Annotated in this window: 51 protein-coding genes (1 of these 51 cut by a window edge); 34 read left to right on the forward strand and 17 right to left on the reverse strand. The window is 59.4% G+C overall.

The features are described 5' to 3' along the window. Nucleotides 1–151 precede the first annotated feature (151 nt). Together B3527_RS03280 and B3527_RS03285 are read left to right on the forward strand one after the other, a co-directional pair. Entirely contained in the window at nt 152–445 is a 294-nt protein-coding gene (locus tag B3527_RS03280) for a hypothetical protein (protein WP_034816140.1), read from the forward strand. 10 nt (nt 446–455) lie between these two features. Further along, entirely contained in the window at nt 456–1103 is a 648-nt protein-coding gene (locus B3527_RS03285; protein WP_206992402.1) for a MarC family protein, read from the forward strand. Nucleotides 1104–1106: 3 nt separating this feature from the next. On the opposite strand, the gene B3527_RS03290 is transcribed toward B3527_RS03285, so the two are convergent. After that, a complete protein-coding gene (locus B3527_RS03290; protein WP_290478568.1) occupies nt 1107–2384 on the reverse strand; it encodes a hypothetical protein in 1278 nt (425 codons plus the stop codon). A 281-nt stretch (nt 2385–2665) separates the two neighbouring features. On the opposite strand from B3527_RS03290, the gene dksA reads away from it, so the two are divergent. Further along, entirely contained in the window at nt 2666–3082 is a 417-nt protein-coding gene (dksA, locus tag B3527_RS03295; RefSeq protein ID WP_034816146.1) for an RNA polymerase-binding protein DksA, read from the forward strand. 242 nt (nt 3083–3324) lie between these two features. Then, the gene (locus B3527_RS03300) at nt 3325–4488 is read left to right on the forward strand and encodes a FliM/FliN family flagellar motor switch protein (protein WP_290481857.1); all 1164 of its coding nucleotides are present in this window, start codon (nt 3325–3327) and stop codon (nt 4486–4488) included. A gap of 21 nt (nt 4489–4509) precedes the next feature. On the opposite strand, the gene B3527_RS03305 is transcribed toward B3527_RS03300, so the two are convergent. The 3 genes from B3527_RS03305 to B3527_RS03315 form a co-directional block, all read right to left on the reverse strand. Beyond that, complete coding sequence (locus tag B3527_RS03305) at nt 4510–5493, reverse strand: TerC family protein (RefSeq protein WP_242517485.1); 984 nt, start codon at nt 5491–5493, stop codon at nt 4510–4512. 62 nt (nt 5494–5555) lie between these two features. Further along, a complete protein-coding gene (locus B3527_RS03310) occupies nt 5556–6203 on the reverse strand; it encodes a YceI family protein (protein WP_290478566.1) in 648 nt (215 codons plus the stop codon). Between the two features lie 2 nt (nt 6204–6205). After that, the gene (locus B3527_RS03315) at nt 6206–8095 is read right to left on the reverse strand and encodes a DUF885 domain-containing protein (RefSeq protein ID WP_290478565.1); all 1890 of its coding nucleotides are present in this window, start codon (nt 8093–8095) and stop codon (nt 6206–6208) included. 197 nt (nt 8096–8292) lie between these two features. On the opposite strand from B3527_RS03315, the gene B3527_RS03320 reads away from it, so the two are divergent. Then, entirely contained in the window at nt 8293–10881 is a 2589-nt protein-coding gene (locus B3527_RS03320) for a response regulator (RefSeq protein WP_290478564.1), read from the forward strand. 3 nt (nt 10882–10884) lie between these two features. Here B3527_RS03320 and B3527_RS03325 read toward each other — a convergent pair whose 3' ends face one another. After that, on the reverse strand, nt 10885–11613 hold the full coding sequence (locus tag B3527_RS03325) for an alpha/beta fold hydrolase (protein ID WP_290478563.1): 729 nt from the start codon (nt 11611–11613) through the stop codon (nt 10885–10887). A gap of 79 nt (nt 11614–11692) precedes the next feature. On the opposite strand from B3527_RS03325, the gene B3527_RS03330 reads away from it, so the two are divergent. Then, entirely contained in the window at nt 11693–12310 is a 618-nt protein-coding gene (locus tag B3527_RS03330; RefSeq protein WP_290478562.1) for a S24 family peptidase, read from the forward strand. Nucleotides 12311–12313: 3 nt separating this feature from the next. On the opposite strand, the gene B3527_RS03335 is transcribed toward B3527_RS03330, so the two are convergent. Then, nucleotides 12314–14113, reverse strand: a complete 1800-nt coding sequence (locus B3527_RS03335; protein WP_290478561.1) for a L,D-transpeptidase family protein — start codon at nt 14111–14113, stop codon at nt 12314–12316. A 270-nt stretch (nt 14114–14383) separates the two neighbouring features. Here B3527_RS03335 and B3527_RS03340 point away from each other — a divergent pair, with 270 nt between their 5' ends. Beyond that, nucleotides 14384–15313, forward strand: a complete 930-nt coding sequence (locus B3527_RS03340) for a D-Ala-D-Ala carboxypeptidase family metallohydrolase (RefSeq protein WP_290478560.1) — start codon at nt 14384–14386, stop codon at nt 15311–15313. Here the strand turns inward: B3527_RS03340 and B3527_RS03345 are convergent, their stop codons facing one another. The 3 genes from B3527_RS03345 to B3527_RS03355 form a co-directional block, all read right to left on the reverse strand. After that, nucleotides 15314–15850, reverse strand: coding sequence for a VOC family protein (locus B3527_RS03345; RefSeq protein WP_290478559.1), 537 nt, complete (start codon nt 15848–15850; stop codon nt 15314–15316). Nucleotides 15851–15852: 2 nt separating this feature from the next. Then, nucleotides 15853–16494 (reverse strand): carboxymuconolactone decarboxylase family protein, encoded by a 642-nt coding sequence (locus tag B3527_RS03350; RefSeq protein ID WP_290478558.1) that lies wholly within the window; start codon nt 16492–16494, stop codon nt 15853–15855. A 110-nt stretch (nt 16495–16604) separates the two neighbouring features. Continuing rightward, nucleotides 16605–17225 carry a hypothetical protein gene (locus B3527_RS03355; protein ID WP_290478557.1) on the reverse strand — a complete coding sequence of 207 codons (621 nt, stop codon included), beginning with the start codon at nt 17223–17225 and terminating at the stop codon, nt 16605–16607. A gap of 248 nt (nt 17226–17473) precedes the next feature. Between B3527_RS03355 and B3527_RS03360 the strand changes: the two genes are divergently transcribed. Both B3527_RS03360 and B3527_RS03365 read left to right on the forward strand, forming a co-directional pair. Further along, complete coding sequence (locus B3527_RS03360) at nt 17474–18265, forward strand: hypothetical protein (RefSeq protein ID WP_290478556.1); 792 nt, start codon at nt 17474–17476, stop codon at nt 18263–18265. A gap of 184 nt (nt 18266–18449) precedes the next feature. Next, a complete protein-coding gene (locus tag B3527_RS03365) occupies nt 18450–19343 on the forward strand; it encodes a LysR family transcriptional regulator (RefSeq protein WP_290480612.1) in 894 nt (297 codons plus the stop codon). Between the two features lie 349 nt (nt 19344–19692). Here the strand turns inward: B3527_RS03365 and B3527_RS03370 are convergent, their stop codons facing one another. Both B3527_RS03370 and B3527_RS03375 read right to left on the reverse strand, forming a co-directional pair. After that, nucleotides 19693–20157: a Dps family protein gene (locus B3527_RS03370; RefSeq protein ID WP_034812667.1), complete on the reverse strand. Its 465-nt coding sequence runs from the start codon at nt 20155–20157 to the stop codon at nt 19693–19695. A gap of 104 nt (nt 20158–20261) precedes the next feature. Then, nucleotides 20262–21473: a pyridoxal phosphate-dependent aminotransferase gene (locus B3527_RS03375; protein WP_290478555.1), complete on the reverse strand. Its 1212-nt coding sequence runs from the start codon at nt 21471–21473 to the stop codon at nt 20262–20264. 260 nt (nt 21474–21733) lie between these two features. Between B3527_RS03375 and B3527_RS03380 the strand changes: the two genes are divergently transcribed. Continuing rightward, nucleotides 21734–22045: a hypothetical protein gene (locus tag B3527_RS03380; RefSeq protein WP_290478554.1), complete on the forward strand. Its 312-nt coding sequence runs from the start codon at nt 21734–21736 to the stop codon at nt 22043–22045. A gap of 39 nt (nt 22046–22084) precedes the next feature. Continuing rightward, the gene (uvrC, locus tag B3527_RS03385; protein ID WP_206992419.1) at nt 22085–23959 is read left to right on the forward strand and encodes an excinuclease ABC subunit UvrC; all 1875 of its coding nucleotides are present in this window, start codon (nt 22085–22087) and stop codon (nt 23957–23959) included. Here the strand turns inward: uvrC and B3527_RS03390 are convergent. Then, on the reverse strand, nt 23956–24516 hold the full coding sequence (locus tag B3527_RS03390; RefSeq protein ID WP_290478553.1) for a TetR/AcrR family transcriptional regulator: 561 nt from the start codon (nt 24514–24516) through the stop codon (nt 23956–23958). The two genes, uvrC and B3527_RS03390, sit on opposite strands and share 4 nt — an antisense overlap. Nucleotides 24517–24679: 163 nt before the next feature. Between B3527_RS03390 and B3527_RS03395 the strand changes: the two genes are divergently transcribed. Further along, nucleotides 24680–26002: an oxygenase MpaB family protein gene (locus B3527_RS03395; protein WP_290478552.1), complete on the forward strand. Its 1323-nt coding sequence runs from the start codon at nt 24680–24682 to the stop codon at nt 26000–26002. Nucleotides 26003–26065: 63 nt separating this feature from the next. Here the strand turns inward: B3527_RS03395 and B3527_RS03400 are convergent, their stop codons facing one another. Next, a complete protein-coding gene (locus tag B3527_RS03400) occupies nt 26066–27559 on the reverse strand; it encodes a M20 family peptidase (RefSeq protein WP_290478551.1) in 1494 nt (497 codons plus the stop codon). Nucleotides 27560–27679: 120 nt separating this feature from the next. Between B3527_RS03400 and B3527_RS03405 the strand changes: the two genes are divergently transcribed. Next, the gene (locus tag B3527_RS03405) at nt 27680–29050 is read left to right on the forward strand and encodes an MFS transporter (RefSeq protein ID WP_290478550.1); all 1371 of its coding nucleotides are present in this window, start codon (nt 27680–27682) and stop codon (nt 29048–29050) included. Here the strand turns inward: B3527_RS03405 and B3527_RS03410 are convergent. Both B3527_RS03410 and ubiG read right to left on the reverse strand, forming a co-directional pair. Continuing rightward, nucleotides 29047–29658: a DUF924 family protein gene (locus B3527_RS03410; RefSeq protein WP_290478549.1), complete on the reverse strand. Its 612-nt coding sequence runs from the start codon at nt 29656–29658 to the stop codon at nt 29047–29049. The genes B3527_RS03405 and B3527_RS03410 overlap by 4 nt on opposite strands. Then, on the reverse strand, nt 29655–30431 hold the full coding sequence (gene ubiG / locus B3527_RS03415; RefSeq protein WP_290478548.1) for a bifunctional 2-polyprenyl-6-hydroxyphenol methylase/3-demethylubiquinol 3-O-methyltransferase UbiG: 777 nt from the start codon (nt 30429–30431) through the stop codon (nt 29655–29657). Before ubiG ends, B3527_RS03410 begins: the two co-directional genes overlap by 4 nt. A gap of 93 nt (nt 30432–30524) precedes the next feature. On the opposite strand from ubiG, the gene B3527_RS03420 reads away from it, so the two are divergent. From B3527_RS03420 to B3527_RS03440, 5 genes are all read left to right on the forward strand, one after another. After that, complete coding sequence (locus B3527_RS03420; protein WP_206992426.1) at nt 30525–31772, forward strand: aspartate kinase; 1248 nt, start codon at nt 30525–30527, stop codon at nt 31770–31772. A 26-nt stretch (nt 31773–31798) separates the two neighbouring features. After that, on the forward strand, nt 31799–34063 hold the full coding sequence (gene ptsP, locus B3527_RS03425) for a phosphoenolpyruvate--protein phosphotransferase (protein ID WP_206992427.1): 2265 nt from the start codon (nt 31799–31801) through the stop codon (nt 34061–34063). A gap of 92 nt (nt 34064–34155) precedes the next feature. Further along, nucleotides 34156–35109: a helix-turn-helix domain-containing protein gene (locus B3527_RS03430; protein WP_290478547.1), complete on the forward strand. Its 954-nt coding sequence runs from the start codon at nt 34156–34158 to the stop codon at nt 35107–35109. Between the two features lie 65 nt (nt 35110–35174). Further along, nucleotides 35175–36308 (forward strand): flavodoxin-dependent (E)-4-hydroxy-3-methylbut-2-enyl-diphosphate synthase, encoded by a 1134-nt coding sequence (gene ispG, locus B3527_RS03435; RefSeq protein ID WP_206992429.1) that lies wholly within the window; start codon nt 35175–35177, stop codon nt 36306–36308. Between the two features lie 18 nt (nt 36309–36326). Next, nucleotides 36327–36935 carry a trimeric intracellular cation channel family protein gene (locus B3527_RS03440; RefSeq protein WP_206992431.1) on the forward strand — a complete coding sequence of 203 codons (609 nt, stop codon included), beginning with the start codon at nt 36327–36329 and terminating at the stop codon, nt 36933–36935. Here B3527_RS03440 and B3527_RS03445 read toward each other — a convergent pair. Continuing rightward, the gene (locus B3527_RS03445; protein WP_290478546.1) at nt 36904–38112 is read right to left on the reverse strand and encodes an acyltransferase family protein; all 1209 of its coding nucleotides are present in this window, start codon (nt 38110–38112) and stop codon (nt 36904–36906) included. The genes B3527_RS03440 and B3527_RS03445 overlap by 32 nt on opposite strands. Nucleotides 38113–38293: 181 nt before the next feature. Here B3527_RS03445 and B3527_RS03450 point away from each other — a divergent pair, with 181 nt between their 5' ends. From B3527_RS03450 to B3527_RS03485, 8 genes are all read left to right on the forward strand, one after another. Further along, entirely contained in the window at nt 38294–39148 is an 855-nt protein-coding gene (locus B3527_RS03450) for a LytR/AlgR family response regulator transcription factor (protein WP_206992433.1), read from the forward strand. 74 nt (nt 39149–39222) lie between these two features. Then, nucleotides 39223–40527 carry a hypothetical protein gene (locus B3527_RS03455; protein WP_290478545.1) on the forward strand — a complete coding sequence of 435 codons (1305 nt, stop codon included), beginning with the start codon at nt 39223–39225 and terminating at the stop codon, nt 40525–40527. A 41-nt stretch (nt 40528–40568) separates the two neighbouring features. Then, on the forward strand, nt 40569–40997 hold the full coding sequence (locus B3527_RS03460; protein WP_290478544.1) for an MAPEG family protein: 429 nt from the start codon (nt 40569–40571) through the stop codon (nt 40995–40997). A 60-nt stretch (nt 40998–41057) separates the two neighbouring features. Then, nucleotides 41058–42131 carry a peptide chain release factor 1 gene (gene prfA, locus B3527_RS03465; RefSeq protein WP_290478543.1) on the forward strand — a complete coding sequence of 358 codons (1074 nt, stop codon included), beginning with the start codon at nt 41058–41060 and terminating at the stop codon, nt 42129–42131. A 28-nt stretch (nt 42132–42159) separates the two neighbouring features. Continuing rightward, complete coding sequence (gene prmC / locus B3527_RS03470; RefSeq protein WP_256434987.1) at nt 42160–42993, forward strand: peptide chain release factor N(5)-glutamine methyltransferase; 834 nt, start codon at nt 42160–42162, stop codon at nt 42991–42993. Between the two features lie 196 nt (nt 42994–43189). Next, nucleotides 43190–43873 (forward strand): DUF4167 domain-containing protein, encoded by a 684-nt coding sequence (locus B3527_RS03475; protein ID WP_290478542.1) that lies wholly within the window; start codon nt 43190–43192, stop codon nt 43871–43873. A gap of 196 nt (nt 43874–44069) precedes the next feature. Further along, entirely contained in the window at nt 44070–46691 is a 2622-nt protein-coding gene (clpB, locus tag B3527_RS03480) for an ATP-dependent chaperone ClpB (protein ID WP_290478541.1), read from the forward strand. 55 nt (nt 46692–46746) lie between these two features. Then, the gene (locus tag B3527_RS03485; RefSeq protein WP_290478540.1) at nt 46747–48711 is read left to right on the forward strand and encodes an alpha/beta hydrolase family protein; all 1965 of its coding nucleotides are present in this window, start codon (nt 46747–46749) and stop codon (nt 48709–48711) included. Between the two features lie 42 nt (nt 48712–48753). On the opposite strand, the gene B3527_RS03490 is transcribed toward B3527_RS03485, so the two are convergent. Continuing rightward, nucleotides 48754–50136: a M23 family metallopeptidase gene (locus B3527_RS03490; protein WP_206992442.1), complete on the reverse strand. Its 1383-nt coding sequence runs from the start codon at nt 50134–50136 to the stop codon at nt 48754–48756. Nucleotides 50137–50315: 179 nt separating this feature from the next. On the opposite strand from B3527_RS03490, the gene B3527_RS03495 reads away from it, so the two are divergent. From B3527_RS03495 to mnmA, 8 genes are all read left to right on the forward strand, one after another. Continuing rightward, complete coding sequence (locus B3527_RS03495) at nt 50316–53651, forward strand: intermembrane phospholipid transport protein YdbH family protein (RefSeq protein ID WP_290478539.1); 3336 nt, start codon at nt 50316–50318, stop codon at nt 53649–53651. Between the two features lie 76 nt (nt 53652–53727). After that, nucleotides 53728–53919 carry a YnbE family lipoprotein gene (locus tag B3527_RS03500; protein ID WP_051607597.1) on the forward strand — a complete coding sequence of 64 codons (192 nt, stop codon included), beginning with the start codon at nt 53728–53730 and terminating at the stop codon, nt 53917–53919. A 22-nt stretch (nt 53920–53941) separates the two neighbouring features. After that, complete coding sequence (locus B3527_RS03505) at nt 53942–54292, forward strand: YdbL family protein (protein ID WP_290478538.1); 351 nt, start codon at nt 53942–53944, stop codon at nt 54290–54292. Nucleotides 54293–54328: 36 nt separating this feature from the next. After that, nucleotides 54329–54589, forward strand: a complete 261-nt coding sequence (locus B3527_RS03510) for a hypothetical protein (RefSeq protein WP_051607596.1) — start codon at nt 54329–54331, stop codon at nt 54587–54589. An 82-nt stretch (nt 54590–54671) separates the two neighbouring features. Further along, nucleotides 54672–55313 (forward strand): histidine phosphotransferase family protein, encoded by a 642-nt coding sequence (locus tag B3527_RS03515; RefSeq protein WP_206992444.1) that lies wholly within the window; start codon nt 54672–54674, stop codon nt 55311–55313. 87 nt (nt 55314–55400) lie between these two features. Beyond that, the gene (locus tag B3527_RS03520) at nt 55401–55766 is read left to right on the forward strand and encodes a response regulator (protein WP_034812625.1); all 366 of its coding nucleotides are present in this window, start codon (nt 55401–55403) and stop codon (nt 55764–55766) included. A 68-nt stretch (nt 55767–55834) separates the two neighbouring features. Beyond that, the gene (locus tag B3527_RS03525) at nt 55835–56677 is read left to right on the forward strand and encodes a CheR family methyltransferase (RefSeq protein WP_206992445.1); all 843 of its coding nucleotides are present in this window, start codon (nt 55835–55837) and stop codon (nt 56675–56677) included. Nucleotides 56678–56760: 83 nt separating this feature from the next. Then, on the forward strand, nt 56761–57439 hold the 5' portion of the coding sequence (gene mnmA / locus B3527_RS03530) for a tRNA 2-thiouridine(34) synthase MnmA (protein WP_290478537.1). 506 nt of this gene lie beyond the right edge of the window; only the first 679 of its 1185 coding nucleotides appear in the window; the start codon lies at nt 56761–56763; the stop codon falls past the right edge of the window.

A 57439-nucleotide genomic window follows, 5' to 3' on the forward strand; every position in this document is an offset into this window, starting at 1 on the left:
GGCTGCTTGCGGCGTGTGATTGCGATGAGGATCGCGACGCAGTCTTGGAAATTTCGGCCGATGTTGCCAGTTCAAGCCTTTACCGCGCGCTGAGCCGTTGCCGCAAACTCATGATGGCTGACGCGCGAGGCGCGGAGTGATGGGGAGTGTGATGCGTATCGATCCCATCCCCGACACCAAGCCGGTCTCCCTCGAAGAGGGGATATCGCTATTGGAAGCCGGGCAGGGCGAAGGCCTTGTTGTCGATCTCGGCAATGGGCGTACCGCCAGTGCTGACGGGCATCGCGGCACCGACGGCCTACTTCAGAGGTTGCGCGGTCACCGCATGATGCTCTCGCTCGCGACTGGCGGCGCAGACCTTTCCCGCTTTGAAGGCCTGAATGACTCAGTGATCGTTGCGCCGCTCGTGCAGGAAATCCTCGACGCAACGGGTCAAAAGGACTAGGTCGGCGCCCATGAGCGCAGACCTTCTCTCCCTATTTACCGCGACATTTGTCACTTTCTTCGTGCTGATCGATGCATTGGGGGTCGCACCTGTGTTTGCGACGCTTACGGCGGGCGGCGACGCCGCCTATCGGCGAAGGATGGCGGTGAAGTCCATCATCGTGGCCACGATCATCATTTACGGTTTTGCGTTTGGTGGATCCTGGTTGCTCGGCGCAATGCATATTTCCATTGATGCGTTTCGGGCGGCTGGCGGCATTCTGCTGTTCATGATCGCACTGGACATGGTGTTCGAGAAGCGCACCGAGCGGCGCGAACACCGGGCCGAAGAGCATCTCGGGACGCACTCCGCCGATCCCGAGCCGGACGACATTTCGGTATTCCCGCTGGGGATTCCCATGGTGGCAGGCCCCGGTTCCATTGCAACCGCCATGTTCTACATGTCGGACAAGTCGGACTGGATCGAGAAGGGGGTCGTGTTGTCGGCGATTGGACTCAACCTCCTGCTGACGCTGGTGATATTTCTGATTGCCGGGCCGCTGGTGCGTCTCATGGGCGCGAGTGTTGCCGGGGCACTTACACGAATCCTGGGCGTCATCCTTGCGGCGCTTTCGGTACAGCTTCTGATCGACGGCATTCGCGGGGCGTTCAATCTGTAGGGATCAGATGCCGGAGGGCTCTACGCTCTTCTTCGGCAGCCGGACGTTCCGTCGGAAGGTCGCAATCATCACATAGAGCAGGGCGAGACCGGATGCGGTCAGCCCCATCACCTGCAACATCAGTTGTTGCGTCCATTTGATTCCGGTGTCGGCGATCCGCAGCGCGCCAGGACCATCCTGCTTGACCAGGGCAACGGACCGGTCTCCGCCAGCTTCCGCCAGCAAGCGCGCGCGCCGCAAGTCTGAACTGTCTTTCACATGTTCAATCAAAGTGATGGCCGCCGGTGTGCTGGTCAGCATACCGATACGATCGATCTGGGCCAGGTCCTTTTCGAGCTGCTGCAGGCCACCGGCATCGATGGAGTTGAGATAAGCACTCCGTACCCGGTCTACGCGGACACTTGTCGTGGCCAGCTCACCGAGCGATTCTTCCAGGGCTGGTCGCAACACGGTGTCGGGCAGGGCATCATTCAGCCGGCTCTTCATGTAAGCGGTGAATTCGGGTGTCATGCGCCGTGCCCTGCGCGCGGACTTCAGGATCGAGGCGGCCCGTACATTGCCGTCCGACACACCATCAGACCCCTCCTCGCCGATCAGGGCGAGCGCCGTGATCTTCAGCGTAATGGGATCAACCCGGTCGCCCTTCAGCCAGCGTTCGGAATTGTTGGCGAGATCAGAAAAGCTGCCCAGCAGCACAAACCGGCGGTCTGAGGGTCGCGTATTGCCCGATACGGTCACTTCAGGTTCTTCGTTTGGCACATCGGCATCTTGCGTATCGGCGGGATCGTCGGAGGCCTCTTCTTCCTCCACGATACTTGTGGAAGAGGGCGTGTTTCTTGGGCCGGCGGATGCCTGTGCCTTTTCGAACTTCAGGCCGATATCAAGAGGTAATTTACGGAGCGCGGCCGCGGCCATCCGGTCATCCGGACGGTCCAGCTTCACACCGCTGGAGTCAGCTTCGAGTTCGCGCACCGATTCCCGATCAAGCATTTGCGGCGCCGCCAGGAGGAAGCCGCGTGCTGCCGCAACATCCATATCCATCAGTTCACGTTCAACGATGTCGTGCCAGAATTTGTACTTGTCGCCGCCATTGCGGGGGGCGATTGACGCAAACGTTTCGTCAATGTTGCGACGGGTCTGATCAATCGATTCAATAGTGGGGGACTCTGAAAAACTCTCGCCAGAGAATGCCATGGCAAGACTTTGCGCAGCAATCACCGGCATGAGGATCAGCAGTGAGTTGAACACTACTGCCTGCATCCAGCCGGACGACTTATCCATAGTTTTCCGGCGTCGGGCCATCTACGCTGAAACCAGTGCATCAGTTGTGTTTTAGACAGGCGTTTATAGAGCGCGTCGTCGTCAGAAAGATCAAGTCCCGGCCTGTAAATTGCACGGGAATAGTCGGTTTCAGGTGCCGAGGATCAGGGACAAACTCATGAAGATTACATGATTTCGCCTCAATTGTCTGAAAACATTGACAAAAATTACACAGCATCAGGAATTGCAGAGAATCGCTAGGCGGTCTATATCCGCCCCCAAACAGAGTAAGGTGATAAGCGATGAGTGTTGACCTTTCGGACGACTATCGCCCCTCGGATGACGAGGAGTTCATGAACGAGCGTCAGCTCGCCTTCTTCCGGCGGCTTCTGGAGAACTGGAAAGCCGATATCCTCGACGGTGCGAAGCAGACGATCAATAATTTGCAAGATGAGTCAGGTTCGTTGCCGGATATTGTCGATCGCGCTTCAGCAGAGAGCGACAAGGCTCTTGAGCTGCGCACCCGTGACCGTCAGCGCAAACTGATCTCCAAGATCGATTCCGCGCTGCGCCGCATTGATGACGGTTCCTACGGATATTGCGAAGTGACCGGCGAGCCAATTGGCCTGCGCCGTCTGGAAGCGCGTCCGACAGCAACGCTCAGCCTCGAAGCGCAGGAGCGCCACGAGCGCAAGGAACGCACGCTGCGCGACGACTGAGCCTGCGCAAACCATTTCCGAATTAAAAAGCGGCGGTGATCCTGATCGGATCACCGCCGTTTTCATTTGCCCATCAACCCAACGCTTCGGCGGTTATGCTTGGAGCCTCATGCGTTGAGGACATAATGGCATCAAGGTCCAAAGGATGTCTTACAGCATGGTAATCAAGGCCTTAACGACGGCATGTGATATTTAACGCGAAGCGGACCTGCATTAACACTGGCGGAGTTTCGAGTGGAATCATGGCTGACAATGACCGCACCAAAGCGGAAATTCCTAACCAGTCGTTAACCGTATCTGACGCAAAACAGACTGGAACACGGAAGTCGGCTCACCGAACCATGACCAATGATCTGCCTCTTGCTGCCGATGACGGCTGGGACATGTCTCCCAGACGGGAAGCCGACATCATGCTCGACATGCCGACGACGTTCGAGCCAATCACACCGGATCGTCCAATCCCGACATCTCGCGGCGTGCTGAGCGCCGCCGAGATCGAGGCATTGTTGCGTCCCAATCTGGACGACATGCCAGAACCGGAACCCGAGCCTGTCAAAGTTACGGACGTTGATGTTCCGAATTTGCGCAAGCTGGCGCCGGCTGAACCGACCGAAATTACAGAGGATGCGCGCCGTATTGCGTCCCGGCTGACTTTGGCGCTGAGAGATGGCTGCGGTCTGAAGGCGGCGGCGCTTGCCCGCGCCAGCGCGCGTGGCAGTTTTGACCAGGGACTGGCAACAGAATGCGCTGGTCGTGGCTCCGCCATTGCCTGCTATTCTGCGCCCGGTGGTGAAATTGCGGCGATGCTGGTGATCAGCGCGTCGCTCGCAAATGCACTCATTGAGACTGCCTGTGGCGGAAAGCCGACACAGGGGCATCACCGCGCCCTGACGCCGATGGATGCTGCGCTCCTCGAAGGCCTGGTACGCCCCCTGGGAGCGGCGCTGGCATCCTCACTGAAATTCTCTCGCATCGAAACCGATGCGGAGTTCGCCTGCGCCCTTGCCGGACCGGGTATGACATCCATTCTCGATCTCGATGTGCGCGTCGATGACATCAAGATGCCGGCGCGCCTGATCCTGGCTGAGGATGACCTTTTTGACCTGTCCAGCGATATGCCGACGGCGCGTCGGCAGCCGCGCATCTCCCGCGAGGTCGCTCCGGTTGTTGGGGCAGGGGCGATGACGGCTGTGCTGACGGCGCGCGTGGCAACCCTCAGCGTACCCATGTCACGCCTCGCCAATCTCAAGCCGGGTTCAACCCTGCTGCTGGGCCTGCCAGCCGATCAGCCCGTTGAGCTGCTGACCGGTGGCCGCGATGGCGCTGTTGTTGCCGAAGGCGAGATTGGCCGGAAGGGCAATCGGATGGCGGTGCGCATCAATCGGCGGACAGCCCTTCTGCGCTAGGCAGGGGCTGCCCGAAAATTCCTACATATTGGCTTCAGCGCCCGCTTTCGACGCTTCTTCTGTGCCTCCACCCAGAATTTCAGCCTCGCGCTGCGCCCAGAGGCGGCGCTGGTAGCGTACTGAGATGATGTCAGTGACCACCAGTACGAAGATGACGAGGTAGAAGGAAGACTTCGACATGGCTTCGATCGTGTAGTCGAACAGTTTCAAGTGGGCGAGATGTGCGCCCTCGGTGACCAGAAGAACGCCGACGAGAAACAGGATGAACAGGCCCATGACCTCATACATCCGGTTTTTCTTCAGGAAGTCCGCCACCGCGTTTGCCATCAACGCCATGACGATGCCTGACGCGATGATCGCAATTGCCATCAACCAGACCTGGTAGTCCTTGCCCGGCCGGCATGCGACCGCATCTGCTATTGGCTGAGCGATCAGGGCTTCCTTACAATCGGTTACCGTGCCCTTGAACGTGCCAATCGTTTCACCAGCGGAATTCACGATGCGCGCGATTTCCTCATTCGCGATGGCCATGGCCGACAGGATGGAGTCGAACGAGAAGACGAGGTTCATTGCCACGATAAGGCCAATTGCCTGCAACACAGATTTCGACTTGCCGCCCTCGCTGTGTTCGATGTGCTCCACCGTCAACATGTGGGAAATTTCCTTGATCGCCGTGTAGATGATGAAGGCCCCACCGACGAAGGTGATCATGCTCTGGAAGGTGAACTCTCCCTCGATTATTCCTGATAGATGGAAGCCGAACAAAGGCTCGGCCAGAGCATCGAACAGCGCGACGATGACGAAGAGCAGGACGATCCGGAACAGCACTGCGAGGCCGATGCCCCATTGGCGCACCATCGGCGCTTTTGCTTCGCCGACCCGCTTTGATTCGATGGAAATGTAGAGCAAATTGTCGAAGCCGAGCACGGCCTGAAGCAACAATAGCATGAATAACGTAAACAGGCCCGATACGGAGAAGACCTCCGCCAACATTTCACCCAGCATCCCCGAATCTCCTGATATTAGTTCTGATCCTGTTCCCTGATAGGGAGGGTAGACCCGTCAGATCAAGTTACGCCGGGAGTCTTTAACAGTTCCGCCTCGATTTCAACGCGCACCATATCTGTGATCAGTCCGCCGAACCGGCTGATGCCGAAAACGGTCCGGTCGATCTCCGTTGTAGCCGAGAATCCGGCCACTTGCGCGTTGCGTAGCCGGTCGAAGCCCGCGCCATTGAATGCCACGGCCAGAGTGACCGGGGCATTCTTTCCATGCAGGGTCAGGATGCCTTCGACGTCCGCTGTGGTTTCGCTGGTCATCACGATGCGAGTCGATTGGAACCGGGCTTCGGGGAAGTTGGCGGCGTTGAACCAGTCTGCTCCCATAAGCGTTTCGGCAAACTCGTCATTTGCGATGTCGAGCGAACTCATGTCCACCCTGCCTTCGACCTTCGCGTCGGCTGGATTGTCAGCGGCGCCGCTCAGCTGAACATCAAATCGTTCGAACCGACCAATATAAGTCGAGTAGCCAAGATGATCGATCTTGAAGGTGAGGGCGGCGTGAGCCGGATCCAGCTGCCAGTTGCCGCCCTCCAATTTCACGACGTCCGTGGTGACGTTCGGTTTGAGCACCGGCGCCAGCACAGATGTACACGCAGCCAGCCCCACCAGTGCGACAGAAGCGAAACAGGCGGGACCGAAGCTGCGTGAAGTCATGATCAGTCTTCCTTTTTCTCGGCGACCCAAGCCATGACATTCTCTTCCAGAATGCTCAGGGGCACGGGGCCATCCTTCAGGACAACATCGTGGAATTCGGCGATGTCGAATGACTCACCAAGTTCCCCCTTGGCTTGTTCGCGCAACTCGAGAATTTTGAGCATACCGATTTTGTAGGCCGTTGCCTGTCCCGGCATCACGATGTAGCGCTCAATGGCCTTCTTCGCGTCACCTTCCGGGTTGGGCGTATTGTCCAGCAAATACTGGATCGCCTCTTCGCGGGTCCATTGTTTGTCATGGATGCCCGTATCGACGACCAGGCGCGCTGCGCGCCAGATCTCCATCGCAAGTCGTCCGAAATCGTCATACGGGTCGGAATAGTAGCCCATCTCTTTTGGCAGGAATTCCGAATAGAGGCCCCAACCTTCGGAGAAGGCAGTATAGCCGCCATACTTGCGGAAGCTCGGAATGCCTTCCAGCTCCTGCGCAATGGCGATCTGCATGTGGTGGCCTGGAATGCCTTCATGGAAGGCGAGCGCCTGCAACTGGTAGGTTGGCATGTCCTGCATGCGATAGAGGTTGGCATAGTAAGTGCCGGGCCGACTGCCATCCGGGGCAGGACGGGAATAGAAGGCCTTGCCAGCGGATTTCTCGCGGAATGGTTCGACCGCTTTGACGATCATGTCAGCCTTGGGGAATGTGTTGAATACGCTGGGCAGGTCGACCTTCATAAGCTCGATTTGGGCGCGAGCTTCGGCCAGATAGGCCTCGCGGCCTTCTTCAGTGTTGGGAAGATAGAATTGCTCATCTGTTCGCATGAACTCGAAGAATTCCTTCAGCGTGCCCTCGAATCCGACCTTCGCCATGATCCCGCGCATTTCCTCATGGATGCGAGCCACCTCGTCGAGGCCGAGCTGGTGGACTTCTGCCGCGCTCTTGTCGGTCGTCGTCATCCGCTTCAGACGCATCGCATAATAGGCGTCGCCCTCGGGCAGCTTCCATGCGCCGTCCTCTGTAGTGGCGCTTTCAGCCTGCGCAGTCATGACGGCGATGAGGTTTTCATAGGCAGGGCCGACTGATGATGTCAGGGCAGTGACGGCATCAGCGAGCAGCTTAGCCGCCTGAACATCGTCAATCGTTCCGGCCTCAACAAGTCCGGAGACCTTGCTGCGGAAATCCTTCATCAGCGGGCTGTCTTCGCTGCCATCATTCACATCGGTCGTGAAGGGATAGCCGGTGATTACGCCCTTGGAATCGTTCAGTACGTAGGGGTAAGCGAAGGCGGGTGGCATGATACCGAGGCTGGCGGAATATTCCGCATTTTCAATGTTTTGCGCCAGGTAAGTTTCGACGCCTTCGAGGCGGGCCACATAGGCCTCCGCATCGGACAGGCTGGTCACGCCATGCTGGTTGACCAAGAAGGCCGGAATGCCGGACTGGACGCCGCGCATCTGGTCGAAAACATAATCATAGTGGCGATACGGAAATCCGGCTTCTGCTTCGGCCAGCTCATATTCGGCGAGCCGCCAGGACAGTTTGGCCTGATCGTTCAGCAGGTCAAAATCAAAGAGTGTTTTCATCTCAGCGATATTGGCGCGCTGGATTTCCATATCTTCGATAGCCTTGGCGTCGGAGACGTCATTCCATTTGTCATAGTCGGTCTTCACACCGAGATAGGTCTGGTACATCGGGTTGCGGTCCAGAGTTTCGTGGAACTTGTCCTCGAACCATTCATTCAGCCGGGCGCTTTCGGCCGCGACCAGTTCGCTCCGGTCGGCTTGGGTTGGCGCAGGCGGCATTTCAGCGACAGGAGGCGGCAGCGTTGTGTCATCCGCGCTTTGGCAGGCGCCGAGCAGCAGGAGCGCTGCGATTGCTGTTGAAGTTCGTCTCATGAAAAGCTCCGATTCCACTGTGATTTCTGTAATTTTCAACGTTTGTCTTAACGCCTTTTTCGCTTTCATTAACCTTTGTCGTGCCACATTTGATACACTAGGATTCCGTATGACTGAGTCGGCAGTGATGCCGAACGGAAAAGGCGTAGAGTGCTGGCCTGACCTTGGCGGCTGGCAACAGGAGTGTAAAGCGACCAATGGATTTTCAAATGCAGGCGAAGGCCGCTCCCGCTGACGATCAGGATACCACCGCTGAAACAAGCGAAGTGACTGAGCGCGGACGCGTGGATTTCATGCAGCTTTCGTTCTGGGTCTGCCTGCTCGTTTCGATTGCTGCGGCCAGTGTTGCGCTTGCCTGGCCAAATGCTTCGGGCGCGCCTGGCCCGATCCTGCTGATTGCGATGGCCTCTGGTGGACTTGTATTCTTGCTGTGGAGTGTACGCGGCGCCGGCCGGATGCTCGGCCTGTTCCCGGAGCGAGGCTCGATCGCGCGCGCAGCTCAAGCTGCGACGCCGCGCTTTGGCTGGATCGAGGCGCTGGATGAATCTGTCCTGATTGCCGATCAGGGGGGGGCACCTGTTGCGGCCAATACATCTTATCGCGAGCTGACAAGCCTCGCACTGATCGGCTCTCAAGCCGAAGGCGCTCCGGTGACCGTGGATCGCCTGTTCGGCGCCAATCCAGGTCTGGCCGCACCGGTTTACCGCCTGTCCAAGGGGGCGAAGGCCGGTCATGCGCGCCGCGAAATCCTGCCGCCGATCACGATTGGCCCGGAGCGTGTGCCCGCCCAGTTCGAAATCACTGTGTCGCCGCTACCGCGTGACAAAGTGCTCTGGCGTATTCGTCCGATCGCCGGCGAGCGCGAAGCGACCGGCGCGGCCGACTTGAAATCGCTTTATGTCGAAGACGCGCCGATGGGCTTCTTCGCTGCGCGCCCGGATGGCACGATCACTTATGCCAATGGCTGGCTGCGCGATATGCTGGGTCTGCCGGAAACGGCCAAGAATATTCGTATCGACGACATCATGCGCCCTGAGTTCGTGAAGATGCTCTCGCGCGACCGCAAATCCGGCGTGCCGGGCCGGGTCGACATCCAGCTGCGCGGTCGTGATGGTGTTGAGCGCCCGGTTCAGGCGATTACGACCTGGTCGGGCAAGGGCGCGGACGCGACAGGACGCACGATCATTCTGGCTAGCCAGCAAGTCATGAACACCGGCGAGGAAGGCTTCCGCATTTCGACTGCGTCGCGCCCACCGCGTCCGGATGGCGATCCGATGTTTGACGATGCACCCTTCGGGGCAGTGCGCCTCGAAGGTGGGAGCGTGGACAGCGCAATCATCATGGATGCCAACCGGTCGCTGATGGACCTGACCGAGGGCAAAGCCGCACCGGGCGGCAAGTTCTCTGAGCTGTTTGCGCCGGAAGAGGGCGAGGATGCACTCAAGAGCCTGCTCATCGATGCGATCGACAAGCCGGTAAATTTGAAACTGATTGGGGAAGAGCCCAAGCATGTAAACGTCTTCGTGGCGCTGGACGGCGCGGGCCACCCATCTGTGGCCTATGTCATGGACATCACCGAACAGCGCCAGCTGGAAATGCGTCTCGCGCATGGCGAGAAGATGCAGGCCATCGGACAATTGGCTGGCGGCGTCGCGCATGATTTCAACAACGTGCTGCAAGGCATCATCCTGAACAATGAACAGCTGATGGTTCACCACCCTCTGGGAGATCCATCCTATTCCAATCTGAAATCGATCCACGAATTCTCGATCCGTGCGAAAGACCTTGTGAAGATGCTGCTCGCCTATGCGCGCCAGCAGACCTTCAAGCGCGAAGTGTTTGCGGTGACGGACTTCATGTCTGAATTCTCGATCCTCTTGCGCCAGTTGCTGGATGAGCGGATCGAGCTGGACGTCAAGCATGGCCGCGATGTGCCTTACATCAAGGCCGACAAAAACCAGCTTGAGAACGCACTGTTCAACCTTGCCACCAATGCGCGCGACGCGATGCTCAGCCACAAGAATGGTGGCAAGCTGACAATCCGCACGGCGCGGGCCACCGGCAAGGAAGCCCAGGACAAGGGCTTCGCCTTTGTGAGCGATGGCGACTATATGCTGATCGAAGTGGAAGATAGCGGTCACGGCATGCCGAAAGACGTCATGGACAAGATCTTCCAGCCCTTCTTCACGACGAAGGAAGCTGGCGTCGGTACAGGTCTCGGGCTTGCGACGGTCTACGGCATCATCAAGCAGTCGGGCGGCTATATCTGCACCACTTCCAGCGTAGGCAAGGGCACAACGTTCCACATCTATCTTCCCGCGCTCAAGGCAGAGGAAATACCTGAGCCGGTGGACATGGCGCAGGCCGAGAAAATTGCCAGCCAGCCGGTGGATATTTCCGGTCGCGGCCGCATCCTGTTGATCGAGGACGAAGATGGCGTGCGCGGCATTGCCGCATCGCTTCTGCGATCGAGCGGCTATGAAGTCGAAGAGGCCTGCGATGGCGAAGAAGCGATGGAAATTCTCGAGGACAATCCGGAAAGTTTTGATCTTGTCATTTCCGATGTGGTGATGCCGGGCAAAGATGGTCCGACGTTGATCCGCGAAGCCAAGGATCTGCTGGGTCATGCCCGCGTGATCTTCATCTCCGGCTATGCCGAGCGCGACATTGCCAAACAGCTGGACGACGACCGCGCGGTCTCGTTCCTGCCGAAGCCGTTCACCGTCCGCCAGCTGGCCGAGCGCGTGAAACAGGAACTTGGCAGCCCGAAGAAGGAAGCTGCCTGAAACTCAGGCCCAGTGTGATTGGAGCAGGGCAGCGAACTCGGTTGCCCGCTCCGCACAGGCCCAATGTCCGGCGCCACGCTCGACATGCAGCGGCACGTTCCAGCGTTTGGAAAATCGTTCGCCCACAGAGAGGTCGACATAAGGGTCCGTCTCGCCCCAGAATAACTGGCCGCGCTCCGGCAGATTTTCGAGACCCTTCACCCATTCATCCGAGAAGCGCAGGCCGGCCGCTGACCGGTAGAGGCGAAGAATGCTCTGCCGCATCGTCTTGTCGATGAGCGGAACTTCCTGCTCGGCCAGGCTGCGCGGCATGCCGCCGGAAACCAGTGCAGGAAGGAGCCGTTTCTTGTTGCGCATGCCCAGCATGACAAGCTCACCCAGCACAGGCGTTGCCCAGCGCCTTGCCAGCGAGTGGCCGCGATAGTCGGGGTCGATCACCGCATTGGTGACACACCAACTGCTTACAAGATCCGGCCTGAGGGACACGGCGCGCAGGGTCAGCAGTGCGCCCCAGTCATGGCCGACAATATCGACATTGCCACCGGCCGCTTCCATCTGCTCGACCAGCCAGTTCGCGTAGGCGTCCTTGGTTGCGCTGAACCCGTCCGGACGCGGGCAGCCAAAGCCGGGTAGGGCGGGGGCGCGATAGTCATCGGCGCCTAGACCGAGCGCCGCAATCAGTGGCTCCCACAGATGCGGCGTATCCGGAACGCCATGTATGAACAGTTTCATTGCAGTTTTCCCACCCTCACTTGACAATAGGTGAATATTCCTATTTAGCGGCGAGTGCAACCTTTGGGAAAATTATCCCATGAAACATCGAGATATCTGGCGGGGGCTTGATGCCCTTGCTGCGCATCATGGGCTGACGCCGTCTGGACTGGCACGCCGGGCCGGGCTGGATCCGACGGCCTTCAATCCTTCCAAGCGGGAAGGGGCTGATGGACGTCCGCGCTGGCCGTCCACGGAAAGCCTTGCGCGCGTCCTGGAATCTGTTGGCAGTCGGTTTGAGGATTTTGCCGCCTTGGTCGATGGTCGGCGCGGAGCGATTGCCCCCCTGATAGGCTTTGCGCAGGCTGGGCAGGACGGCTTCTTCGATGATGCCGGTTTTCCTGTCGGCGGCGGCTGGGAGGAGGTTCGGTTTCCGGGGCTGGAAACGGAGTCGGTTTACGCATTGGAGATCAGCGGAGATTCCATGGAGCCGGCCTATCGGGCCGGGGACCGGATTATCGTGTCGCCGGGTTCCGAGGTGAAACCGGGCGATCGGGTGGTGGCAAAAACTGTTGGTGGCGAAGTGATGGCCAAGGTCCTGGCGCGCAAGAATACGCGCACAGTTGAACTGGCCTCGTTGAACCCGGCCTATCCCGTACGCAGTTTCAAACCGTCAGAGATTGCCTGGCTCGCCCGTATTCTCTGGGCGAGCCAGTAAGGCTTATCCCTTGCGTTGGTCGGATGTCGCTTGAGCCAGTTCCTCATCCTGGGCGGGCTGGTAGAGTGGGGCATATTTGTCGACCATCTCGATGCCGTCTTCTTCGTGATAGACGTCACGCCAAAAATTCGGCTCCCCGTCTTCGTCCACTGTGACGGTCATGTAGGTGATGTGAATCTGGGTTTCGGACTTGAACTCGATTCGTTCCGGATTTGACCCTTCGAGCGCCTCCGATACATCCCTGGATGTGATTTCCGGGTCATGCGCCGCAATCCATTTCGCCATGTCTTCAGGCCTTTCCAGACGGACGCAGCCTGAGCTGAACGTGCGCTGGGCCCTGTCAAACAGGCTCACGCCGGGCGTGCCATGGAGATAGACAGAATACTGATTGGGAAAGATGATTTTCAGATCGCCCAGCGCATTGTTCGCGCCAGGGCCTTGGACCAGTTGGTAGTTGTCGGCGGCGACTGGATCGGTCCAGTCTACCGAGGCGGCGGAGACAGACTGACCCGTGGCTCGTTCAATCACCCTAAAATTCTTGCGGGCGGCATAGGACGGGTCCTTGGCCAGCTTTGGCAGCTTGTCGCGGCGCACGATGCTGACCGGGGCATACCAGCGCGGATTTGCGACTGCGTATTCCACTTGGTCGGAGAAAACCGGGGTTTCACGGCTGGGCATGCCAACAATGGTCTTCATCGCGATTTCGCGACGGTTGTGACGCCAACCTTCGGCGGTGAAGGATGGAATATTGGCCCAGATATACTGGTCACCCAGATCATCATAATGACGCCAGCGATTCATCGTGTCGGCGATCCGGTCGATTTTGGAGTCGACACTTTCATTCAGCGCCGCAAGCGTGTTCCGGCCCACAACACCGTCATCCTCAAGGCCGTGATGGCGCTGGAAGTCCTTCAGGGCGCTCTGAAGACGCGCATCAAACACGATCTCCGTAGCGGATGTGCCGTCATCATTTTTCGAAGCCATGCTGATGGCGGACAGCAAATCGCCTGCCCATGTCTCGGGCGTGTAATAGCCTTCCGCTTCCAGGCGGTCGCGCAGGGCCGGAATACGTGGGTCTTCGTCGTCCAGTTCAATCGCTTCCCCATCCGGGATGGCGAGCCAGCCGCCCTCCGACCGGATTTCGCGATACTGTTTCAGCTGTTTCTTGAGACGATTATACTGGGGGTGCTCAGGTTCGAGCTCGGAAAGGATGTCGTCGGCATCACCCCGCGCCGCCTTGATCAGGCTTTTCTGCACAGTGGATTTGGAGGGCGCATCGGTCTTCGATTTTGCCGCTTCGCCATTATCGGACAATCCTCCGCTTACGGCAGAGGCCATGCGGATCCAGGCTGCGGTCAGTTGCAGATCGGCTGTGGCGCGAATCTCGTCGCTGTCGCCTTTCAGGCGCTTGGCTGCGATCTTGTTGAGGTTGGCTTTCGAGACGTCGGATGGGACGAGGCCGTATGAGAAGAGATCACTGCGCGCGCGCTTCAGCGAGCGGATCCCTTTCTCGGTCCAGATCGGCTTGAAGACATTCTGAGCATAGGCGGCGCGCACTGTGGTCAGGACACCGGCTTCGGTTTCACTGCCCAGTTCGCGCTCCAGCCAGTCATTCAGGATCAGGGTCTGGATGGCAGAGGCTTTTTCCGCTTCAAGTTCGCCGCCCATGGCCTCTTTCTCGCTCAGATCGGCCAGCTGCACAGTATCGGCGGGCGCGGCATGCTGGGCGCTGGCGGGAATGGCGGTCAGCAGGCCAGCGGTCGCGAGGAGGGTTGATGCAAGAAGTCGGCGATGCGTACGCATAAATAATCTCCAAAATACTCTTGTTAGAGAAGAGCGCGGCCGCCGCATCAGGCTGGCCTGGCCGGTCGGGAAGACTGGCGGAACTCTTCGCGGTGTTGCTGGATAAACCGATCGCGCCCGTTCCGGTTCCGAATTACGGCTCTGAAAAACATCAGAAAAAGTATGGCACTATTTGCGCTCTGATGCGTTTGAGGGGGCATGCGTAATGGTTAAAGTGATGCGTGCCTGCTCAGACCAGACAAGAGGACCAGACCCATATTTTCCGCGTTCATGAAATTCATCTTCCTGCCCTGGATCATCGCATCGGCGGAGCTGCACCCGGTCCAGCCGGTCGACAAGACTGAGACCGTCAAGACAGGTGCTGGCGTCGAGATTACCGTAAACGGAACACGCTCTGCGCTGCCGCTGATCTCTGTTTCCGCCATGCCGGGGGAGGAGGTCAGGCTGGCCATTCCCGAAGATGCCCGTATTGAGATTTCTGATGGAAAATTGAGCCGTGACGCGGCGGAGATTGCCTGGACCGCTCCGGAGGCGCCGGGGCTGGCCGACATGAAGATCTCCCATCGCGGCGCTGAAACCCGCCTGAACCTGCTGGTGCTGACGCCGTTCGAGAATGGCGTGGATGACAGCCTGAATGGCTATCGGATTGGAATGTATGCCCGGCCGTTGCGGGATCTTCCGTCCTATGCCGTGCCCAAGGGCTTAATCGATTTGACGGCGATGTCGGCGGATCTGCGCGTTTCGCCCCATTTCCAGCTCGGCCAGTTCCGCTGCAAGCAGCAGCCGGGACATGAGCCGACCTATCTGCTGATGCAGCCGGACATGCTGGTCAAGCTCGAAACCATTCTTGCGGCCGCCAATGAAAAAGGTTGGGAAGCGGATACTTTCTTCGTGATGAGTGGCTATCGCACGCCGTTCTATAATGCGGCCATTGGCAATACGACGACTTCATCGCGCCATTTGTATGGTGATGCCGCCGATATCTATATTGATCAGGACCGGGACGGGCAGATGGATGATCTCGACGGCAATGGCCGGATCGACAAGGAAGATGCCCGCGCGCTGGTCAAGCTGATTGACGAACTTGCCGCCGAGCAGCCCGAAGGTTGGGTCGTGGGCGGCGCATCGGCCTATGGGTCGAATGCGGCGCATGGGCCGTTCGTGCATGTCGATACGAGAGGCTATTCGGCGCGCTGGTAGTTAGCGGCCGGATTTCTCGGCATTCCACATTTGCATGAAGGCCGGCGGCGGAGAGGGCTTGAACTCGGTTTCCGACAAGGCGTCCAGCGCGCGTTGGCGGTCGGCCTCGGTGAAGGTGCCGGAGGTCAGGCAGAATTCCACTGCATTGTCGTTCGGGTCCTTCGTATAGATCGAGTGACACCAATTATGGTCGATCTCGAACACGTCGAGCCCGGCGGCGAGCCATTTCTGTTTCCAGCTTTCCAGTTCTTCCTTCGTATCCACCGAAAAGGAATAATGATTTGTACCCGGCGGGAGTTTGGCGGCGGCGTTGATGTCGTAGACATAATCGTCGCTACCATCGGTCTCGTGCAATTCCCAGAAGGCGATGAAGCGGCTGTCATCGCCATCCATCCGATAGAAGAAATGCTTGCCCCAGCCGCCGCCCATGATTGGGGCGACTTCGACCTTGACCAGTTCAAAGCCCATGATGCCTTCATAGAATGCATGCGTGGCTTTCATGTCTTTCGCGGCGAGCGCGAGATGATGATAGGCCATGTTCAGTTTCCTTCCTTGTCGACCATCGACATGACGTCTGTATCCGATCCATCCGGTGCAGCGATTTCGACGACGCGTTCATCCACATCATCATATTCCAGTTTCAGTGCACGGCTCATGATGGCGTGCATCATATAGGTGCAGGTGATGTAGGTGAATTCGAGGATTTCCTCGTCCGACAATTCCGCTTTCAGGGCCTCGAACACGCCATCGGGCACGCGGCCGCGTTGCAGGACCAGACCGTCCGTATAGGCGAGCACGGCGCGTTCCAGCGGGCTGAAACAGTCTGCGACCTGCCAGTGGGGAATGGCGGCGATCTGGTCTTCGGTCAGGCCGACATCGCGGCTGGCCTTGCAATGCTGAGAGAAGACAAATTGTGAGCCGACGGCAAAGCCGGCGCGGATCTGGCCGAGTTCGCGCAGTTTCGGATCGAGTTTGCGGTTCTTGGAGCGGTAGAACTGGAAGCCTTCGGTCGTGTGCTTGAAGGCATCCGGCACAATGTTGAAAACTGTCCACCAGTTTCCGGGCGTTCCGGTTGCGGTGCCGGGCTCGGCAATCGGGTCCCGGTCTTCAAACAGCAAATCGAAAATCTGGTTCGCGAACGGATTTCCGGCTTCGCGGCCCGCCTGTTTCAGTCGTGGCATACGCGTATCCTCCCGGTCGGGAGTGTACCACCACGCGGAAAGAATGACAGGCATGACAAGGGGCCGTCACGCGAGGGAAACGGGCGAACAGGGCAGGTTTTCAGGGGGAGTCAGCCAGAGCTTTCCCATGTTTCCAGCCCGGCGCTGATCTGCGCGGGCAACATGGCGGCCAGCGCGCCAAGCTCAGGCGAGAGGCGAAAGGCGGGCGTTGCTGCGCCGACCATTGGCTTGGGCTCGCCGTTTTTCTGCAGGCGGTTGAGGGTGCGGGCGAGGCGGGATGCGTGGGCTTCGGGCGCGGCAATCACGCGCCGGAGCGCAGCGATGCGGGCCATCAGCTTGTGGGGGGAAACGGGTCCATAACTGGTACCGGAAATGTCCGGAAAGCCGCCGGGGCCTTCAAAGGCCTGGCGCGCGGGCAGCAGTTTCAGCCGTCTGGGGGAGAGGCGCGGGAAGATGGCCAGTTCGACGCCTTCGGGCAGGTCGGGCTCTGGCGCGGGATTGGCGGGAGCCGGGCGCGGCGGCGTCGGGGCCAGCTGCAGGCCGAGCGCCATCAGGAGGATCAGCCGACGGACGATTGTCTCAAGAATGCGGAGCCGGCCGGAGACGCGCTGCGCCAGGCCGCGTCCGATCCGCTTCGGCCCCAGATGCAGGTTCGCCAGTGCCGACGCATCCATCACGGCAAGGGCGGCGTGTTCCAGCCCGCGTTTGAGAATGTCGGTCTGCGCATCCATGCGGGAAGTATGGGGGAAGGGGCTATCAGACGGATAGGGATTTAAGTTCGGGTGTCTCTCCTGCTTGGCCAGCTCAGGCGCAATTGTCAGGCTTGAAGTTCACATCCTCCAGCAGTACGAATGATTACTGCATAGAGGTTGCCGAGGGAGAAGTTTCTCTGAAGCAGGCAGAGAGCGGTGATGCACAAAAGAAGAAAGGTCTGTGATATATGAGAGATCCCATTCCCGATCCCAGCGATCCGCACCCCATGAGTGATTCCGACATGTCGCGCATGGTGCATTTCGATAAATTACCGGGCGTGGTCCAGGATCTCGTGCGAGATATGCCGGTCTGGCGGACCCACCCTGCCGCGCTTAACAGGGTAGCTGTCACAATTTTCGTGCCGGACAATCTGGCAACGGAAGATGAAGCTGATTTCTGTTGGCTTCACCCCATGACGGAAGAGTGCTTTCTGAACGCGGTGACGCCCACAGGTGTTGATCCATTACACCCGCAATGGCCAAGTCCGGGAAAGGGTTTTGAGAGTTTAAAGGAGGCGTCGCTTGTCCTTAGCTTGGACGCCGAATTTTTCGATACGCAGGAAGAGGCCGACGAGTATTTCCGGAACGATCCAATTACCATTGCGAGGTTAAGGAGTTGCCTGCTTGCCCGCCCGGAGGGCACCCGGAAGCTTCTGAGCCTTTTCGAAGATCAGTTAAGTGTTCGTGAGGCCACATATGATGAGGCCTTGCTGAATGATATAGCGCCGCAACTGACGGCGATGGACGTTACAGTTGTTCTGGATGCGATTGATCTGGAGCGTTCGTCTTACAGTATTGAGAAGCTCGGCAATGGCTATTTTTTTCTCAGTAAGTTCAAGAGTATGCATCTTCGGCCAGAGGTGACGAAAGGTCAGCTTCTGTTCCGGCCTGATCGGGAGCGCTACCAGATTTGCGTTGCCAAGTCCGTGTTTCCTGAACTTGAGGCGGTGTCCCCAAACATCAGATTCAAGTCCCTGGTCGCAGGATATGTCCCTGAGTCCTCTATTTTGCAGTGGTGATTTTTGTATGCAGAATTGCCCAATGCAATTGCCTCTCCATCAGAAACCTCAAAGGCGTTCACCATCTGGCGGGTATCGCTTTGCTCAATCCATCCTATAGGCAGCGCCGCTGCGGCCGCCCGCATTCTCTGCTTGCCGTGGGGTCATTTAGGCGTCACAAACGCTCCCCATGGATTGGGGCAAATTGAAATCTTTCCACGCGGCAGCCGAAGCAGGCAGCCTGACGTCTGCGGGTGAACGGCTGGGCATTTCGCAGTCGGCTGTCTCACGTCAGATTGCGGCGCTGGAAGAGGCGCTGGGCGTCTCATTGTTTCAGCGGCATGCGCGCGGCCTGGTGCTGACCGATAGCGGCCACACCCTGTTCCGCTCAACCATGGAAATGGCGACAGCAGCGCAATCGGCCAATGCCTTGCTGAAGGACCAGCAGGAGACCCCACAGGGCGAATTGATCGTGGCGGCGCCGGTGGCGTTCGGCTCGACCTGGCTGGTGCCGCGCCTGGGCGGGTTTGCCCGCAAGCATCCGGACATGAATCTCGACCTGCGCCTTGATGACAGCCGCGAATATGACCTGCTGAAGCTGGAGGCCGAATGCGCCATCCGCCTGTGGGCGGCGGACAAGGCGGACCTGATCCAGCGCAAGCTGGGCACGGTGGCGACCAATCTCTATGCCTCGCCGGAATATCTCAAAGCCTATGGCATGCCACGCACGCCGCAGGACCTCGATAATCACCGGATCATTGCCTATGGCGATGAAAGCTCGATGCTGGATGTGATGAGCTTTGCCTGCCGTGTGGGCCGGGATGACAGCCCGCCGCGCCAGGCCGCACTGAAGGTGAACAATGTGTTCGCCATGTTGCGGGCCGTGGATGCCGGGCTGGGGATTGCCGACGTGCCGGACTATATGGCCGGGACCATGCCGCGGCTTGTGAAAGTGTTGCCGGAGACGGTCGGCCCGATCTTCGATCTCTACTTTATCTATCCGAGCGATCTGCGCCGCTCGAAGCGCGTGTCGGCCTTCCGGGACTTCATCACCGCAGAGACCGAGATCCTGCGCCGTCCGGCTATGCGTCAGAATTAGTCAGAAATGCGACATCCATGCATAAGTGCATGAAAGCTTTGCTGTCATGTTGGTTGTAATCATCGGGGGAGAGGTTATCTACCACGCATGCCAAGGGCCTCGGGCATTAACCCAATCATTCCTCCGATTGGGCGTTTCCTCCCCCCTACGGGGCCCGATACTTACAGCCCGGCGCGTTCATTCGCTGCCGGGCCTTTTTTTTGCCTTGAATTCAGGGCTCTAACGGCCGCTTTTTCATTAACTGAATGCAAGATTGCCGCGCCTCATGGGCGCGGTCAAGCCCATGAGGCACGGCAAGTGTTGTGCAGTGCAATATGCAGGATGCGCCAATCCAGTATTGGCGGGCGGATCAGAGGTTCGCGCGCAGCATCCAGGCTGTTTTTTCTGCGATCGCCGCGCGCTGTGTCATCAGGTCTGCGGTCACCGCGTCGCCATTGTCTTCGGCAATTTTCAGGCCTGCCTTGCCAGCGCGGCTGACGGCTTCATGCCCTTTGACCAGATTCTCGACCATCGTGTCGGCGTCCGGAATGCCATTGTCGGGCTTGATCGTGGCTGGCTCTACCATTTCTGCGGGTGATGTCGGGGCGAAATGGCCCAGCGCGCGGATGCGTTCGGCAATCTCATCCAGCGCCATCCAGAGTTCGTTATACTGTGTCTCGAACATGGTGTGCAGGCTGTTGAAGCGCGGACCGGTGACATTCCAGTGATATCCGTGGGTCTTGGAATAGAGTGCATAAGTCTCCGCCAGCAGAACGCGCAGGGCGTCAGCGGACGTATTACGGGCTTCGTCGTTCAAACCGATATCTACAGGCATGGGTTAACTCCTTTGTCTCTCTTATCAAAGACGTAAGAGCCCCGATCGTTCCATGCCAATCAATAGGGGGAAGGCCGGATATAGGATTGTTCTATAGCAGTTTCCTATGTCAGATTTGCGCAGAAACGCTGGATGCGCGTGAGGGCTTCCTGCAGCGCCTCGGTTGAGGTGGCATAAGACACGCGGAAGGCCGGGGACAGGCCGAACGCCTCGCCGAAGACGATGGCCACCTTTTCCTGCTCCAGCAATTCGGCGGCGAAATCCTTGTCGCTTTCAATCACCTTGCCGGACGGGCTGGTCTTGCCGATGACGCCCGCGCAGGACGGATAGACATAGAAGGCGCCTTCCGGCGTGGGGCAGGTGATTCCTTCGGCGGCGTTGAGGCCGGCGACCACCATATCGCGGCGTTGCTGGTAGACGGCGCGGCGTGTGGGCAGGAAATCCTGTGGGCCGTTCAGCGCTTCGACGGCGGCCCACTGGCTGATCGAGCAGGGATTGGATGTGGTCTGGCTGATCACCTTGCGCATGGCGGTGATCAATTTTTCCGGGCCGCCCGCATAGCCGATGCGCCAGCCGGTCATGGCATAGGCCTTGGAGACGCCATTTACGGTGAGCGTGCGCTCGTACAGGGCGGGCTCGACCTGGGCGATCGTGAAGTATTTGAAGTCGTCATAGACGAGGTGTTCGTACATGTCGTCGGTCAGAACCCAGACATGCGGATGGCGCAGCAGGACGTCGGCGAGCCCGCGCAGCTCAGCCTCGGTATAGGCGGCGCCGGTCGGGTTGGATGGCGAGTTCAGGAGCAGCCACTTGGTGTTCGGGGTGATGGCGGCCTCGAGGGCTTCGGGTGTCAGTTTGTACTGGGCATTCGGGCCGCATTCGATGGCGACGGGCGTGCCGCTGGCGAGCAGGACCATGTCTGGATACGACACCCAATAGGGGGCCGGGATGATGACTTCGTCGCCGGGGTTCAGGGTGGCGAGGAAGGCATTGTAGATGACCGGCTTGCCACCCGGCGCAATGTGGATCTGGCTGGGCGTGTAGGTGAGGTCGTTCTCGCGCTGGAACTTGGCGCAGATCGCCTCCTTCAGCTCCGGGATGCCATCGGCGGGCGTGTATTTGGTCTTGCCATCGCGAATCGCCTGGATGGCGGCGTCCTTGATATTGTCCGGCGTGTCAAAGTCCGGCTCGCCCGCGCCAAGACCAATCACGTCATGTCCGGCCCGTTTCAGCTCATTGGCCTTGGTGGTGACGGCGATGGTGGCAGATGGCTTTACGCGGTCGAGGGCATCGGAGAAGCGGAAGGTGTCGGACATGAGGTTTTCCCGTGAAGTGTCACGCGCGGCGGCGTTTGCCTTCGCTTAATCCTGAGGACCCCGGCCCGCAAGGGGAGGGCGAGGGTAATTCTGACGCACGGGCCTCAAGGGCCAGCCTCAAAGCCTTTCTGAGGCCTTAACAACATTCCCAAAAATCACCTGCGCGCTTGGGCCAGACTATTAGCCTTGTTTTGGCATGATGCAGGATTATGCAACCCAGTCGAAAGGCGGTCCCGAAAAGGGATCAGTGATACGGAGCCATGAGCATTTCATCGAGTAGGGACCTGTTGAATCGGGTTCTGGACAAGGTCGCCGAAGTGGCCAATGAGGCCTATCTCGAATTCTCACGTTGGGTAGATCGTCTCGACGACATGGAGAAGCTGTTCTTCATGGTCGTGTTCATTCTGATATTGTTCATGCTGATCCTGGTGCGGGCAGGGCGTCGCAAGGCCGACCCGGCACGGGGGCGATCCTTCGTCTCGTCGATCGTCCTGGTGATGCTGTTCAGCTTCGGTGCGGGATGGATGATTGATTCCCGGTTTGACGTTCAGGATGTAATGAACTTCTTCTGAGGCTCGCATCCCCGGCCAAGCCGGACTATCTGTTGAGGCATGAACCCGACTGATTCCGGCGCAGCGTCCCTACGGGGCATTGACGTCATCAAGGACAATCTCAAACGACTGCCTGCAAAGCCGGGCGTCTATCGCATGTTCGGTGAGCATGACGATGTCCTGTATGTGGGCAAGGCGCGCGACCTGAAGGCACGGGTCTCGAACTATGCGCGGCTCGGCGGGCATACCCAGCGGATCGCCCGCATGATCTCCATGACCAAGCGGATGGAGTTCGTGGTCACCGAGACGGAGACCGAAGCGCTGCTGCTGGAAGCAAGTCTCATCAAGAGCCTGAAGCCGCGTTTCAACGTATTGCTGCGTGACGACAAATCGTTTCCCTACATCCTGATCCGCCGGGACCATGAAGCGCCCCAGATCAAGAAGTATCGCGGGTCCAAGATGGATCAGGGCGACTATTTCGGTCCGTTCGCCAGTGCCGGGTCTGTCATGCGGACGCTGGACACATTGCAGAAAGCCTTCCTGCTGCGCACCTGTGAGGACAGTGTCTACAGTGTGCGCACGCGGCCCTGCATGTTGCACCAGATCAAGCGCTGTGCGGCGCCCTGCGTCGGACTGATCGAGACCGAGGACTATCAGGCCCTTGCCGATCAGGCGGCAGACTTCCTGCGCGGAAAGGGGGCCGACCTGCAAAAGCGCCTCGCCGCCGATATGGAAGCGGCGGCAGATGACATGGAATTTGAACGTGCGGCGCGCCTGCGCGACCGGATCCGGGCGCTGGCCCATGTGCGTGCCAGTCAGGATGTGAACCCGGAAGACATCGAAGAGGCAGATGTGTTCGCCATCGAGATGGATGGCGGGGTCTCCTGTGTGCAGGTCTTCTTCATCCGGGCGGGACAGAACTGGGGGGCGACCGCGCACTATCCACGCCATGAGCGCGAGCAGACACCGGAAGAAGTGCTGTCGGCCTTCCTCGTGCAATTCTATGACAAGCGCCCGCCGCCAAAGCTGATCCTTGTGAACAAATTACCGGACCAGGCCGAACTGATCGCTGACGCGCTTGAGCTGAAAGCCGGGCGCAAGGTGGAAGTGCGTCGTCCCGAACGGGGCAGCAAGAAGGACCTTGTCACCCAGGCCGCGCGCAATGCGGGGGAAGCCCTGTCGCGCAAGCTGGCCGAGACGGCCAGCCAGACGCGCCTGCTGGCCGAAGTGGCGAAAGTGTTCGAGCTGGAGACTCCTCCGGAGCGTATCGAGATCTACGACAATTCTCACATTCAGGGTACAAACGCCGTGGGCGGAATGGTGGTTGCCGGTCCGGAAGGCTTCATCAAGAACGCGTATCGCAAGTTCAATATCAAGGATACGAGCATCGAGCCGGGCGATGATTACGGCATGATGCGCGAGGTGATGCGACGGCGGTTTTCCCGCGCCCTGAAAGAGCGCGAAGAGGGCAATGGCACAAACTGGCCAGACCTTGTTCTGATTGATGGTGGGTTGGGGCAATTGAACGCCGTGATCGAGGCGTTGGCCGGAATTGGCGTGACCCCGGAAGATGTAAACCTCGTCTCCATCGCCAAGGGCGTGGACCGGAATGCCGGACGGGAACAATTCTTCCGGCCGGGCCGCGCGCCCTTCAAGTTGCCGGAAACCGCCCCAGTGCTCTATTACCTTCAGCGCCTGCGCGACGAGGCCCATCGCTGGGCGATTGGCGCACATCGGGCAAAACGCTCTGCTGCAATCAAGACCTCACCCTTGGACGAGATCGAAGGGGTCGGTCCGACGCGGAAGAAGGCTCTGCTTCACCATTTCGGATCGGCCAAGGGCGTCTCGCGCGCGAAGGTCGCCGACTTGATGGAAGTGGACGGCGTCAACGAAGCTTTGGCCGAACGCATTTGGGGCCATTTCAATAGCGGCTAAGCTGACCGCGCAGTGGTGCGTGTCATCAGGCTTTCGATATAGCTTTCCACCAGATGGACGAGTTCATCTTCCAGAATGTCCGCATCGAGTTCCAATTCCGGTTCTGCGGCAGCCGCTCTCAGCAATTGCACGACAGTGTGTGTCAGGATGAAAGCCGCTTCCCGGCCGTGGGGGAAATCGAAACTTTGCTGCCCACTGATGGATTCAAGGAAGGCAAAATGCTGACGGCTCATGACATCGCTGCCGCCAGAGCGAAACAGGACGTCTGAGAGGATGAGCCGTGTTTGAGGCGAACCTGTGGGGCCATGCATCAGTGCCCGGATGACAGCACGTACGGGTGATGTCTCAGGGGAATCCAGAACAATCTTCGTGATCATTTTGCGGACATTGTCGCTTTGGCGCTGACTGAGCGCAAAGAGGATGGCTTCCCGGTCGGCAAAATACTGGTAGAGCGTGCCAATACTGACGCCAGCGCGCTCAGCGATGTGGTTTGTGGTTAAATTTGTGAGACCATCCGATTCCAAAAGCTGAAACGTTGCTTCCAGAATGGCTTCCACCGTTGCCTGAGCTCGGGCTTGCCTTGGTTTTCTTCTATTTTTTTCAGTCACTTGTGCATTCCGATTTGCTTGACCCTGCGTACATCCTGATGCGAGTGGAATATCTGAGCTTTGCTTACATTATAGGGCGGCGACTGCCAAGAACACTACAGGAGGCGTCTGAATGCATCCCTCGCTCGCGCAGGTTCACGACCGGATTGAGCTGCAGAAATCAGCCTTGCCTCAAATGTATGGCGATGTCGATTTCACGCAGACACCAGAACGCTACACTCAGGATGTAGCGGAAAGTTCACTACCGCCATCGCTGCACAATATGGCGCCGCCTCCAGCGGATATGGTTGCGCGGGTCAAGGCCTATACGATGTTGGGGGATGTGACGGCTGATGCCTATGCGGCCCTGATGGGTGAGTATGGTTTCAGGCGGCTCGTGGATATGTTGACGACGGCCTGCGATGAGGGGCTGGAAGCTGTGCCCGATGCGCCGCCGGAACTGGTGGCCCTGATCACGGAAATGGAAACCAGGCCGGACTGGCTGGACATGGACATGGTGCGGAAGGGCGCGGCGCTGAACCGTCTCCCCATGGCGGTGACGTCCCCGTGGATGATCCGGGGGGCGTTCCTTGCAACCTTCATGAACAAGTATACCGCGCTGCCCATGGCGATTACGGGCACGCTCGGATATTCGACATCTGCGCGCCGCGTCAACGAGACGGCGACTTTCTTTACGGTGACCACGCTGCCCGGTGCGCTGGAGCCGCGTGGGGAGGGCTTCAAAGCCGCTGCCATGGTGCGGCTGATGCATTCCATGGTCCGGTTCAACATCCTGCGCAAGATGAAAAGCTGGGACGTGTCCGTGTACGGCATTCCGGTGCCACAAGTCGACCAGATGCCAGCTGGCCTGATCGATGTGTTCCTGCTCGCCTACCAGATGTTGGATGAGGGGCGTACCGAGTTCACTGCGGATGAGCGCGCCCGTGTTGAGTTCAGCCGCTATCGCTGTTACCTGCTCGGCCTGCCGGAAGATTTGCTGATGGACACGCCGCAGGGCATTGTTGACATCATGAATGCCCGGGGCGCGTCCATCCGCCAGGGCTTTGACGACGAGACTTGTGGCACACTGGTGCGCGCCACGCTGGAGGCGTATTTGCCACCAGACCGCAAGCTCGGTCACCGCATATTCAACGCACTGGAAAAGCGGCTCGCGCGGCTGGTCCTGGTGAAACACTTTCTTGGCGGTGACAGCCAGAAAGCGCGTGAGATTGGCGTGCCAGTCGGGCCGCTGGACTATGCGGTGGCGATGGGCCTGTTCCCTTACATCTCGGCCAAGATGGCACTGTACCGGTTTGCCCTTTCCGTGCCCGGATTACGCGGCATTGCGGATCGGCGACTGACGGCGCGTATCCGCAAGTTGCTGAAACGCTACGGCCATGCCGAGTTCACATCAGATGCTGAAGCTTACCGTCCTGCAGTCCCCGTGGCTGCATGACGGTGGGAGGGGAGTTTGGTGCCCCCCGAGGGACCCGGGTGGGCGGGGGGCATCAAACGTTTTTTAGTCCCCACTATCCATTGCCACAATGATCTGGGCATAGCCTTCCGACAGGCGTTTCATGTTCTCGACCGCGAGACGTTCATTGGTGCCGTGAAAGCCTGAAAGGTCGGTCGGGTTCAGCACGGACGGCGCGAAGCGGTAGACGCTGTCGGTGATGGCGCTGGCATAGCGGGCATCCGTGGCACCCAGCACCAGGCCGGGTGCAACTGCGGCGCCGCCGCCTTGCGCTTCGGCTACGCTGGCGAGCACGGCATAGGCCTTGTTGTCGGTAGGCGAGACTGGCGATGCTTCGCTGCCGCTGATGCCGCCGTCGGAGACCGTCACCTCAATCCCCTTGATGTCAGACGTGACGTCTTTCACGTGTTTGATCACGTCCTCGACCGTATTGTTCGGGTGCACACGGAAATTCACGGTCGCCATGGCGCGCTGGGCCAGAACATTTTCCTTGGCGGAGCCGGCCAGCATGGTGGGCGCCGTGGTCGTGCGGATCATGGCATTGCCGGCCGGGATATCGGCCATGGCGGAATCCACGCTGCCTGCGAACAGCCAGAGATTGGCAAAGGCCATCTTCTGCATGAAGGGCAGGTCCGGGGCGGAGACGCGGAAAAGATCAGACACCGGAGGTTTGGAAAAGTCGGCTGGCATCTGATTCTCATCCAGCGCAACAATGGCGCGAGCGAGACGGACCGCAGCAGAGTCGCGTGGCGGTGTGGATGAATGCCCGCCCTCGGCCAGCGCGGTCAGGGTGAGCGTCAGATAGCCTTTCTCGGAGACGCCGATATAGGCCATTGGCTTTCCGGTCAGCGGGGAAGGGTCAATAATCGCAAAGCCTTCGTCCAGTGCCATGACCGGCGAGATGCCGCGTGATTTCAGCAGGGCGATACCAGCCTCGGCACCATTGCCGAGCACTTCCTCGTCATGGCCAAACATGATGAGGACGGTGCGCTTGGGCTGGAACTCGTTTGCGGCGAGCGCGTCAGCCGCTTCCATCAGGGCGACGAGGCTGCCCTTGTCGTCAAGCGCGCCGCGACCATAGACATAGCCGTCGACGATCTCGCCTGCGAAGGGCGCGCCGGTCCAGTCGTCCTCAGTGCCGATGTTCACCGGTACGACGTCCTGGTGGGCCATCAGCAGCAACGGGTCGAGCGAGGGATCTGATCCTTCCCATGTGTAGAGCAAGGACAGGGTACCGGGCACGAGTTCACGGCTCATGGCGGCGTGCGCGGCGGGATAGGTCGTCTCCAACCAGTCATGCAATTCCAGCCACGGGCCTTCCTGACCGACGCGCGGGTCGCCGGAAGCGACCGTGATCGTGCGGAACTGGATGGCTTCGCTCAGATGGCTTGCGGCGCGATCTGCGGAGACTTCGGGCACAGGGGGAAGCTCTACGCGTTCGCCCGTCGCCGCGCCGCCATATGTGAATGTGCGGAACAGGATCACCGCCACCAGAAGCACAATGAGCGCGACGACCCCGAACAAGATTTTCTTCAGCATTGGCCCATTTCCTCCCGGCACATCTTTTATCCGGTGTCAGGCCCGACCGGCGCGACGTCAACCGTTCCGGCAATAAAAAAATGACTTGGCCGTCACGTTTTTACCGGGCAGGCTGCGCACATGACTGACGCAAGTGGCCCGCGCCTGTCCCTACCGAGAGTACTCGCCTTTTCCTCACTCAGCGTCCCGCTGGCGGGGGTGGGGTTGCCGTTGGCCGTGTATCTTGCACCGCTTTATGCGAACGAGGTGGGGCTGGGGCTGGAGCTGACAGGATTCCTGTTCATGGTGCTCCGCTTCTGGGACATCCTGACCGACCCGGTGATGGGCTTCGTGGTTGACCGATACCGTAGCCCGTGGGGCCGTGTGCGCCACTGGATCGTGCTGAGCGTGCCGATACTGGGGCTGGCGACCTATTTCATCTACATGCCGGAGCGCGGCGCGGGGCCGGGCTATTTCGTGGTCTGGATGCTGCTCTTCTATGTCGGTTTCACCCTGTTGCAGACCGCGCGGTCAGCGTGGGTGCCCGCCATTGCGACCGACTATGATGATCGCTCCCGCTTCTTCACATGGGCAGAAGTGCTCAGCATCATTTCGATGCTGGCCTTGCTGGCTGTGCCAGCGATCCTCGCTGCAGCTGGTGTCGAAGTGGACCGGTTCGGGCAAGTCGAGGTCATGGGCTGGGCGCTGCTTATCTCCCTGCCGATCGTGGCCTTCCTCGCCTGCACCTTCGTGCCGGACAGGCCTATGCGCGGCGACAAGGGCGAAGCAGCCAAGTTTGATCTGAAAGCCATGATCGCGGCGCTCGGGAACAGGTTTCTCGGCGTCGTCCTGTCCATGGAGCTGCTGGTCGGGACGGCCGTGGCCATTACGGCGTCAAACTATCTGTTCGTGGCAGAATACGTCTTTGGCTTGTCGGATTCCATGTCCAGCGTCGTGCTGATGATCTTCTTTTCTACGGCTGTTGCAGCGTTGCCCTTCTGGCTCAAATTCTCGGCGCGGACAGAGAAGAACACCGCTTTTCTGTGTGCGGTGATCATGGGGATGTCGAGCTATGTGATCTACTATCTTGCCGGACGTCTCGGCGGAGGTTTCTGGGCGCTTCTGATCGGCGCGCTGGTCAATGGTGCCGCCTTCAGCGCCCCGGTTGTTATCGCGCGCTCCATGGCGGCCGATGTGGTGGAGTATCAGGCAGCGAAAACCGGGGAAAACCGCGCCGGGATCTACTATTCCCTCCTGACAAGTGCCTACAAGATCGGCAGCAGCCTGGCGTTCGGTGTTGGCTATTTCGTGCTGGGACGGGTGGCCGGGTTCCGGCCGGGTGCGGAGAACTCCCCCGAAGCCCTGCATGGCCTCCTTCTGGTATTCTGTGTGTTGCCGGTGATCCTGTACGGCCTCGCGGCGCTTGTCGCATCGCGCTACACGCTGACCCGCGCCATGCAGCGGGATATCAGCAAGAGCCTGGACCCGCGCGGGCCGGAAATGCTGGACTAGAAGCCGCCGCCTTCTGCCAGCCACTCGGCTTCTTCCGCGGTTGTCTCACGCCCAAGCGCCTTGTTCCGGTGCGGGAACCGACCAAAATCCTGAATCACCTTCAAGTGCTGGTGGGCAAAATCCAGCGTGCTTTTCGCGAAATCCTTGAACTCCGGACGCGCATCCGCGACCAGTTCTTCGAACATTTCGACGCAATGTTTCTGGTCTTCCAGGGATTCCGAATGTTCCAGTGGCAGGCAGAGAAAAACGCGCTCTGTTTCGCTGAGGGATTTGTGCTCATTCAGCGCGAGGCCGTCCTTGCACATACGAAGGGCAAGTGAGTCCTGATGGAATGCGCGAGCGTCTCCCCGGAACAGGTTGCGGCTGAACTGGTCAAGCACAATGATTGCGGCCAACCGTCCGCGCGGGCCCTCGGCCGCCCAATCATCGGCGAAGGGCATGTGCGAAGCATCGTCCAGCAGGCCCAGGAACCGATCCCGAATTTCGGCATCGGTCTCGCCCGATTTGCCGAACCAGAGCTTGTGCTTTTCCTTCAGGTTTTCGGCAGAATGGCGCGTATCGCCGATCCAGTAGGCCAGCACATCTTCGGGGGTGGGTATTTTCGTCATTCGGCAGGTCTCCGGGCCACGATCATGTAGTTCACCTTGGTATCGCCGGAGAGCTTCCAGCTGTCGGCCAGCGGATTGTAGGAGACGCCAACGGCCGGTTCGGTGACGAGGCCTGCGGCTGTGAGTCCGGCATCGGCCTCGTCCGGCGTCACGAATTTTGACCAGTCATGTGTGCCGCGCGGCAACCAGCCCAGCACGTACTCGGCACCGATCACGGCGGTCGCTAGCGCCTTGGCGGTGCGATTCAGTGTGGCGACAATCATCAGGCCGCCCGGCTTCACGAGACCGCCCGTATCTTTCAGGAACTGGTGCGGGTCAGCGACATGTTCGACAACTTCCAGATTGAGCACGATGTCGAACAGGGGCTCTCCGCTTTCAATCAGGCCTTCGGCTGTGCCTGCGCGATAGTCGATGTCGAGGCCTTGTTCGCTGGCATGCGTCATCGCTGTCTTGATGTTGGCCTCCGAGGCATCCACGCCGGTGACCGACGCGCCCAGCCGTTTCATCGGCTCGCAGACGAGCCCGCCGCCGCACCCGATATCGAGCAGTCTCAGGCCGTCCAGCGGGCGTTTGGCCTCCGGTGCAATCCCGAAATGCTTCTCGGCCTGGTCACGGATGAAGCGCAAGCGCACAGGGTTGAATTTGTGAAGCGGCCGAAACTTGCCGCGGGGATTCCACCAATCTGCAGCCATCGCTGAGAACTTGGCAACTTCGTCCGGATCGATGCTGGGTGTGGCAGGCGCGTGGTCTGCCGTGTCTTTTGCTACTGTCATAGTTCAAGAAACCTGTTTGATCCGGGCGTGAACACCCCCTATGAGGGCGAATATAGTGGGATATCCCAAGAAAACGACAGGATATGGGGCGAAATGGCGCGCACGGTTCTGAAATTTGGCGGCACATCCGTAGCTGACCTTGATCGCATTGCGAATGTGGCGGACATCGTCGCCGCACGTGCGGAAAAAGGCGAGCGCATGGCGGTGGTTGTGTCCGCAATGTCGGGCGAGACCAACAAGCTGGTGGGCTATGCGGAAGGCGCTGCGGGCGATGCCCTTCCGCGCGAACAGTTTGACGATGAGTATGATGTGGTCGTGGCCTCGGGTGAGCAGGTGACGGCAGGTCTTCTCGCATTGGCGTTGCGCCGGCGGGGCCTGAAGGCGCGGAGCTGGCTCGGATGGCAATTGCGGCTGAAGACAAACAAGAGCCATGGCCGCGCGCGGATCATGGGCTTTGATGATTCCACGCTGCCGGACGCGATTGATGCCGGCGAGATTGCCGTCATCGCTGGATTCCAGGGTGTGACCGACGATGACCGTGTGGCCACGCTTGGCCGGGGCGGTTCGGATACCAGCGCCGTGGCGGTTGCCGCCGCGCTTGAGGCAAGTGTGTGCGACATCTACACAGATGTGGACGGCGTCTACACCACCGATCCCCGGATTGTGCCCAAGGCGCAGCGGATCGAGAAAATCTCGTTTGAGGAGATGCTGGAACTGGCATCCCTCGGCGCCAAGGTTCTGCAGACCCGGTCTGTCGAGATGGCGATGAATCACAATGTGCCCGTAAGGGTTCTGTCCAGTTTCCTGAAGCCGGGCGAGCCGAACCCCGGAACCATTGTCTGCTCAGAGGAAGAAATCGTGGAAAAACAGGTTGTCAGCGGCGTTGCCTATTCCCGGGATGAAGCCAAGGTCACGCTCTATGGAGTACCGGACAAGCCGGGTATCTCCGCCAAGATCTTCTCGGCCCTCGCCCGCGCCGGGGTGAATGTGGACATGATCGTCCAGGCGCAGGCGCGCGGGCCGGAACAGGCCAACATGGTATTCACCTGCACCGACCGGGACAGCCCCATTGCACGCGACACACTTGAGAGCATGCATGAGGAAATTGGCTATGAGCGCCTCGAAGTTGTGCGCGACGTGTCGAAAATTTCCATCGTTGGTGTTGGCATGCGTAGCCATACCGGCGTCGCAGAGACAATGTTCAAGGCTTTGTACGAGAAGGGCATCAATATTGACGTGATCTCTACTTCGGAGATCAAGATTTCAGTACTGATTGGAGATGCCTATACTGAGTTGGCCGTTCGGGCCCTCCATACGGCATTCGGCCTTGACGCTGCCTGATAGAGGCTGCGACATACGGGCTGACCATGCCTTATAATCTGCCCGCGACGCGCTTGCTGATGAACCGGCTCCGCCAGGTTATGGCGGAGGAAGGCGAAACACGGTCTCGGCTCGACAAGGTCGTGCGCCTGATCGCCTCCACCATGGTGGCTGATGTCTGTTCCATCTATCTCAGACTGCAGGGCGGCGCGCTGCTCCTCATCGCGACGGAAGGTCTCAAGGCCGATGCTGTCGCCGCCACACGCCTTAGCGTGAATGAGGGACTTGTCGGTCTGGTTGCACGCCGCGCCGAGCCGATGGCCATTCAGGACGCGCCGCGCCACCCCTCATTCTCCTACCGGCCGGAGACCGGCGAAGACCCGTTCCACGCCTTTCTCGGTGTCCCGATCCTGCGCGGCGGACGTGTCATTGGTGTCCTTACGGTTCAGAACCGGACCGAGCGGGCCTATGATGATGAGGAAATCGACAACCTCCAGACAATCGCCATGGTGCTGGCCGAGATTGTCGATCGAATTGATCCCGATGCGCTGAACAATGGCGGTAATGAGAAGCGAGAGCGCAACACGGCATCCTTGACAGGACGCGTGTTTTGCGAAGGCCTCGGTTATGGGCGCGCTGTGTTGCACGATCCGGTCGTGCCGGCCGCGAAATTCTTTGCGGCGGATCAGGTGACAGAAAGCAAGCGCCTGTCCGAAGGCATGGCGGAGCTGAAGGCCTCTATCGACCGCATGATGGCATTGGATGGCGCCGCGCTGGGCGAAGACCCGCGCGATGTGATGGAAACCTATCGTCTGCTGGCACATGATCCGTCCTGGGCCGAAAAGCTGCAGGAAGGCGTGAAGTCCGGGCTTTCCGCTGAGGCGTCGGTTGACCGGGCGCGGCGCGAACACCGCGCACGTCTGCAAAGTGCGCGCGACCCTTATTTGCGCGAGCGGCTGCACGACCTCGAAGATCTCGACAACCGGCTGCTACGCATTCTCGGCGGGGAAGAGGGCAAGCCCCAGATCAGCGAGGAGCGCAGCGTGCTTGTCGCGCGGCGGCTTGGACCGGCAGAACTGCTGGAATACTCCAACACCGGCCTCAGGGCGATCCTGATGGAGGAGGCAGCCGCCTCGTCTCATGCGGCCATCGTTGCACGCGCCCTTGGTATCCCGACACTGGGTGGCATTGCCGGCCTGACCACACGCATCGACCAGGGCGATTGGGTCATCGTCGATGCCGAGGATGGCACGCTTCATATTCGCCCGGATGACTCCCTGTACGATGCGTACAAAGGGCGGGTTTCGCTGCGTTCAGAACGTCAGGCAGGCTATGAAGCGCTGAAGGATCTGCCAGCCCGCACGACCGATGGCACGGAAGTCTCGTTGATGCTGAATGCGGGGCTCGACCTCGACATGGACATGATGAAACAGGCAGGCGCTGACGGCGTAGGCCTGTTCCGCACTGAATTTCAGTTCCTCGTCTCGGAATCTCTGCCCAAGCTGAATGACCAGATCGACCTCTACAAGCGCGTTCTGGACAAGGCCGATGGCAAGCCGGTCATCTTCCGCACAGTGGATCTGGGCGGCGATAAAGTGCTGCCCGCGCTGAACTTGCAACGGGAAGAAAACCCCGCGTTGGGCTGGCGGTCGATCCGGTTCGCGCTGGACCATAAGGGCCTGTTCCGACGCCAATTGCGCGCGCTCGTCCGCGCCGCTGGAGAGCGACCGCTGACCGTCATGTTTCCGATGGTGACGGTGGCGTCCGAATTCGAGGAAGCGCGAGATCTGTTGCTGACAGAAGTTGAATGGTCGGCAAAGCGCACAGGCCGCCGACCGTCACGCGTGGAAGTTGGCGTGATGCTGGAGACGCCAGCCTTGGCGTATGGTTTGCCGGAACTTGCCGGCAAGGCGGAATTCCTGTCGGTCGGGACGAATGACCTGATGCAATTTTTCTTCGCGGCTGACCGGATGACGCCGCATGTATCGGATCGCTACGATCTGGTGTCACCCAGCGCATTGCGATTCCTGAAAGAGGTCTCGGACGCCTGTAAAACTCATGGCATACGCATGTCCGCGTGCGGGGAAGCGACGGGATCAACCCTGTCTGCGCTCTGCTTCGTGGCACTGGGATTTACCACATTGTCGATGTCGGCGGGCTCTATTGGACCGGTCAAGCAAATGATAAGGTCATTCGACTTGCAGGCATTCAGGCCCGACTTTTTGGCGGCTCTGGACGCCCCGAAGCAGGATTTCCGTAACCAAGTATTAGCCTTGGCAGCCGATCATGGGATTGAGCTTTCTGATGGTTAATATGGACTGGCCCATATAATAACCACATTCATGGACCAGAAATTGCGCTGCAGGGAGGGGACACCCTCGCTGTATCGAAGAGCTGGAAGAATATGGCACACGACGACCTGACCCCTGAGCACGACCGTGATGATGCGAGCCCTGCGGCATCGCAGGACACGTCTGCGAGCGTGTCGGAATCTGAGTCGAATGAGACGGAAATGACCCCGCGCGAACGCGCCATGGAGATTTTCCAGGCGCGCGAGTTTGATGGCGAGACGTTGCGTATGGGCCAGGTCCTGCGCCGTGTGCGGGAGGCTTTGGGCCTCGAAATCGCAGACGTTTCCCGCGCAACATTGATGCGCAAAGACTATCTGATGTGGATTGAGCGCATGGAAGTCGGCGAACTTCCACGTGGCGGCTATTTGACCGCGATCCTCAATACTTACGCCAAGTATCTCCAGCTGCCGGAAAAGGACGTAATCCGGATTTACAGTCAGGAATGCGGCGCTGTCGAAGAAGTGCACAGCGACGCCCCGGTCCCCAAGATTGGCCAGATCGCACCGGAAAAGGCCAAATGGCCACTCGCGGTTGCTGCGGCCGCGGTCTTGGTTGCGCTGGGCGCAGGCGCGCTCGGCGTGTCGCAATTGGTGCGCCCGAATGTCGAACTTTCCGCCGAACCTGGTGTCGTCTCCGTAAATGGTGCGCGTGACAGCCTGTTCGCGGAATCCACGAAATCCGATCGCCCTGTCCCCAAGAATTTGCCGCTGGAACTGGTGGCGGTGAAGCAGGGCTGGATGGAAGTTCGCGGCGCTGATGGCACGATTTTCCGCAGCCGCGTAATGGCTGCCGGGGAAAGCTATTTTCCGCGCCTTCAGGCCGGCTGGACCGTGTCTGCCCGCAATGGCGGCGCCTTTGAATGGCGTGTCGGTGATGTCACGATCGGCCCTCTGGGCCCTGAAGGCGCCCAGGTATTTTCGGCGAGCATTGATGACCAGATTGGTCGTGCCACCGACGCGGCGGCCCCAGCCATGGCTGCCAATGGTGGCAACAAGGCGACCCGCTAGGCTTGCCATGAGCCGCCGGACCCGCCATGTGATCCGGGACACTCACCGGACAGGACCCCGCGCCCATGTCGCATAATCCAATCCGTCCCTGGCGCAATATCGAGCGCCGGAAATCCCGCCAGATCCGCGTTGGCAACGTGCTTGTGGGCGGCGATGCCCCGATTGCCGTGCAGACCATGACGAACACGCCGACCGAGGATGTCGCCGCCACGCTCGCGCAGATCGAGCGCGCCGCAGAAGCGGGCGTAGACATTGTGCGCGTCTCCTGCCCAACGGAAGACTCCACAGCGGCGATGCCGGAAATTTGCCGGGCGAGTCCCGTGCCAATCGTCGCGGACATCCATTTTCACTACAAGCGCGGTATCGAAGCCGCCGACGCTGGCGCGGCTTGCCTGCGGATCAATCCCGGCAACATCGGGTCTGAAGCCCGGGTGAGGGAAGTCGTGGCAGCGGCGCGCGCCAATGGGTGCTCCATCCGGATCGGCGTCAATGGCGGCTCGCTGGAGCGCCACCTGCTGGAAAAATATGGTGAGCCGTGTCCGGATGCGATGGTCGAGTCGGCGCTGGACCATGCCCGTATCCTCGATGATCTCGGCTTCCACGACTATAAGATTTCGGTAAAGGCCTCGGACATGTTCCTGACCGTGGCGGCCTACCAGCAACTGGCCGAGGCAACTGACGCGCCGCTACATTTGGGCATCACTGAAGCTGGCGGTCTGCGCACAGGTACCGTGAAATCCTCCATCGGCATGGGCGCTTTGCTCTGGGCTGGCATTGGCGACACAATCCGTGTCTCGCTTTCCGCCGATCCGGTGGAAGAGGTGAAGGTCGGCTTCGAGATGCTGAAGTCGCTCGGTCTGCGGACACGCGGCGTGAACATCGTGGCGTGTCCCAGCTGTGCGCGGCAGGGTTTTGACGTCATCAAGACTGTCGAACTGCTCGAACAGCGCCTTGCGCATATTTCCGAGCCGATCAGCCTGTCGATTATCGGCTGTGTCGTGAACGGACCGGGCGAGGCGGCCCTGACCGATCTAGGCTTTACCGGTGGCGGCAAGGAAAGCGGCAAGATGTTCGTCTCCGGCCGCGCCGACCATAATGTCTCGAATGCCGAAATGGTCGATCACATTGTCGGTCTCGTGGAGCAGAAAGCCGAATCCCTGCGCCGTGAACGCGAGGCGGCCGAGGTGGCAGCCGAATAGGCTGAACCTGCTCAGCATATGACCCCTGACCTTCTTCTCCTGTTTGCCGATCGGATCGGCGTGTTCGTCTTTGCGATCTCTGGCGGCATTGTCGCCGTGCGCAAGCAAATGGACATGTTCGGCGTCATTGTGCTGGCCTTCCTGCCAGCGATTGGCGGCGGCACACTGCGCGACCTGATCCTGTCCCAACCAGTCTTCTGGCTGGAGGACACGCAGACCCTCGGGCTTGCGGTCGCAGGAGGCTTCACCGCCTTCTTCTTTCATCGCTGGCTGGAGAATTTCCGGCCCCTGCGTTGGGCCGATGCATTCGGCATGGCGCTGTTTGCGGTGACCGGCGCGGCGAAGGCCATGTCGCTTGGCTTTGGCTGGCCGGTCGTGCTGATCATGGGCACGATGACGGCAAGTGCAGGCGGCTTGCTCCGTGATGTCGTCGCCAATGAAGAGCCGCTGCTGCTCAAGAAGGATATTTACGCAACAGCCGCCCTGATGGGGTCGCTCGTCTATTTCCTGCTCAAGTTGAGCGCCGTCGAGGAGACCTTTGCCTTTGGAGGCGGCCTCCTCGCAGCCTTCATGATCCGCGCGCTGGCGATCATTTTCAAACTGTCGCTGCCGCGCTCGCCTTTCTAGAGACGGGCGACGCGCTGGCGGGCTTCAGCCCGAATAGCGGCCGCAGAAAGCCGACGCGGCGGATGACCAATTCGTGCAACAGGGCACATCCGGCAAATGTGCCTCCGATGACAAGCGGCGCTTCGATCCCGACAGGCAGTTCCTGCCGGGTCAGCCAGTAGCCGAGCATGACGGTCAGCGTCTGGTGCAGGATGTACCAGGGGAAGATCGCCTCGGTCATGTAGGTCAGCGCACGGCTGGGCCGGTTGAGGTAGCGTTCGGCGAGGCCGAGCAGGGCTGCGATGGTGATCCAGGCATAGGCGAGGCGCGCAATGCGGGCTGGCCAGATGATCCAGTCCCAGTCTCCGCCCTCGCTGAGCATTTCCCAGTTTTCCCAGAGGACAGACAGGCCTGCGCCGAGACCGACCATCAGACCGACCGCAAAGGGCAAGACGCGGCGGATTGCGCTCCAGAAATGGACGTCCTTGGCCAGCAGGAAACCAATCATCAGCATGGTCAGGCTGTGGGCGTGATTGGCCCAGTCCCAGGTGAGGTCGTGGGTAGTTTTGAAATAGGGATCGAGGGTAATGCGGTAGAGTATGTGGGGCAGTACGGGCAGGACAAGCGCCGCGGCTGGCCCCCATTTTCCGCCGAACAGGCGCTTTGTGATCCGCGCGCCGGTGCCGCCCATGAAGCGCGCGATCCGACCCGCAAATGGCGCCAGCATCAGCGTGTAGACCAGCAGGTACACAATGTACCAGAGATGGTTCCAGGTGGGGGTTGTGATCGAAAAATCCGACCCGAAATCAAGGTATTGAGGCCAGAAGGCTAAGAAACTGCCTGAAAACTCCCCGGATTCGACCAGCTGCAACCAGCTTTGCGGCGCGACCACGACCGCCATGCCGAACAGGATGGGCAGGCCCAGACGTACGACGCGTTCCCGGGCCAGTTTCGAGCCGCCCAGCTTGTCGGCTGCAAAGCGTAGCGCCACGCCGGAGATGAAGAAAAGCAGCGCGAGGCGCCACGGGTTCAGCAACATCATCGCCCATTCGGCCTCAGGGCCTGCATGCACGCTTTTCACGTGCCAGCCCCAAGTCACGTAGAACATGCCGGAATGGTAGAGAATGAGCAGGCCAAACGCGATAATGCGCAGCCAGTCTAGATCGTATCGGCGCGGGAAGGCGGGAGCGTTGGGCATGGGTTTCTCCTGTGGATTTGACGCCAGCCTGTTGGGGACACGGGTCCAAGTCAGCTCGGATGGGGCGATCGGTGTGTCGGGGGGATGAAAGGCCTCTGCCAGGGGTGTGCGGCGGTACCTGGGGACGAAATCCTGAGATTTCTGTTCCAGCTCCAGCCCGGCTTGTGGCAGGAAGCGGGTCATGGAACCTCGCAAGCTGCATCCCGAGATCGAAGCTGACCGTCGCGCAGACCGGAAGACGTGGATCTATTTCGGATGCTTCTTGTTCGCGTCATTTCTCGTGGAGTCCTTGTCAGATCAGCATTTGCTGAATCGGGTTGGGGATCCGTACCCAAACCTGCCATGGCTGAGCCAGGCGACGTCGCATGGCGTGATCCTGGCATTGACGCCCTTTATCACTTTCATGCTCAGCCGGTTCCCACTCTCGGCGGGGCAGTGGCGCACCAATCTGCTGGTGCATGCAGCGGCGACAATACTGTTCTCGGTCGTACATATCCTGGCCATGGTGGCCCTGAGGAAACTGCTCACGCCGATTGTGTTCGGCATTCCGTATGATTTCGGGCTCTCGAATGTTTCGGTCTGGCTCTACGAATACCGCAAGGATGTGCTGAGCTATTCGCTGATCGCTGCGATCTTCTGGATGAACCGACTGGTCGAGCAACGCGCACTTGATTCCCGGGTGGCGCAAAGCGACGCAACTGATTTGCATCGGCTGACGCTGAAATCCGGTGGGCGTTCCTATTTCGTGAATGCCCCGGATGTGATCTGGGCCAAGGCGGCGGGCAATTACGTCGAAGTTGTCACCAAGGGCAAATCCTATCTGGCGCGCCTGACGCTGACAGAGCTGTCACGTCTGTTGGATGCCGCTGGCGGACGGCATGTGCGGGTGCACCGCTCACACATCGTCAACCTGGACCATGTGCAGGCAATTGAGCCTACCGGCGAAGGGGATGTGACCCTGCGGCTGGACACGGGCGACGAGGTACCGGGCTCGCGGCGGTATCGCGCCCAGTTCGAGCCGGAACGGGCGGCCTGACCACTTTTCCGTGAGGGGGTAGGCGACCGGATAAATGCCGCTAGGGTGCCGGAACAATTTTCTCGGAGAGGTCCATGCTCAACGTGTTTCGTGCCCTTGTCTGGTTTCTTGTCCGCGTGCCGCTCTTGTTGCTCATTTTTGTGACCGCGCTGATCATGAGCAGCTGCACCATGCTGGGCCTGAATTATGCGAGCCTGGAGACGGCCAACAAGCCTGCACCCCAGCCTGAACTTAATGTGGCGGCGATTGTAAATGAGCCAGCTTACCGATCAGACGTTATGCAGGGCTTTGAGGACGTTCTTTACGGGCCATGGCCGGAAGGACTACCGATCGAATGGGGTGAGCCACGTCTGGTCGATGCCAATTTGCTTAGCGGAAAAGGACGGCTTGAAGAGATACCTGTCACGATCGGTGAAGGTGAGGGTGCGAGCCAATTCTGGTTGGCTGTAGCCACTCCCGCCGGGGATGGGCCATTCCCGCTTGTGATCAGCCAGACCTTTTCTTCCAACTGCGCGGCCTTTCCCGGTTACCCGGTCACCGCGACCGACGGAACGATCTGCGAGGGCAGCGAGATGGAGGGTACATTCGGCTTCATCGCGACCCAGATCTTCGGCACATATATCGCCAAAGTGCCGCTCGACCGCTTCATGGATTCGGGCATTGCCTATGCGAGTTTCTATGGGTCGGATTTTGTGCCGGATCGCCGCACTGAAGCGCCGGGCGTGATGGCCAATCTGGGCGGGCCGATCAATCCAACCAGCACGTTGATGGCTTGGGCCTACGGGTATTCGGCCGCTATGGACGCGTTGGAGGGACGCGAAGCGATCGATTCCGACGCGATAGTGCTGTTCGGGCATTCGCGGTTCGGCAAGGCTGCGCTGATCGCGGGCGCCTGGGACCGGCGGACTGACGGGGTCATTGCGCACCAGGCCGGGTTCGCTGGCGCATCGCTCTCGCGTTCGGAAACAGGTGAAGGATTGAAGCGTATGGCAGAATCCTACCCGCACTGGCTGGCGCCTGAGATACGGGATTGGCTGGATCGGCTGGACGAATTGCCGGTGGATCAGCACCAATTGCTGGGCCTGTTGGCGCCAACCCCCGTCTTGCTAGGCAATGGACGCCGCGATGTCTGGTCCGATCCGAATTCCTCCTTTCGCGCAGCCCTTTCGGCCTCAGACGTTTATGAAGCGGCTGGTGAGCCGGGATTGCCAGCGGGCGGCATGAAGCAGGATTTCGTTCCAGAGGCGGGGATTGCGTGGTGGCTGAGGCCGGGCGGGCACAGCATTGTATCGGAAGACATCGACACGTTCATTGCTTTCGTTCACGCACAGTTTCCTGAAGCCTCTCGGACGCAAAGTGCTGTTCATGCTGCAGAATAGTGCCTAAGCTCCCCTCAATAAAAAAGCTGTGGGAGGCCAAAATGCCAATCAATGTCGAATTTCTCCATCCTGTTCTTGCGCTTATCGTATGGACGCTGATCCTCTGGTTGTGGATGTACGCGACGCGTATCCCCGCCATGCAGAAGGCTCATATAAACCCGGACGACGCCCGTCATCCAGGCACCTATGGCGATAAACTGCCGGCGAATGTCCGGTCTGTGGCGGACAATTACAATCACCTCCATGAACAGCCGACCATTTTCTATGCCCTGATGTTCTTTGCGGCCTTGACCGGTGGTGGGGACCATCTCGCGACGCTGATTGCCTGGATTTATGTCGGCCTGCGCGTTCTGCATTCCTTCGTCCAGATCCTGTCGCCGAAAGTGGTTTTGCGGTTTACGTGTTTCGCGCTCGCCTCGATCACGCTGATCGTGCTGGCCGGTAAGGAAGTGATCCGCATCCTCCTCTGACTTAGGCAATCACAGCCGAAGGGACTTATCAGGTGGCCAAAAGCGCTCTAAAGGGCGCGGATGGCTACTCTTTCCCTTTCCCGGCTCCAGCAGGTTGTTGATCGTTTCGAACAGGTCGAAGCGCGCATGGGCGCGACGACCGAAACCGACGAGATCATCGCCCTGTCCAAGGAGCATTCCGAACTGAAACCCGTGGTCGACAAGGCGCGGGAAGTGATGACAGCGCGCAAGGGCCTGGAGGAGGCGCAGGCACTGGCATCCTCTGGCGATGCCGAAATGGCTGAACTGGCTCAGATGGAAATCGAGGACATCAAGGAACGCCTGCCGGACCTGGAGCAGGAGATGCAGGTCCTGCTATTGCCGAAGGATGTCGATGACGCGGCCAATATCGTGCTGGAGGTTCGTGCCGGAACGGGCGGAGACGAGGCCGCCCTGTTCGCAGGCGACCTCTACCGCATGTACACACGCTACGCGCAGACGATGGGATGGAAAGTTGAAGTGGTCGACGCGTCCGAAGGCGATGCCGGCGGCTATAAGGAAATCGTCGCCAATATTGCTGGCGACGGCGTGTTCGGTCACATGAAGTGGGAAAGCGGTGTGCACCGCGTCCAGCGTGTGCCAGCGACCGAAACGCAGGGACGCATTCATACGTCGGCCGCGACTGTGGCTGTTTTGCCAGCGCCCGAGAATGTCGAGATCGAAGTCAAACCCGAAGACATCCGTATCGACACAATGCGGTCTTCCGGTGCGGGCGGCCAGCACGTCAATACAACGGACTCCGCGGTGCGTATCACCCATCTTGCGACCGGTATCATGGTGACGAGTTCGGAAAAGTCCCAACACGTGAACCGCGAGAAGGCGATGGAACAGCTGAAGATTCGCCTCTACGAGAAAGAGCGCTCCGAGCGCGATGCTGAACGCGCCGAGGCGCGCGCCAGCCAGATCGGCACGGGCGACCGCAGCCAGAAGGTGCGGACCTATAATTACCCGGAAAACCGGGTCACGGATCACCGTATTGGCCTGACACTGTATTCGCTCGACAAGATCATCACGGGCGACAAGCTGAACGATGTTGTCGAAGCGCTGATTACGGAAGACCGGGCGCGCAAGCTGGCCGCGATGGAGGCGAACTAAGCTGCCTGCGAAGACATATGACACTTTACTGGCAGAAGGCGCGGCGCAGTTGCGCAAAGCCGGCATTGATACATCGCGGCTTGAAGCGCGGTGGTTGCTGGCCCATGCGGCTGGCTGTCAGTCCTCAGACCTTATAGCGCGAGGGGGAGGCAATGTTTCAGATGAAATCAATTCTGCATATTCCAACAGTATTTTGCGCCGCGCCGCCCGCGAGCCTCTGCAACACATCATTGGCTCGACGGAGTTTTTCGGTCTTGAATTCCTGAGCGATGGGCGCGCATTGATTCCACGCCCGGACAGCGAAATTTTGGTTGAGGCGGCCCTTGCGCGCATCCCTGACAATGCACCTGTCTTCATTGCTGATCTTGGAACGGGGAGTGGGTGCCTGTTGTCCGCAATCCTCGCAAATCGACCGCTGGCGACCGGGGAGGGCGTGGAGGCAAGCCAGGATGCAGCGGAACTGGCGGAGGAAAACCTGTCCCGGCTTGGCCTTTCGGATCGCGCATCGATCCATAACGGCCCATGGTCCGATTGGCAGAAATGGGGTGCAGCGGACCTGATCATTTCCAATCCGCCCTATATTGTCAGCGCGGAAATGGCAGGCCTCATGCCTGAAGTTCGTGACCATGATCCGGCGGCAGCGCTTGATGGCGGCCCGGATGGCCTGAATGCCTATCGGGAAATCGTTGGCCTTGCAGCGGGTCGGATGAAGCCCGGCGGCTGGCTCGTATTCGAGATCGGGTATGACCAGAGACTATCCGTCGGCGCCTTGCTGGAAACGGCCGGATTTGAAGCCATCACCTGTCTGAAGGATCTAGGCGGAAATGACCGGGCCATTGCCGCGCAACACCCTGTTGTGTAATACTTACATTTCTTCTTGGCGTATTGGGAAAGTCACGCTAGAAGATTCTCGTGAGACGGCGACCACACACGGTGTAATTGCATGTCCCCCTCACAAGACTCGCGCAAATCAAGGGCTGGGGCCACTTTATCCAGAAGGCCAATTGCGCTGGGAATTGCCTGAAAACTGATCAGGCGCATGAAACGGGAAGATCTGCATGAAACGTTCACGCGGGCGCAATCGTCGCTCAGGCGGTAACAACCAGAACAGCCACAACAATCCGAATCGTCACTATGAAAGCGTCGGTCCGGATGTGAAGATTCGTGGCTCTGCACAGCAGGTTCTGGACAAATACCAACAATATGCCCGTGACGCCCAGACCAGCGGCGACCGGATCCTGTCCGAGGCGTATTACCAGTTTGCCGAACACTATCAGCGCATCGTGGCCAAGCAGGCGGAAGCGAAAGAACGCTCCCAGCAGAATCGCAATCAGAATCGCGACAATCGCCGCGATGATCGCGATAGCAATGACAACAATGACAACAGCAATGCCGATGACGACAATTCGTCCAGGCAGGAAGCCGAAGTCGAATCGCGCAACAAGAACCGCAACGAGGATGACCGTTCCGATCAGGACTCTGACTCATCCAGCGATGCGAAATCCAACCAGGACGACGCGTCAGAAAATTCAGACAAGTCCGATGATGGCGATGACAAGGCTGAAAAGCCCCGTCCGCGCAGTCGCCGCAAGCCTTACGCCAAGCGCGAAAAGGCCGATGATGCGCCAGAAGCTGAAACCGATGGAGTGCTGAAAACCGTCTCCCGTGGTCGCCGTAAAGCTGCGCCGAAGGGGGATGATGGTGCCCAGCCCGAAGAGGCTTCCGCCGAAACCACCGACTGATTGCAAGTCGTCAAACCGATTTGAAGAGCCCGGCTGCATCTTGCAGGCCGGGCTTTTTCTTGCGCGTATCGTGACGGTGCGGGCGGTTGCAAACCCATCAAGGCTTCCCACATCAGGAAAGAACCGGATACCGGCTGCCGCTGAGCGGGGCCATTGTCCACCAACTTCCATGATCTGCCTTTCAAAGGGGATGTAGATGAATATTGAACAATACACAGAGCGCGCTCGCGCGATCATTCAGGGTGCACAGACCGCTGCCTTGGCAAATGGCCATCAGGTTCTGACGCCTGCCCATGTCCTGAAGACCATGCTGGAAGACCGCGACCAACTCGCGGTGAACCTGATCCGTGCAAGCGGGGGTCGTCCGGAACTGGTTGCGCAAGGCATCGACACGGCGCTTGGCAAACTGCCCAAGGTGCAAGGCGCAAGCTCTGGCCTACGTCTCGAGCAGGCAGGGGCCCAGCTGTTCCAGACTGCCGAAGCGGACGCAAAGAAAGCTGGCGACAGTTTTGTCACCGTTGAACGCCTGTTGCTGGCAATCGCCAGTCTGAAGGGTGATCCGGCTTCTGACGTGCTGGCCAATGCGGGCGTGACCTCGTCTGGCCTCGAAGGCGCCATTGCCGAACTCCGTCAGGGTCGCACTGCTGACAGTGAAAATGCCGAAGAAGGCTATGAAGCCCTGAAAAAATACGCCCGCGACCTGACCAAGGATGCGCGGGAAGGCAAGCTCGACCCGGTTATCGGGCGCGACGAAGAAATCCGCCGTGCGATCCAGGTCCTGTCTCGCCGGTCGAAGAACAACCCTGTCCTGATTGGTGAGCCCGGTGTGGGTAAAACGGCAATCGCCGAAGGACTCGCGCTGCGCATTGTTAATGGCGACGTACCAGAAAGCCTGAAAGGCAAACGCCTGCTTGCGCTCGACATGGGCGCACTGATTGCGGGGGCAAAGTTCCGCGGTGAATTCGAGGAACGCCTGAAGGCCGTGCTGAATGAAGTTCAGCAGGCGGAAGGGGGCGTTGTCCTGTTCATTGACGAGATGCACACGCTGGTTGGTGCGGGCAAGGGTGATGGCGCAATGGACGCCTCAAACCTCCTCAAGCCTGCCTTGGCGCGTGGCGAACTGCACTGTATCGGTGCGACGACTTTGGACGAGTATCGCAAACATGTTGAAGGTGACCCCGCCCTCGCACGACGGTTCATGGCCGTTTTCGTGGATGAGCCAACCGTTGCCGATACAATCTCGATTCTCCGTGGCCTGAAGGGTCGCTACGAGGCGCACCATGGTATCCGCGTGTCGGACGCCGCGATTGTTTCTGCCGCCAATTTGTCGAACCGGTATATCACTGACCGGTTCCTGCCGGACAAGGCCATCGACCTTATGGACGAAGCCTCTGCGCGTTTGCGCATGCAGGTCGATTCCAAGCCCGAAGAACTCGACGAGATCGATCGCCGCCTCCTGCAATTGCGGATCGAGGCCGAGGCTCTGAAGAAAGAAAAGGATGCTGCTTCGGTGGATCGCCTCAAGACAATCGAGAGCGAGATTACGGATCTGCAGACAAAGTCTGATGAGCTGACGGCGACATGGTCCGCCGAGAAGAACAAGTTGAAGGGCGCTGCCTCCGCGAAAGAACAGCTCGACCGGGCCTATGCCGACATGGCGGAAGCCCAGCGCCAAGGCGACCTGACCAAGGCGTCTGAGTTGAAGTTCGCGACAATCCCGCAGCTGGAAAAGCTCATTGCGGAAGTCGAAGGCAGCGAGGATGATCAGGGAGACGGTGGACTCGTCTCCGAAGTCGTCCGCCCAGAGCATATTGCTGCCGTGGTCTCGAAGTGGACAGGCATTCCCGTCGACAAGATGATGGAGGGCGAGCGCGAGAAGCTGCTCAAGATGGAAGACGATTTGCGCAAGCGGGTCGTGGGTCAGGATGCTGCGCTGGAGGCCGTCTCCAATGCTGTTCGCCGTGCACGCGCTGGCTTGCAGGATCCGAACCGTCCCATTGGCTCTTTCCTGTTCGTCGGTCCGACGGGCGTCGGCAAGACCGAGCTGACCAAGGCACTGGCCGAGTTCATGTTTGACGATGATACCGCGATCCTTCGGCTCGACATGTCGGAATTTTCCGAGAAGCATTCCGTCGCCCGTTTGATTGGAGCGCCTCCGGGCTATGTCGGTTATGATGAAGGGGGTGTGCTGACGGAGTCAGTGCGGCGCAGGCCCTACCAGGTGATCTTGTTCGATGAGGTCGAGAAAGCCCATCCGGACCTTTTCAATACGTTGTTGCAGGTCCTCGATGATGGGCGCCTGACCGATGGTCAGGGCCGTACGGTCGACTTCAAGAACACGATCATCATCATGACGTCGAACCTCGGCGCAGACGCGCTGGCGAGCGGCGAAGAGGGAGAGGTGTCGGAGGCAGCCAAAGAGTCCGTCATGGGCGCTATCCGCACGCATTTCCGACCCGAATTCATCAACCGGATCGACGAGATCGTCTTCTTCAAGCGGCTGGGCCGCGGCGAGATCGACCATATTGTCGATATCCAGATGGAGCGCCTGGAAGCGCTGCTGAAGGATCGGAAGATGACGCTGCAGTTGAGCCTCGATGCTCGCAACTGGCTGGCCGCGCGGGGCTATGACCCGGTCTATGGGGCAAGGCCACTCAAGCGTGTCATCCAGAAGGAATTGCAAGATCCTCTGGCCCGCCTCCTGCTGGAAGGCCGCATCCATGATGGCGAGACCATCGAGATTGGGGTCGAAGGCGACCAGCTGTCCATCAATGGCGTCCCGAACGGGTTCGCCAAAGGTGCTGCAGCCCTGAACTAAAGGTTGATCGACCGAGAATTTTATGATGGCCTTTCTGTCACTCAGGGAGGTCATCTTGCATTTGAAAATGATATTGACCGCGCTCGCGGTGACACTGGCGGCCGCGTGCCAGACTGCGCGCGCGGACATGAACGAGATCGCGGAACTCTATGGTCGTGCGGACGGAATTGCTGAGCCGCAGCTTTCTCCTCAAGGCACGAAACTGGCCATTGAATGCGCCCCGCAGGGCTTGCCGTCGCTGTGTGTGTTCGACCTGACCGGGGCCACGGAGTCTGCTCTGATCGGCCTCGACTCCACGTATCGCCTGAAAGATTTTTTCTGGGTAGATGAAGCGCGCCTGATCTTTCGTTTCGGTATGTTCGAGCGCCTGCAGACTCAGAGCGGAATGCAGGAATTCGAGGCGTGGCGGGCCGTTTCGTATGATGTGAACTCTGGCGAATCCACCGTACTCATGAACGACACGCGGGGCATGGTGGACACGTCGAACATCGTGTCTCTGCTGCCCCAGGATGAGGGCAAGGTCCTGATCATGGGATGGATTTACGATAGTGGTGCGACTTCGGGTACGATCATGCCGACGAAATCCAACAAGGGCTGGATGCCCCGTACATTTGCGGTCAATCTGAAGAACGGAAAGACCCGGAAAGCTGAAACGTTCCCCAAACACACAGATCAGGTCGTTTTCGACCAGTATGGTCGAGAGGTTGCCCGTTTGCGTCGCGACATCAATCTCGGGACGTCGACCGTTTATCGCGGGCGGGATGAAATCTACTTCGAAGATGATGTGAATGTTCGTAATCTGCGCCTGATCGCGCTCGAAGAAAGCGTTGGAGACCTGATCGTCTGGATCGACAGGGGTGAGAACCGCGGCCTGAATTACATGTCGCTGCGCGACGGATCGATGTCTCCCGTCATGATCGGAGACAAGCGGGCCGGGGCCGCCGCGACGATCATCGATCCCTATACGGGCACATTGGTTGGGGTCGAATATGGTGGGGAATGGGATGAGCAGGTTTTCCTCGTGCCGGAACTGGATGCTGCGCAGTCCGCCATCGAGGCGGCCATGCCGGGCAAGCATGTTACGATCACTTCCTGGACGGCCGACCGCAAGAAAGTCTCTGTCGCCCTGGCGGAGGCCGGGCGGCCGGCAGACTATTTCGTCTATGACTCTGCCGCCGGCACGATGGGGAGCATCGGCAGCGCCGGATCACATCTGGTGAACCGCCCTGTTGGAAATGTCGTTTCGATTTCGTATGAGGCCCGCGATGGCCGCACCATTCAGGGTTTCGTCACCTTGCCGCCCGGCAAGACGTCGGATAATGGCCCGTTTCCGCTGGTCGTCCTGCCGCATGGCGGCCCGGTGGCCCATGACACGGCCGAGTTCGACTGGTGGTCCGGCGCCTATGCCGAGGCAGGCTATGCCGTATTGCGCCCGAACTATCGCGGCTCGACCGGTTCGACTTCGGAGCATCGCTTCGCCGGATATGGCGAGTATGGCGGCAAGATGGTCGACGACGTGATCGACGGTGCGGCATGGGCCATCGCGCAGGGCATTGCCAAGCCGGACGGTTATTGCATCGCTGGCGGCAGCTATGGCGGTTATTCGGCCCTGATGGTGGCCGCGCGGGATTCCGGACGGGTGAAATGTGCTATCTCGGTGAACGGAGTGACGGATCCGATCCTGCGCCTGTCGGAATACACACCCGACAGCGATGCTTACAATCACTATGAATTGATGCTCGGGTCAGGCCGGTTTTCAGACGATGCCAGCCGCGCGGCCATCATGCCGGTCCGTCAGGCCGGGGCAATGTCGGCGCCGATCCTGATCATGCATGGCCGCGAAGACACGCGCGTGCCCTTCCGGCAGTTCACGCGGATGCGCGAAGCTACCGGAAACCGCCCGAACTTCACCTTTGTGGAGATGGAAGGCGAGGATCATTTCCTGCAGTCCACGTACGCACGTTCGGATGTGTTGAATCGGACGCTTACATTTCTGGAGGCGCATCACCCAGTGCAATAGCCGCAGGATACGCGGAGCCTCGGGAGCTCCGCGACATTCCTTTTACGGAGAGGGTGGATTGGTCAGCGAGCCGGTGCCTGCCATGAGCTGGGCGCCCTGGGCTGTGCGGATCGCGTCGATCTCGGCCTTGCGGGCTTCGAATTCGGCAAGCATGTCCGGCGTCTCAGCCAGCTTGCGGCCGGTCGGCAGTTTCAGGCGCATCGCGTTGACTGGCTTGCCCTTGATGTAGACTTCGTAGTGCAGGTGCGGTCCGGTTGAGGCACCGGTCGAGCCGACATAGCCAATCACGTCGCCTTGGCGGACCCGCTTGCCAGCGCGCACGCCTGGTCCGTAGCGGGACATGTGGGCGTAGGCGGTCTTGTAATTATTGGCGTGCTTGATGCGGACATAATTGCCATAGCCGCCATAGCGGCTGGCGCGCTCGACCGTGCCATTGCCCGCTGCATAGATCGGCGTGCCGGACGGTGCGGCGAAATCAGTGCCCTTGTGCAGGCGCGTATAGCCAGAGATCGGATGGCGCCGATTGCCGAAGGAGGATGACAGACGCGCGCCATTGATCGGAGTCTTCATCAGGAATTTCGTGGCGCTTTCGCCATTCTCGTCGAAATAGTCAGCTACGCCGTCATCGCTGGGTGTGAAGCGATAGAAGCCGCGTGTCAGGGCCCGGCCATTCAGCTTGGCGAACACCAGATCGCCATTCTTGACCGGTGTGCCACGTTCATCGACCTGGGTCTCGTAGACCATTTCGAAGGTATCGCCCGGATGGATCTCGCGCTGGAAATCCACGTCATAGGCAAACGCGCTGGCAAAATCGACAACCTGCTGGTCGCCGGCGCCCAGCTTGCGGGCGGCTTCATAGATGGAGGTTTCAATTGGGGCTGCAACGCGGTGATAAGTTGGGCTGAGGCGGGCTTTCAGCTCGCTGGCTGTCCAGCCGCTCTCGGCTGAGCGCGTGATGAAAAGATTGCGTTCGGCGTCCGCCTTGATGTTGAGCGCGGTCAATTGACCATTGGTAATGAAGGCGTCGGCCTTGACCCCGGGGCGAAGGCGCCGCGGATCGAGGAATTCCTTCTCGTAAATCGTGTGCAGCGCAGCGGCAGCATCGGATGGCTCGGCCCCAAGGCGCGTAACGAGTTCCGTCAGCGTTTCGCGGCTTTTCAGCGTGCCGCTTACGCGGTTTGGAATGCCAAGGCCGGGCTCGAATTCGGTTGCAGACAAGAGTGTTGTGGCGAGGGGCGGCGGGGCCGGCGATGCATGGGCGGCGCCCATTCCGACCGGCTCATTGGATGGACCGACCGTTACAAGGCCCAGAATGGCCGAAACCGATCCCAACAGACCCAATACGACCAGACTCTTCACGCCATGCGAGACCGTTCGGCCCGGCTCGGCAGTGTTCGTTTCGACTGTTTTCACGTCATGCACCATGGCGCGATCTCCCTCACTCCAGTGCCACCCAGCACCTCTGTCTCTCAAGACTGTGAATGTCAGAAGGACCTTTTATACCGTTTACACGTTAAGAAACGACATTCTTGCTCAATTTGGCCTTCTTGCTTTCCTACAAATCCTAGTAGCCAATCAAAGCAAGAAGCAAGCCGGAACCGTCAGTGAATACGCCACATTACAAAGATTTAGAGGTTGAAGGCTCGAAGGCGGGCACGCGCCGCCTGAATTGGGGGCGTTGGCTGCTGGTCGCGATCCTGACCCTGATCCTGCTTTTTGGTGCACTCGGCTGGCTCGGTCGCAAATACATCGCCCAACAGGCATTGGCGCAGTGGTGCCATGACCAGTTCCTGACTTGCGAGGCCGATTTCAAGCGCCTTGGGCCTGGTGGCGCGGTGATTACCGGGGTGCGCATCAAATCCGGCGACGAGACGCCCTTCGTGGCAGACGAAGTAACTGCAGACATATCCTGGAAGGGGCTGGTGCCGTCTCTCGGTGCCGTATCGGTTATTGCGCCGGAATTGCACGGCACGTTGGATGATCGTGGTATTCGCTTTCATGGGCTTGAAAATCTGGGCGGGTCTGGCGGGGACAGTGGCAGTCCGCTGCCTCCAGTGAAGATTACCAAGGGCCGCGTCTTGCTGGCCACAAGCGCCGGCGACATCGGGGCATCGGTCGATCTGGAAGGCGAATTTCCCGAATCCGGCACATTGCAGATGGTACTCGACCCGGTGTCCCTGTCCGGTCCGGACGGCACGCTGGTCTGGTCGGAGGGGCGAGTCGATGTCACTGCCAGCGACGGCCAGCTGGAAGGCGAGGCTTTTCTGGATCTTGCCGAGGCCGATATACGCGGCGTTCAGGCGCGAAACGTTCAACTCGACGGGTTGCTGAATTCCCCCCTCGACGGAGCCGGTGACACACAAATTGTCTGGGACGGACATGTCGCCAGCGCCTCCTGGAGCGGATATGAAATTTCTAATGCATCGAGTAGGGGGCGTGCCATTTTGGATCGTCTGCCATCCTTTGAGATCGACTCGATTTTGAATGCGCTGGTTGAGGCCTCTGCCGAGACAGATGCGTCGAAAGTTTCCGGCAGCGCATTTGCCGGTCGCGACATGCAATTGGAGTTCGATCTTGCGGGCGAAGCGGGGCACGTCATCGGCCCTGTACTGGCTTCTGCAAGCGACCTGGACGTTCCTCAGGGCCGCACGCAACGTGCGTCGGTCCGGGCAAACTTGGACAGGACGGTCGCGGACGGCATCGGCTTCAAGGCCGATGTATCGACGTCCGGGACATCGTTGACTGCCGCGACATCTGACCAGTTGCTCGACTTGGTCAATCTGCCCGACATGTTCGCGGCCCATGAAGCTAGTCTTACGAGCGCGCTGCGTCGAGCGCTAACGGCCTTCAATGCGTCGGTTACGGTCGAGGCTCAGCACAAGGCGGACGGATGGGCCATTTCGGCGGATGGGCCGGCGCAGCTCAACGCACAATCAGGGCTGGCGGCAGACATCTTGCCTGGCGCTAACGGAAAATGGCTCTCTTCGATGGGCCGTGATCGATCGGTAGCAGGTCAGCTCTCTTTGAAAGGCGGCGGTTTGCCAGCCCTTACGGCAGACCTTCAGGTCCAGATGTCCGAAATGGGCCTGTCGCATTTCAACGCGACGGATCTGAAACTGTCCTCCTGGTCGGCAGGTGGCAGGACTCTCTCAGCCGATCTGAAACGGATTGACTATCAACGCGTCGGCGAAGGGGAGATGGCGCTTGAGACATCTGGCAAGATCGGCGTCGCGGGTAATGTGTCCGGCTTTGATCTCGACTCTTCCAGCCTGTCCGGTCAGTTGCTGGTGTCGTCCGACAAGGCGGGGTGGCGGATATCCACTCCGGATCGGTCCTGCCTGTCACTGGACAGCCAGGGCTTGCGGTTCGGATCGGTCAGCCTCGGCGCTTTCCGCACGCCGATATGCCCGGAAGGGAAAGACTTCATCTCGCCGGGGGCCGGATTTGCTGGGGCCACAAAACTCGGAGACTTGGTGGTTCCGGTCGCTTTCTCATCGAATGCCGGGACGGTCAGCTTCACAAATGCACAGATTGACTGGACGGGCGGAAAGACTGCGAGCGTCTCGGCGGTGTCAGACTCTGTCTCATTGGCCCTTGGCATCGGTGAGGAGACGCTCAGCATTGATGGCGACCGACTGAGGCTAGGCATTGCCACCCGTCTGAACGCCGCGCCCGCTCTGTCGGCGCGACTGGGGGCAACCAAGTTCAACGGAACGCTTGTGCCCGCCAATGTCAGCTCCAGTGATTTCCGCTTCGAAGGCACAACGGGCGAGGGTGGTGTGAAGGGGAGTATGAGCGCCGACGGTGTGATTATCCGCGACTATCGCGATGACCCCCTCTACCAGCCGCTCACAGCAGACCTGGACGCAACTCTGAGCGGTGCCGATTTCAGCATGTCCGGGCCTTTGCGGCTTGCGTCAAACGGCATCACCGTTGCGGACACACTGCTTCGCCTCGACGTGACGAAGCTGAGTGGCATGGCGGCGCTGGAGAGCCGTGACCTGCAATTCGAGCCCGGTGCCCTGCAGCCTTGGCGCCTGTCAGACCGTTTGCGGGGCGTTTTCACGGATGCGCGCGGCGGTCTTGCTGCGGCGGCGCGGTTTGACATTGTTGGAGGCAAGATCGAAGGGACAGGGGAAGTCTCGGTTTCCGAATTCGGTTTTCAGACGACACGGCTTGGCCGGGTGCAGGGGGTCAACGGCACCGTCGCCTTTCGCGAATTGCTGGCCCTGACCACCGAGCCAGGACAGACCATCCTCGTCGAGCGTCTCAACCCCGGCGTACCGCTGGAGAATGGCCAAATCACTTTTCAGCTGGTCGAGGGTACGCAGTTCAAAGTCGAGTCGGCTGCATTCCCCTTCGCCGGGGGGACACTGGCATTGCCGCCCTTTGTCTGGTCGCTTGGCGGCGAGCAACAGAACATTGAAGTTACGGCAGAAGCAATCGAACTCGCGAAACTGGTCGAGGTTTTGAAACTGCCCGACACACGAGCGACCGGCACTGTGTCCGGCAGCTTTCCAATCGACATTGACGGCACAGATATTCTGGTCCGCGATGCTCGGTTGAGAGCCGATGCGGATGGGGGCTATATCTCCTATCTGGGCACGGCTGCGGACTCTGCTGGCGCAGCAGACGAAAACGCAAAAATGGCCTTTGAAGCGCTGAAGGATTTCGATTTCACGGTCCTTGAGCTTGGCCTTGACGGCAACGTCCGCGACCGGATGACCATTTCTCTCATTCTGGAGGGTAAGAGCCGGAAGGGGATCGCGTATGGTGACGGAAATCAGGTGCTGACGGGGCAACCCTTCCTGTTCAACATCACGGTTAACTCGGCACTCGGCGAACTCTTGCGCAACACTCAATACTATACGAGCCAGAAGGGGCTGACCGACGCCGTTGTCGAGCAGGTGAAAGCAAAACGACTGGATGAATCTGAATAGGACACAACCGCCAACTTCATTGACGTTAAGGTGGCGTGTGTCATGTTCCCCATTGAACCCTGAGGAGCGAATCCTGATGAATTATTCCAAAGCCTTGCTGGCTGGCGCGGGCATTGCGGCACTGGTCGCCTGCACGCCGACCGTCCGCATCGAACCGTCCGACAAGCCGATCAAGATCGACTTGAATGTCAATATTACCCAGGAAGTCCGCGTGATCCTCGACAAGGAAGTCGAAGACCTGATCGCGGACAATCCAGACTTGTTCTAAACTCGCGAAATCTGGAGACGAGATGATGAAATCCCTTCGCACTTTTTTCGCTGCCCTGGCCTTGGCCTTCGGCCTTGCCGCGATGTCGCCAGCCGCCTTTGCGGGTGATCCCGCCATTGATGCTGCCATTGAGGCGGGTGAGGTCGGCGAACGCATTGACGGTCGCCTTGGCGTTATCGGGTCGGCTGACCCGTCGCTCATTCGCAAGGTTCAGGAGATCAACAACAAGCGCGCCGCCAAATATGCGGAAGTCGCTACTGAAACCGGCACGACGGTCGCTGAAGTCGCCCGCATCACCGGCGAAAAGCAGATTTCCAAACTGAGCCCTGGCCAATGGTACATGGATGCCAGCGGCAGCTGGAAGCAGAAATAGCTTGTTTCCAGCGCCGTCAGGCGTAGGTGATCAGACATGTCACGCAAGCTGATCTTCTGGATTGTAGCCAGTTTCGTGCTCCTGGGGCTGATGCTCTGGGGCATTTCGCTGTTCTGGGAAAGCAATGCTGACGGGCTCTCAGGGCATGGCTGGATCGCCTATGTCCTGGGCGGCGTCATGACGCTTGGTCTGTCAATTGGCCTGTTTCTGCTCACCTTCCACAGTGCGCGCCACGGCTATGACGATATCGACCGTCCGGAAGATGCAACTGAGCAGAATGTTGAATATCGCCAATAGTTCATACAGCCTTGATTGACACGCCGGGCGGCTCACACAATCCTGCGCAAAATCTGAACTCTAGAACGGGGCTCCACTACCCATGATCGATCCTGCACGCCTATCCGCGTACATCGCATCACGCATCTGCCACGACCTTGTTTCGCCCGTATCTTCGGTCACGAATGCGCTCGATCTGTTGAACGATCCGGGTGACATGGAAATGAAGGCGCAGGCCCAGGACCTGCTGCATGATGGAGCCGAGAAGGCGGGCGCTCGGATTCAGTTTCTGCGCTACGCCTTTGGGTCGATCGGCTTGAATGCGGGCGCGGCCGACATTCATGAAGCGCGCAAGATCACCGAGAACTTCGTGGCCAGCCACCGGCCGAGTATCGAATTCGATATCCAGACCGACCATTTGAGCTTCTCGCATGTTCGGATGATGATGAACCTCGTAATGATGGGCATTGACTGTCTGCCGCGCGGCGGCGTGATTCATGTGCGCATTCGCAATGAGCAAGTGGGCCTGACGATCACTCTGACCTGCAAGGGCAATCGGGCGCGCCTGCGCCCTGACATCGCCAATGGTATCAAGGGAATCGAACCAGAGGATGGCTGGCGTCCGGAAACCATTCAGCCCTTGTTCTCGAAGATCATCTGTGACGGTCTCGGCGGCGAGTTGACCGCCAGCGAAAGCGAAGAGACGGTCATCATCATGGCGGCGGGCATTCGCGCAGAGGGATAGTGCTGGCCCGAAATTTACACTTTGGCAGGACTTTCTTAACCGGGGTCGGCCAGATTCGAGTCCGAACCGCTGCGCACAGGATACATCATGAAAACCTGTCTGATCGTTGATGACTCCCGCGTTGTCCGGAAAGTGGCGGCGCGCATTGTGCGCGACCTGAAGTTTGACGTGCTGGAAGCCGGCGATGGGGCAGACGCCATGCGCCAGTGTCGCCAGAAAATGCCCGATGCCATCCTGCTTGACTGGAATATGCCAGTCATGAACGGCTTGGACTTCCTGCGGGCCTTGCGCCGCGAAGAAGGCGGCAAACATCCGCTTGTCGTGTTCTGCTCCATTGAGAATGATGCTGAACACATAAATGAAGCGTTGAGTTCAGGCGCTGACGAGTTCATCATGAAGCCATTCGACGCCGATATTCTGGAAAGCAAATTTGCGGAAGTCGGCCTGGTCTGAAGCATTTCTTAATAAACCGAGCCCTATGGGTAAGGTTTATGGGCAGAATGTCCGATTCGGAGTGTTAGATGCAGGAAGAGGTCTTCAACGAGTTGGCTGAGCTGGCGCTGAAAGGCTCCGGTCAGGCGATTCCGAAATCCAAATCCTATCTGATTGAAGCCCGGCTTGCGGCAATCGCCCGCCGCGAGGGCTTTGGCACTATGGCGGATCTCGTCCACTGCCTGAAATCGCGCGCCAATCCGGTCTTCGCGGCCGAAGTCGCATCCGCGTTGGTGTCCAAGGACACCTGCTTCTTCCGGGACCGCGACGCCCTAAAGCGTGTTGTCGACGACGTACTGCCGAAACGGCTGAAGGCGTCCAATACGGGCCGTCTGAAAGTCTGGTGCGCCGGCGGCAGCACGGGCCAGGAAGCCTATTCCCTGGCGATCCTGCTGGAAGACGAATTGCCTGCCAGCCTGCGCGGCGCAAAGATCGATATTCTTTCGACTGATATCTGCAAGGTCTCCACCGAGACCGCTCGCGTGGCGCGCTATGGGCACTACGAGGTTCAGAAGGGGCTGTCGATCCACCGACTCGTCAAGCACTTCACCCGTCTCGAAACCGGCCAGTGGGAAGCGTCTGAAGCCTTGCGTTCGCGCGTGAGCTTTCGCCAGCACAATCTGCTCGAGCGGGCAGACGGGCTCGGAAACTTCGATGTTATCCTCTGTCGGAATGTATTGTCCGGAATGGCGCGCGCGTCCCGTACCAAAGTGATTGAAAGCGTCTCGAAACAAATGATGCCCGGCGGCATGATTCTGCTCGGTGGTGGCGAAAGTGTCATCGGCCTGACCGACAAGCTGGAGCCGGCTCGCCACTTCCGGGGCGGTTGGGTTGCTGCTGGAACGGCCAACGCTGAAGCATCTGCAGCCTGACCCCCTCGCAATTTGGCGCGTCTCGCGCTATATGCGCCCATTCCTGAAACTGCTCCGGGCCTTTAACCCGGTTGGAGTGAGACATGACTTATGAATTGCCGCCGGCCTGGGATGGCCGTGTGAACTCTCTTGGATTTGCCAAACCGCCCGCGGAAACGCGCGTCGTCGCTGCCATGTCGGGCGGAGTCGACAGCTCTGTCGTGGCCGCCATGCTGAAGGCGCAGGGCTACGACGTGATTGGCATCACGCTACAGCTTTACGATCATGGCGCTGCCATCGAGAAGAAGGGCGCCTGCTGCGCCGGGCAAGACATCCATGATGCCCGCAACGTATCCGACCAGATCGGCATTCCGCACTATGTACTCGACTACGAGTCTAAGTTCCGCGAGCAGGTGATGGAAGACTTCGCCGATACCTATCTGGCCGGTTCGACACCGATTCCGTGCATTCGCTGTAACCAGACGGTCAAGTTTTCGGACCTGTTGAAAACCGCCCGTGATCTCGGGGCAGATTGTCTTGCCACAGGGCATTACATCCGCCGCACGGATGGTGACGATGGGCCGGAGCTTCACCGTGCCGCGGATGCGAGCCGTGATCAGTCTTACTTCCTGTTCGCAACGACGGCAGAGCAGCTGGACTATCTGCGCTTTCCGCTCGGCGACCTGCCGAAGACGCAGGTGCGCGAACTGGCTGATCAGTTCAATCTGCCGGTGGCTTCCAAGCCGGACAGTCAGGACATCTGTTTCGTGCCGGAAGGCTCCT

Origin of the sequence: Hyphomonas sp. UBA4505 (genome assembly GCF_002388685.1) — a bacterium.
In the GTDB taxonomy this organism is placed as follows: domain Bacteria; phylum Pseudomonadota; class Alphaproteobacteria; order Caulobacterales; family Hyphomonadaceae; genus Hyphomonas.

What these genes read in the sequence shown, in the direction of transcription:
- B3527_RS03280 (WP_034816140.1), top strand. Translation starts at nt 152, where the DNA reads ATGCGTATCGATCCCATCCCCGACACCAAGCCGGTCTCCCTCGAAGAG.
- B3527_RS03285 (WP_206992402.1), top strand. Translation starts at nt 456, where the DNA reads ATGAGCGCAGACCTTCTCTCCCTATTTACCGCGACATTTGTCACTTTC.
- B3527_RS03290 (WP_290478568.1), bottom strand. Translation starts at nt 2,384, where the DNA reads ATGGATAAGTCGTCCGGCTGGATGCAGGCAGTAGTGTTCAACTCACTG.
- dksA (WP_034816146.1), top strand. Translation starts at nt 2,666, where the DNA reads ATGAGTGTTGACCTTTCGGACGACTATCGCCCCTCGGATGACGAGGAG.
- B3527_RS03300 (WP_290481857.1), top strand. Translation starts at nt 3,325, where the DNA reads ATGGCTGACAATGACCGCACCAAAGCGGAAATTCCTAACCAGTCGTTA.
- B3527_RS03305 (WP_242517485.1), bottom strand. Translation starts at nt 5,493, where the DNA reads ATGCTGGGTGAAATGTTGGCGGAGGTCTTCTCCGTATCGGGCCTGTTT.
- B3527_RS03310 (WP_290478566.1), bottom strand. Translation starts at nt 6,203, where the DNA reads ATGACTTCACGCAGCTTCGGTCCCGCCTGTTTCGCTTCTGTCGCACTG.
- B3527_RS03315 (WP_290478565.1), bottom strand. Translation starts at nt 8,095, where the DNA reads ATGAGACGAACTTCAACAGCAATCGCAGCGCTCCTGCTGCTCGGCGCC.
- B3527_RS03320 (WP_290478564.1), top strand. Translation starts at nt 8,293, where the DNA reads ATGGATTTTCAAATGCAGGCGAAGGCCGCTCCCGCTGACGATCAGGAT.
- B3527_RS03325 (WP_290478563.1), bottom strand. Translation starts at nt 11,613, where the DNA reads ATGAAACTGTTCATACATGGCGTTCCGGATACGCCGCATCTGTGGGAG.
- B3527_RS03330 (WP_290478562.1), top strand. Translation starts at nt 11,693, where the DNA reads ATGAAACATCGAGATATCTGGCGGGGGCTTGATGCCCTTGCTGCGCAT.
- B3527_RS03335 (WP_290478561.1), bottom strand. Translation starts at nt 14,113, where the DNA reads ATGCGTACGCATCGCCGACTTCTTGCATCAACCCTCCTCGCGACCGCT.
- B3527_RS03340 (WP_290478560.1), top strand. Translation starts at nt 14,384, where the DNA reads ATGAAATTCATCTTCCTGCCCTGGATCATCGCATCGGCGGAGCTGCAC.
- B3527_RS03345 (WP_290478559.1), bottom strand. Translation starts at nt 15,850, where the DNA reads ATGGCCTATCATCATCTCGCGCTCGCCGCGAAAGACATGAAAGCCACG.
- B3527_RS03350 (WP_290478558.1), bottom strand. Translation starts at nt 16,494, where the DNA reads ATGCCACGACTGAAACAGGCGGGCCGCGAAGCCGGAAATCCGTTCGCG.
- B3527_RS03355 (WP_290478557.1), bottom strand. Translation starts at nt 17,225, where the DNA reads ATGGATGCGCAGACCGACATTCTCAAACGCGGGCTGGAACACGCCGCC.
- B3527_RS03360 (WP_290478556.1), top strand. Translation starts at nt 17,474, where the DNA reads ATGAGTGATTCCGACATGTCGCGCATGGTGCATTTCGATAAATTACCG.
- B3527_RS03370 (WP_034812667.1), bottom strand. Translation starts at nt 20,157, where the DNA reads ATGCCTGTAGATATCGGTTTGAACGACGAAGCCCGTAATACGTCCGCT.
- B3527_RS03375 (WP_290478555.1), bottom strand. Translation starts at nt 21,473, where the DNA reads ATGTCCGACACCTTCCGCTTCTCCGATGCCCTCGACCGCGTAAAGCCA.
- B3527_RS03380 (WP_290478554.1), top strand. Translation starts at nt 21,734, where the DNA reads ATGAGCATTTCATCGAGTAGGGACCTGTTGAATCGGGTTCTGGACAAG.
- uvrC (WP_206992419.1), top strand. Translation starts at nt 22,085, where the DNA reads ATGAACCCGACTGATTCCGGCGCAGCGTCCCTACGGGGCATTGACGTC.
- B3527_RS03395 (WP_290478552.1), top strand. Translation starts at nt 24,680, where the DNA reads ATGCATCCCTCGCTCGCGCAGGTTCACGACCGGATTGAGCTGCAGAAA.
- B3527_RS03400 (WP_290478551.1), bottom strand. Translation starts at nt 27,559, where the DNA reads ATGCTGAAGAAAATCTTGTTCGGGGTCGTCGCGCTCATTGTGCTTCTG.
- B3527_RS03405 (WP_290478550.1), top strand. Translation starts at nt 27,680, where the DNA reads ATGACTGACGCAAGTGGCCCGCGCCTGTCCCTACCGAGAGTACTCGCC.
- B3527_RS03410 (WP_290478549.1), bottom strand. Translation starts at nt 29,658, where the DNA reads ATGACGAAAATACCCACCCCCGAAGATGTGCTGGCCTACTGGATCGGC.
- ubiG (WP_290478548.1), bottom strand. Translation starts at nt 30,431, where the DNA reads ATGACAGTAGCAAAAGACACGGCAGACCACGCGCCTGCCACACCCAGC.
- B3527_RS03420 (WP_206992426.1), top strand. Translation starts at nt 30,525, where the DNA reads ATGGCGCGCACGGTTCTGAAATTTGGCGGCACATCCGTAGCTGACCTT.
- ptsP (WP_206992427.1), top strand. Translation starts at nt 31,799, where the DNA reads ATGCCTTATAATCTGCCCGCGACGCGCTTGCTGATGAACCGGCTCCGC.
- B3527_RS03430 (WP_290478547.1), top strand. Translation starts at nt 34,156, where the DNA reads ATGGCACACGACGACCTGACCCCTGAGCACGACCGTGATGATGCGAGC.
- ispG (WP_206992429.1), top strand. Translation starts at nt 35,175, where the DNA reads ATGTCGCATAATCCAATCCGTCCCTGGCGCAATATCGAGCGCCGGAAA.
- B3527_RS03440 (WP_206992431.1), top strand. Translation starts at nt 36,327, where the DNA reads ATGACCCCTGACCTTCTTCTCCTGTTTGCCGATCGGATCGGCGTGTTC.
- B3527_RS03445 (WP_290478546.1), bottom strand. Translation starts at nt 38,112, where the DNA reads ATGCCCAACGCTCCCGCCTTCCCGCGCCGATACGATCTAGACTGGCTG.
- B3527_RS03450 (WP_206992433.1), top strand. Translation starts at nt 38,294, where the DNA reads ATGGAACCTCGCAAGCTGCATCCCGAGATCGAAGCTGACCGTCGCGCA.
- B3527_RS03455 (WP_290478545.1), top strand. Translation starts at nt 39,223, where the DNA reads ATGCTCAACGTGTTTCGTGCCCTTGTCTGGTTTCTTGTCCGCGTGCCG.
- B3527_RS03460 (WP_290478544.1), top strand. Translation starts at nt 40,569, where the DNA reads ATGCCAATCAATGTCGAATTTCTCCATCCTGTTCTTGCGCTTATCGTA.
- prfA (WP_290478543.1), top strand. Translation starts at nt 41,058, where the DNA reads ATGGCTACTCTTTCCCTTTCCCGGCTCCAGCAGGTTGTTGATCGTTTC.
- B3527_RS03475 (WP_290478542.1), top strand. Translation starts at nt 43,190, where the DNA reads ATGAAACGTTCACGCGGGCGCAATCGTCGCTCAGGCGGTAACAACCAG.
- clpB (WP_290478541.1), top strand. Translation starts at nt 44,070, where the DNA reads ATGAATATTGAACAATACACAGAGCGCGCTCGCGCGATCATTCAGGGT.
- B3527_RS03490 (WP_206992442.1), bottom strand. Translation starts at nt 50,136, where the DNA reads ATGGTGCATGACGTGAAAACAGTCGAAACGAACACTGCCGAGCCGGGC.
- B3527_RS03500 (WP_051607597.1), top strand. Translation starts at nt 53,728, where the DNA reads ATGAATTATTCCAAAGCCTTGCTGGCTGGCGCGGGCATTGCGGCACTG.
- B3527_RS03505 (WP_290478538.1), top strand. Translation starts at nt 53,942, where the DNA reads ATGATGAAATCCCTTCGCACTTTTTTCGCTGCCCTGGCCTTGGCCTTC.
- B3527_RS03510 (WP_051607596.1), top strand. Translation starts at nt 54,329, where the DNA reads ATGTCACGCAAGCTGATCTTCTGGATTGTAGCCAGTTTCGTGCTCCTG.
- B3527_RS03515 (WP_206992444.1), top strand. Translation starts at nt 54,672, where the DNA reads ATGATCGATCCTGCACGCCTATCCGCGTACATCGCATCACGCATCTGC.
- B3527_RS03520 (WP_034812625.1), top strand. Translation starts at nt 55,401, where the DNA reads ATGAAAACCTGTCTGATCGTTGATGACTCCCGCGTTGTCCGGAAAGTG.
- B3527_RS03525 (WP_206992445.1), top strand. Translation starts at nt 55,835, where the DNA reads ATGCAGGAAGAGGTCTTCAACGAGTTGGCTGAGCTGGCGCTGAAAGGC.